The organism is Acuticoccus sediminis (assembly GCF_003258595.1).
GTDB classification, from domain to species: Bacteria; Pseudomonadota; Alphaproteobacteria; order Rhizobiales; family Amorphaceae; genus Acuticoccus; species Acuticoccus sediminis.
Genome location: NZ_QHHQ01000004.1, coordinates 461374 through 518779 on the forward strand (window position 1 = coordinate 461374; position 57406 = coordinate 518779).

Annotated in this window: 50 protein-coding genes, 1 tRNA gene and 1 pseudogene (2 of these 52 running past the window's edge); 24 read left to right on the forward strand and 28 right to left on the reverse strand. The window is 69.4% G+C overall.

Going from position 1 to position 57406, the window contains the following annotated elements:
* On the forward strand, positions 1-129 hold the 3' end of the coding sequence (locus DLJ53_RS20275) for a hypothetical protein (protein WP_111348608.1). 1092 nt of this gene lie to the left of the window's left edge; 129 of the gene's 1221 nt are visible here — the last part of the coding sequence; its start codon lies off the left edge, out of view; the stop codon is at positions 127-129.
* A gap of 4 nt (positions 130-133) precedes the next feature.
* On the opposite strand, the gene DLJ53_RS20280 is transcribed toward DLJ53_RS20275, so the two are convergent.
* The gene (locus tag DLJ53_RS20280; protein ID WP_111348610.1) at positions 134-1021 is read right to left on the reverse strand and encodes a LysR substrate-binding domain-containing protein; all 888 of its coding nucleotides are present in this window, start codon (positions 1019-1021) and stop codon (positions 134-136) included.
* Positions 1022-1125: 104 nt separating this feature from the next.
* Between DLJ53_RS20280 and DLJ53_RS20285 the strand changes: the two genes are divergently transcribed.
* On the forward strand, positions 1126-2154 hold the full coding sequence (locus DLJ53_RS20285; RefSeq protein WP_111348611.1) for a YeiH family protein: 1029 nt from the start codon (positions 1126-1128) through the stop codon (positions 2152-2154).
* Between the two features lie 13 nt (positions 2155-2167).
* Here DLJ53_RS20285 and DLJ53_RS20290 read toward each other — a convergent pair whose 3' ends face one another.
* The 8 genes and pseudogenes from DLJ53_RS20290 to DLJ53_RS20320 all read right to left on the reverse strand — a co-directional run bounded on the left by DLJ53_RS20290 (position 2168) and on the right by DLJ53_RS20320 (position 11700).
* Entirely contained in the window at positions 2168-3673 is a 1506-nt protein-coding gene (locus tag DLJ53_RS20290) for an amidase (protein WP_111348613.1), read from the reverse strand.
* Complete coding sequence (locus tag DLJ53_RS35775) at positions 3674-5188, reverse strand: amidase (protein WP_211100647.1); 1515 nt, start codon at positions 5186-5188, stop codon at positions 3674-3676.
* Positions 5189-5551: 363 nt separating this feature from the next.
* Positions 5552-6061 (reverse strand): annotated as a pseudogene (locus DLJ53_RS35780) (ABC transporter ATP-binding protein); the annotation flags it as partial.
* Positions 6062-6066: 5 nt separating this feature from the next.
* Entirely contained in the window at positions 6067-6795 is a 729-nt protein-coding gene (locus DLJ53_RS20300; protein ID WP_111348615.1) for an ATP-binding cassette domain-containing protein, read from the reverse strand.
* A gap of 4 nt (positions 6796-6799) precedes the next feature.
* Positions 6800-7849, reverse strand: a complete 1050-nt coding sequence (locus DLJ53_RS20305; protein ID WP_211100628.1) for a branched-chain amino acid ABC transporter permease — start codon at positions 7847-7849, stop codon at positions 6800-6802.
* Positions 7846-8715 (reverse strand): branched-chain amino acid ABC transporter permease, encoded by an 870-nt coding sequence (locus DLJ53_RS20310; protein ID WP_111348617.1) that lies wholly within the window; start codon positions 8713-8715, stop codon positions 7846-7848. Before DLJ53_RS20310 ends, DLJ53_RS20305 begins: the two co-directional genes overlap by 4 nt.
* Before the next feature lie 79 nt (positions 8716-8794).
* The gene (locus tag DLJ53_RS20315) at positions 8795-10051 is read right to left on the reverse strand and encodes an urea ABC transporter substrate-binding protein (protein ID WP_342353604.1); all 1257 of its coding nucleotides are present in this window, start codon (positions 10049-10051) and stop codon (positions 8795-8797) included.
* Between the two features lie 26 nt (positions 10052-10077).
* The gene (locus DLJ53_RS20320) at positions 10078-11700 is read right to left on the reverse strand and encodes a flotillin family protein (RefSeq protein WP_146620042.1); all 1623 of its coding nucleotides are present in this window, start codon (positions 11698-11700) and stop codon (positions 10078-10080) included.
* A gap of 269 nt (positions 11701-11969) precedes the next feature.
* Here DLJ53_RS20320 and DLJ53_RS20325 point away from each other — a divergent pair, with 269 nt between their 5' ends.
* The 3 genes from DLJ53_RS20325 to DLJ53_RS20335 are packed head-to-tail and all read left to right on the forward strand — an operon-like array spanning position 11970 to position 14928.
* A complete protein-coding gene (locus tag DLJ53_RS20325) occupies positions 11970-13061 on the forward strand; it encodes a TRAP transporter substrate-binding protein (protein ID WP_111348620.1) in 1092 nt (363 codons plus the stop codon).
* A 13-nt stretch (positions 13062-13074) separates the two neighbouring features.
* Complete coding sequence (locus DLJ53_RS20330) at positions 13075-13599, forward strand: TRAP transporter small permease subunit (protein WP_211100629.1); 525 nt, start codon at positions 13075-13077, stop codon at positions 13597-13599.
* A 3-nt stretch (positions 13600-13602) separates the two neighbouring features.
* Complete coding sequence (locus DLJ53_RS20335; protein WP_111348622.1) at positions 13603-14928, forward strand: TRAP transporter large permease; 1326 nt, start codon at positions 13603-13605, stop codon at positions 14926-14928.
* Between the two features lie 45 nt (positions 14929-14973).
* On the opposite strand, the gene DLJ53_RS20340 is transcribed toward DLJ53_RS20335, so the two are convergent.
* The 12 genes from DLJ53_RS20340 to DLJ53_RS20395 form a co-directional block, all read right to left on the reverse strand.
* A complete protein-coding gene (locus tag DLJ53_RS20340) occupies positions 14974-16140 on the reverse strand; it encodes a nucleotidyltransferase family protein (RefSeq protein ID WP_162409417.1) in 1167 nt (388 codons plus the stop codon).
* On the reverse strand, positions 16137-17288 hold the full coding sequence (locus tag DLJ53_RS20345; RefSeq protein WP_162409419.1) for a PqqD family peptide modification chaperone: 1152 nt from the start codon (positions 17286-17288) through the stop codon (positions 16137-16139). The genes DLJ53_RS20340 and DLJ53_RS20345 overlap by 4 nt, the downstream gene beginning before the upstream one ends.
* Positions 17289-17919: 631 nt before the next feature.
* Complete coding sequence (locus tag DLJ53_RS20350) at positions 17920-18351, reverse strand: DUF302 domain-containing protein (RefSeq protein ID WP_111349116.1); 432 nt, start codon at positions 18349-18351, stop codon at positions 17920-17922.
* Between the two features lie 30 nt (positions 18352-18381).
* A complete protein-coding gene (locus tag DLJ53_RS20355; RefSeq protein WP_244935113.1) occupies positions 18382-19428 on the reverse strand; it encodes a c-type cytochrome in 1047 nt (348 codons plus the stop codon).
* 28 nt (positions 19429-19456) lie between these two features.
* Positions 19457-20713 carry a sulfite dehydrogenase gene (soxC, locus tag DLJ53_RS20360; protein ID WP_111348628.1) on the reverse strand — a complete coding sequence of 419 codons (1257 nt, stop codon included), beginning with the start codon at positions 20711-20713 and terminating at the stop codon, positions 19457-19459.
* Positions 20714-20732: 19 nt separating this feature from the next.
* Positions 20733-22418 carry a thiosulfohydrolase SoxB gene (gene soxB / locus DLJ53_RS20365; protein ID WP_111348630.1) on the reverse strand — a complete coding sequence of 562 codons (1686 nt, stop codon included), beginning with the start codon at positions 22416-22418 and terminating at the stop codon, positions 20733-20735.
* Between the two features lie 144 nt (positions 22419-22562).
* Complete coding sequence (gene soxA, locus DLJ53_RS20370; RefSeq protein ID WP_425320969.1) at positions 22563-23414, reverse strand: sulfur oxidation c-type cytochrome SoxA; 852 nt, start codon at positions 23412-23414, stop codon at positions 22563-22565.
* Positions 23415-23470: 56 nt separating this feature from the next.
* Entirely contained in the window at positions 23471-23797 is a 327-nt protein-coding gene (gene soxZ, locus DLJ53_RS20375) for a thiosulfate oxidation carrier complex protein SoxZ (RefSeq protein ID WP_111348631.1), read from the reverse strand.
* 21 nt (positions 23798-23818) lie between these two features.
* A complete protein-coding gene (soxY, locus tag DLJ53_RS20380; protein ID WP_111348633.1) occupies positions 23819-24274 on the reverse strand; it encodes a thiosulfate oxidation carrier protein SoxY in 456 nt (151 codons plus the stop codon).
* Between the two features lie 2 nt (positions 24275-24276).
* Positions 24277-24735 carry a sulfur oxidation c-type cytochrome SoxX gene (gene soxX / locus DLJ53_RS20385; protein ID WP_111348635.1) on the reverse strand — a complete coding sequence of 153 codons (459 nt, stop codon included), beginning with the start codon at positions 24733-24735 and terminating at the stop codon, positions 24277-24279.
* Positions 24736-24845: 110 nt separating this feature from the next.
* On the reverse strand, positions 24846-25439 hold the full coding sequence (locus DLJ53_RS20390) for a SoxW family protein (protein ID WP_111348636.1): 594 nt from the start codon (positions 25437-25439) through the stop codon (positions 24846-24848).
* Positions 25440-25463: 24 nt separating this feature from the next.
* Positions 25464-26198, reverse strand: coding sequence for a cytochrome c biogenesis CcdA family protein (locus DLJ53_RS20395; protein WP_111348638.1), 735 nt, complete (start codon positions 26196-26198; stop codon positions 25464-25466).
* A gap of 98 nt (positions 26199-26296) precedes the next feature.
* On the opposite strand from DLJ53_RS20395, the gene DLJ53_RS20400 reads away from it, so the two are divergent.
* The 4 genes from DLJ53_RS20400 (at position 26297) to pckA (ending at position 30151) form a co-directional block, all read left to right on the forward strand.
* Entirely contained in the window at positions 26297-26656 is a 360-nt protein-coding gene (locus DLJ53_RS20400) for a thioredoxin domain-containing protein (protein WP_111348640.1), read from the forward strand.
* 36 nt (positions 26657-26692) lie between these two features.
* Complete coding sequence (locus DLJ53_RS20405; RefSeq protein ID WP_111348642.1) at positions 26693-27061, forward strand: ArsR/SmtB family transcription factor; 369 nt, start codon at positions 26693-26695, stop codon at positions 27059-27061.
* 90 nt (positions 27062-27151) lie between these two features.
* On the forward strand, positions 27152-28246 hold the full coding sequence (locus DLJ53_RS20410; protein WP_111348644.1) for a YeeE/YedE family protein: 1095 nt from the start codon (positions 27152-27154) through the stop codon (positions 28244-28246).
* Positions 28247-28564: 318 nt separating this feature from the next.
* Positions 28565-30151 carry a phosphoenolpyruvate carboxykinase (ATP) gene (pckA, locus tag DLJ53_RS20415; protein ID WP_111348646.1) on the forward strand — a complete coding sequence of 529 codons (1587 nt, stop codon included), beginning with the start codon at positions 28565-28567 and terminating at the stop codon, positions 30149-30151.
* 118 nt (positions 30152-30269) lie between these two features.
* Here the strand turns inward: pckA and DLJ53_RS35290 are convergent, their stop codons facing one another.
* Both DLJ53_RS35290 and DLJ53_RS20425 read right to left on the reverse strand, forming a co-directional pair.
* Positions 30270-31958: a methyl-accepting chemotaxis protein gene (locus DLJ53_RS35290; RefSeq protein ID WP_162409421.1), complete on the reverse strand. Its 1689-nt coding sequence runs from the start codon at positions 31956-31958 to the stop codon at positions 30270-30272.
* A 334-nt stretch (positions 31959-32292) separates the two neighbouring features.
* Positions 32293-32366 (reverse strand) — tRNA-Gln (locus DLJ53_RS20425).
* 396 nt (positions 32367-32762) lie between these two features.
* Here DLJ53_RS20425 and DLJ53_RS20430 point away from each other — a divergent pair.
* Positions 32763-34694: an alpha/beta hydrolase domain-containing protein gene (locus DLJ53_RS20430; RefSeq protein WP_202913258.1), complete on the forward strand. Its 1932-nt coding sequence runs from the start codon at positions 32763-32765 to the stop codon at positions 34692-34694.
* A 157-nt stretch (positions 34695-34851) separates the two neighbouring features.
* Here DLJ53_RS20430 and DLJ53_RS20435 read toward each other — a convergent pair whose 3' ends face one another.
* The gene (locus tag DLJ53_RS20435) at positions 34852-35994 is read right to left on the reverse strand and encodes a serine hydrolase domain-containing protein (protein WP_111348650.1); all 1143 of its coding nucleotides are present in this window, start codon (positions 35992-35994) and stop codon (positions 34852-34854) included.
* A gap of 66 nt (positions 35995-36060) precedes the next feature.
* Here DLJ53_RS20435 and DLJ53_RS20440 point away from each other — a divergent pair, with 66 nt between their 5' ends.
* The 12 genes from DLJ53_RS20440 to DLJ53_RS20495 all read left to right on the forward strand — a co-directional run bounded on the left by DLJ53_RS20440 (position 36061) and on the right by DLJ53_RS20495 (position 51621).
* Positions 36061-36693, forward strand: a complete 633-nt coding sequence (locus DLJ53_RS20440; RefSeq protein ID WP_111348652.1) for a TetR/AcrR family transcriptional regulator — start codon at positions 36061-36063, stop codon at positions 36691-36693.
* Positions 36694-37454: 761 nt separating this feature from the next.
* Entirely contained in the window at positions 37455-38123 is a 669-nt protein-coding gene (locus DLJ53_RS20445) for a class I SAM-dependent methyltransferase (protein ID WP_111348654.1), read from the forward strand.
* Positions 38120-39826: a class I SAM-dependent methyltransferase gene (locus tag DLJ53_RS20450; RefSeq protein ID WP_111348656.1), complete on the forward strand. Its 1707-nt coding sequence runs from the start codon at positions 38120-38122 to the stop codon at positions 39824-39826. Before DLJ53_RS20445 ends, DLJ53_RS20450 begins: the two co-directional genes overlap by 4 nt.
* Positions 39823-41592: a fatty acyl-AMP ligase gene (locus tag DLJ53_RS20455; protein ID WP_111348658.1), complete on the forward strand. Its 1770-nt coding sequence runs from the start codon at positions 39823-39825 to the stop codon at positions 41590-41592. The genes DLJ53_RS20450 and DLJ53_RS20455 overlap by 4 nt, the downstream gene beginning before the upstream one ends.
* A gap of 1 nt (position 41593) precedes the next feature.
* The gene (locus DLJ53_RS20460) at positions 41594-42265 is read left to right on the forward strand and encodes a class I SAM-dependent methyltransferase (RefSeq protein ID WP_211100631.1); all 672 of its coding nucleotides are present in this window, start codon (positions 41594-41596) and stop codon (positions 42263-42265) included.
* Positions 42262-43515, forward strand: coding sequence for a polysaccharide pyruvyl transferase family protein (locus DLJ53_RS20465; RefSeq protein ID WP_111348661.1), 1254 nt, complete (start codon positions 42262-42264; stop codon positions 43513-43515). Before DLJ53_RS20460 ends, DLJ53_RS20465 begins: the two co-directional genes overlap by 4 nt.
* Positions 43512-45113 (forward strand): tetratricopeptide repeat protein, encoded by a 1602-nt coding sequence (locus tag DLJ53_RS20470; protein WP_111348663.1) that lies wholly within the window; start codon positions 43512-43514, stop codon positions 45111-45113. Before DLJ53_RS20465 ends, DLJ53_RS20470 begins: the two co-directional genes overlap by 4 nt.
* Positions 45114-45115: 2 nt before the next feature.
* The gene (locus DLJ53_RS20475) at positions 45116-45403 is read left to right on the forward strand and encodes an acyl carrier protein (protein ID WP_111348665.1); all 288 of its coding nucleotides are present in this window, start codon (positions 45116-45118) and stop codon (positions 45401-45403) included.
* A gap of 14 nt (positions 45404-45417) precedes the next feature.
* Entirely contained in the window at positions 45418-46278 is an 861-nt protein-coding gene (locus DLJ53_RS20480; RefSeq protein ID WP_111348666.1) for a glycosyltransferase family 2 protein, read from the forward strand.
* Positions 46275-47459: a cytochrome P450 gene (locus DLJ53_RS20485; protein ID WP_111348668.1), complete on the forward strand. Its 1185-nt coding sequence runs from the start codon at positions 46275-46277 to the stop codon at positions 47457-47459. Before DLJ53_RS20480 ends, DLJ53_RS20485 begins: the two co-directional genes overlap by 4 nt.
* A complete protein-coding gene (locus DLJ53_RS20490) occupies positions 47456-48781 on the forward strand; it encodes a BNR-4 repeat-containing protein (protein ID WP_111348669.1) in 1326 nt (441 codons plus the stop codon). The genes DLJ53_RS20485 and DLJ53_RS20490 overlap by 4 nt, the downstream gene beginning before the upstream one ends.
* A gap of 83 nt (positions 48782-48864) precedes the next feature.
* Complete coding sequence (locus DLJ53_RS20495; protein ID WP_146620044.1) at positions 48865-51621, forward strand: glycosyltransferase; 2757 nt, start codon at positions 48865-48867, stop codon at positions 51619-51621.
* A 68-nt stretch (positions 51622-51689) separates the two neighbouring features.
* Here DLJ53_RS20495 and DLJ53_RS20500 read toward each other — a convergent pair whose 3' ends face one another.
* Positions 51690-52091 (reverse strand): hypothetical protein, encoded by a 402-nt coding sequence (locus tag DLJ53_RS20500; RefSeq protein ID WP_146620045.1) that lies wholly within the window; start codon positions 52089-52091, stop codon positions 51690-51692.
* A 73-nt stretch (positions 52092-52164) separates the two neighbouring features.
* Between DLJ53_RS20500 and DLJ53_RS20505 the strand changes: the two genes are divergently transcribed.
* Together DLJ53_RS20505 and DLJ53_RS20510 are read left to right on the forward strand one after the other, a co-directional pair.
* Positions 52165-53163, forward strand: a complete 999-nt coding sequence (locus DLJ53_RS20505; RefSeq protein ID WP_111348674.1) for a Gfo/Idh/MocA family protein — start codon at positions 52165-52167, stop codon at positions 53161-53163.
* A 276-nt stretch (positions 53164-53439) separates the two neighbouring features.
* A complete protein-coding gene (locus DLJ53_RS20510) occupies positions 53440-54156 on the forward strand; it encodes an RraA family protein (RefSeq protein WP_111348676.1) in 717 nt (238 codons plus the stop codon).
* A 93-nt stretch (positions 54157-54249) separates the two neighbouring features.
* On the opposite strand, the gene DLJ53_RS20515 is transcribed toward DLJ53_RS20510, so the two are convergent.
* The 3 genes in view from DLJ53_RS20515 to DLJ53_RS20525 are tightly spaced (at most 9 nt apart) and all read right to left on the reverse strand, a layout consistent with a single transcriptional unit that may run on beyond the window.
* On the reverse strand, positions 54250-55287 hold the full coding sequence (locus DLJ53_RS20515; RefSeq protein WP_111348677.1) for a C-terminal binding protein: 1038 nt from the start codon (positions 55285-55287) through the stop codon (positions 54250-54252).
* Positions 55284-56402: a 2-aminoethylphosphonate--pyruvate transaminase gene (locus tag DLJ53_RS20520; RefSeq protein ID WP_111348679.1), complete on the reverse strand. Its 1119-nt coding sequence runs from the start codon at positions 56400-56402 to the stop codon at positions 55284-55286. The genes DLJ53_RS20515 and DLJ53_RS20520 overlap by 4 nt, the downstream gene beginning before the upstream one ends.
* Before the next feature lie 9 nt (positions 56403-56411).
* A protein-coding gene (locus DLJ53_RS20525) for a hydantoinase B/oxoprolinase family protein (protein ID WP_111348680.1) crosses the window boundary here: on the reverse strand, positions 56412-57406 show its final stretch. The gene runs 1024 nt beyond the window's last position; only the last 995 of its 2019 coding nucleotides appear in the window; its start codon lies beyond the right edge, outside the window; it ends in the stop codon at positions 56412-56414.

The window sequence follows — 57406 nt, forward strand, 5'->3', positions numbered from 1 at the left end:
CCGCAGGTCTTCCGCAAGTCCGTGTTCGCGCCGCGCGAGACGCTGACGATCGCGCTCGACCCCGCCGAGGATTCGCGCGGCACCGCGACGATCACCGGCCTCCGCCTCCGCCGGATCGCCACCGCCTGAGGCCTCAGCCGGCGGTCACGAGGCCGACGAGCGCCCGGGCGGCGCGGGTCTTGTGGCGCTGCGGATGGGTCAGGACCGAGAAGGTCCGCAGCGGCCGTGGCGTCCACGTCACGCGGCGCAGCGCGATGTGGCGCGTGCGGAACGAGCCGACCGCCCGCCGCGACAGCATCGTGACGCATCCTCCGGCCGCGACGGCGGCCAGGACCGCCTCGTTGGAGGGAAGCTCGAGCGTCACCTCGAGGTCGCCGGTCGCGAGGTTGAGCGCCCTGAGGTGCGTCTCGAACGCGGAGCGCGTGCCCGATCCCGGTTCGCGCAGGACCCACCGCAGCGCCCTGTAGTCGCCCGCCGAGAACGACGGGCGGCGCCGTTCGGCATGGTCGCGCGCGAGCACCAGGACCAGTTCGTCCCGCGCCACGACCTGGATGTGCAGGTCGCTCGACGGAAGCTCGCCCTCGACGAAGCCGAGATCGGCCGTCCCGTCCATCACCGCGGCCGCCGCCGTCGCGGTGTTGCCCACCGTCAGGTCGATCTCGACGCCCGGGTGGCGGTCGTGGAGCGCCATCAGATGGCGCGGCAGCCAGTAGCTCGCCACGGTCTGGCTCGCGGTGATGCGCAGGCGCCCGCGCATTTCGCTGGCGAGGTCGTCGAGTACCAGCTTCGTCGTCTCCGCCTGGGCGAGGAGGCTGCGGGCCGCCTCCATGAAGGTGAGGCCGGCCTCCGTCGGCTCGATCCCCCGCCCCACCCGGTCGAACAGTCTGACGCCGTGCTGCGCCTCCAGCGCCGAGATCGCCGACGAGACCGCCGATTGCGTGAGGTTCAGCGCCTCCGCGGCGCGCGTGACGTGCCGCCGCTCGGCAACGGCGAGGAAGATGCGTACCTGATCGAGGGTCATGCACGAATCATCGACGAAATCGAACGGATTGCCAAGAATATTCAATTGGATCGAACGGTATGCCGGCGCCAGATTGTTGGCATTCAATCAATCTGGAGCCCGCGATGACCAGCCTTGCCGTGGAAACAGTCGACGCCGAACCCGCAGGCTGGCGCGATCGAATTCGGGACGTCGCCCCTGGCCTCGGACTGGCCGCGGCGCTCGCCGCCGTGGCGCTGCCCGTGGCACGATGGTCCGGATCCCCGCTCGTCAGCCCGATGGTGCTGGCGATGCTCGCCGGCATAGTCATCCGCAACACCGTCGGTATCGGTGACGCGCTGGGGCCGGGTATCCGGACCGCGCTGCGCCCGGTCCTGCGGTTCGGCATCGTGCTCCTCGGCGCGCGGCTGACCTTCGGCGAACTCGGCGCCATCGGCCTTCCCGGCATCGTCGTCGTCTCGGTGGCGCTGGTGTCGACCTTCGTCTTCACCAAGCTGGCGGCGCGGGCGCTGGGTGTCGACGCGAAACTGGGCGAGCTGATCGCCGCCGGCACGTCCATCTGCGGCGCGTCCGCGGTGCTGGCGGTCAACACGGTTACGCGGGCGCACGACGAGGACGTCGCCTACGCCATCGCCTGCGTGACCGTGTTCGGCTCGCTGTCGATGGTCCTGTTCCCGCTTTTGATGGTCCCGCTCGGCTTCACGCCGGAGACGTACGGTCTCTGGGTCGGCGCGAGCGTCCACGAGGTGGCGCAGGCGGTCGGCGCCGGGTTCGCGCACGGCACCGTCGCGGGTGAGTTCGGTACCGTCGCCAAGCTGGGCCGTGTCATCCTGCTGGCGCCCTTGATCCTCACGCTCGGCGCGCTCGCCGCGCGGCGCGGGGGCGCGATGGCGGGGCGCGCGCCGATCCCCTGGTTCGTGTTCGGCTTCGTCGCCGTGGTGGCGCTCAACTCGCTGGTGGCGCTGCCGCCGGTGGGCGTGGAGGGCGCGCAGCTCGCGTCGACGGTCTGCCTCACGATGGCGCTCGGCGCGATGGGGCTGGAGACGGATATCGCGAAGCTCCGCCTGAAGGGGGTCCGGCCGCTGATCCTCGGCGCGGCCGCGTGGATCTTCATCGCCGCCGTCGCCGGCCTGCTCGTCATGCTGGTCGCCTGACCCGGACCCCGCTCTACCGGTAGGCTGCCTCCAGAGCGGCGGCGATCCGGTAGAGCGTCATCTCGCCGAGGTGCGCCCCGGTCAGCATCGCGCCGACGGGGCGCCCGTCCGGGAGCGGCCCCACCGGCACCGAGATCGACGGATGGCCCGTCGCGCAGAACGGCGCGGTGTTGGCCGTCATCGCGAACGCCGAGGTGACGATCTCCTCGCGGCTCGCGTCCGCCGCCGGCAGCGGCATGGCGGCGATGGGTGTCGCTGGCATGAGGAGCGCATCGCAGCGCGCGAGCGCCTCGTTGTAAGCCCCCGTCAGCGCCCGGTTGAGGTTCTGCGCCTTGCCGTAGAAGCGTCCGCTGTGCCGGCTCCCCATGTAGTGACCCATCAGGATGCCGAGCTTCAGCGTGTCGGAGAGCTCGTCCGCGCGGCCGTGCCAGCGGGCGTGCGCGTCGAGGAGGCTTTCAAGGTACACGCCCTTGGCGTTGGTGCCGTAGGCGTTCTCCTCCATCATCAGCCGCGTGGCGCCTTCGAGGAAGATCGGCGTCCAGATCGCCGCGCCCCTGGCGTGGAGCGGGATCGGCATCTCGACGACGCGCGCGCCGGCCCGGGCGAGACGGTCGGCTGCGGCGCGCACCGCCTCGCTGACGGCGGGGTCGTGGCCGGGACGGTCGAACCCCTCCGGCACGACGCCGATGGTGAGGCCGGCGACGCCCCGTGACAGCGCCTGGGAATAGGGCTGTGACGGGGCGCCGGATTGACGGGGATCGAGGCCGTCGGGGCCGGCCAACACCTCCAGCATCAGGGCATTGTCGGCGACGGTGCGGGTCATCGGGCCGGTGTGGTCGACGGTCAGCTCGACGGGGAAGATGCCGGTGTACGGGACGAGCCCGTGCGTCGGCTTCATGCCGACGATGCCGCAGAAGGAGGCCGGGATGCGGATCGAGCCGCCCTGGTCGCCGCCCGTCGCGAGGTCGACGATGCCCGCCGCGACGAGCGCCGCCGATCCCGAGGAGGAGCCACCGGCGTTGTGGCCCGGCACAACGGGGTTCTCCACCCAATTCGGCCAGGAGGTGTGACTGCCGCCCGACGCGCAGTAGTACTCGCACTGCGCCTTGCCGAGGATCGTCGCCCCCTCGTCCAGGAGACGCGTCACGATGGTGGCGTCGATCTCCGGCACATAGCCGGAAAGGATCGAGGCGCCGTTCTGCATCGCCATGCCGGCGACGCAGGTGTTGTCCTTGATGGCGACCGTCTTGCCGGCGAGCTTGCCGCGCCTGGCGCCCCTGATCTCGCTGAGGACCGCCCAGGCGCCGTAGGGGTTCTCCTCCGGCGCGGGGCGGCGCCCCGGCGTCCTCGGGTAGCGCACCGGCGGCAGCGGCTCGGCCATGTGGTCGACGACGTCGTAGGCGTCGAAGAGGCCCTGCATCAGGCCGAGGAAGGACGCGGCGTCGGCCGGCGACAGGCTGAGGCCGAGTTCGGCGCCGACCGCTGCGATCGCGCCGGCGTCGGGGCGCTGGATCGCCACTTACATCCGCGTCCAGTCGCCGGCCGCCTCGAAGGCGGACGCGGCCTGGTAGATGGTCGATTCCGCCCAGTGCTTCGCCGTCAGCATCATCCCGACGGGGAGCCCGTCGACCATGCCGCACGGGACGGACATCGACGGGTGGCCGGTGACGTCGAAGGGGGCGGTGTTCTCGATCATCTCGAACGCGCGCTGCACGACGAGGCCGAGCGGGGCGTCGGACGGCGGGATCGGCGGGGCGCGCATCGCCGTCGTCGGCATCATGAGGATGTCGTAGGACGCCAGCATGTCGTCGTAGGCCTTGCGCAGGTTGCGCGCCTGGTTCTGCGCCTTGGCGTAGTAGTGGCCGCGGTGGAAGCGCTGGAAGTACTCGCCGAGGAACATGGTGATCTTCAGCGGGTCGGCGAGCTCGTCGGCACGGGAGCGCCAGTTGGCGTGGTAGTCGAGGAGGCTCGTGGTGTGGAGGCCCTTCCAGCCGGTCCCCATGCCGTTGCCGCGCATCATCTGGTTGGTGCCGCCCTCCGCCGCGATGGGGAGCCAGACGGCCATGGCGGTGGCGTGGAACGGGATCGACACCTCGTCCACTGTCGCGCCGAGCTTGCGGTAGAGGTCGCCCGCCCTGCGCACCGTCTCGTCGACCACCACCTCGGACTCGGGCCGGCCGAACCCCTCGCGCACCAGCGCGATGCGCATGCCGCGGACGCCCTTGCCGAGGGCGGCGGTGTAGGCGTCGGTCCGGGGCGCGTACTGGCGCGGGTCGAGGCCGTCCTTCCCGGCGATGACTTCGAGGCAGAGGGCGTTGTCGTAGACATTGCCGGTCATCGGGCCGGTATGGTCGATCGTCGTCTCGATCGGCATCACGCCCGAGTACGGGACCAGGCCGTGCGTCGGCTTCATGCCGTAGATGCCGCAGAACGAGGCGGGCATGCGGATCGAGCCGCCCTGATCGCCGCCGATGGCGATGTCCACCTCGCCCGCCGCCACCAGCGCGCCCGACCCGGACGAGGACCCACCCGTGGTGTGGCCGAGCTTGCGGGGGTTCTGGACCGGGCCGGTCGCGTTGGTGTGCGAGCCGCCGGAGAAGCAGAAGTACTCGCAGTGCGCCTTGCCCTTGATGGTGGCGCCCGCGTCCAGCATCCGCGTGACGACGGTCGCGTCGACGTCCGGCACGTAGCCCTTCAGGGTCGAGGCACCGTTCATCATCGGCACGCCCGCGAGGCAGACGTTGTCCTTGAGCGCCACGGTCTTGCCCGCCAGGGCACCGCGCGGGGCGCCCTTGATGTCGGTCTTCACGTACCAGGCGTTGTACGGGTTCTCGTCGGCGGTCGGGCGGTAGCCCGAGGTGCGGGGGTAGACCACCGGCGGCAGGTTGTCCGGCATCTGGTCGAGGGTGTCGTAGTGCTTGATGGAAGCTTCCATCAGGCCCATGAACTCGCGGATCCTCTCGTCGGAAAGGTGCATGCCGAAGTCCTCGGTGATGGACTTCATCTGCGCGAACGTGGGGCGTTGGACGGTCATGCGGGCGAGCCTCTGGATGGGGTCGTGCAGCGCGAACGGATCCGCCCCCCTGGTCGGGGCGGCGGCGCCGTTCGTGGCCGGTGTCGCGCCGTTGGTCGCCACAGGCGCGGCCTTGGCGCTGCCGCCGCGGCTGTTGAGGCCGGTGAACTCGGCGATGAGGGGCGCGTCGGCGTAGTCGGCGCGGTCGATCACGCCGGCGACCTGGCCCTTGTTGAGGAGGACCAGCTTGTCGGACAGGTCGGTGATGAACTCGAGGTTCTGCTCCACCAGCAGGATCGAGAGGCCGCGCTCGGTGGCGAGCTCGCGCAGCTTGTCCTCGATCATGTCCACGATCGACGGCTGGATGCCCTCGGTGGGCTCGTCGAGGAGCAGGAGCTGCGGGTCGGAGACGAGGCAGCGGGCGAGCGCCAGGAGCTGCTGCTCCCCGCCCGAAAGCGCGCCGCCCGGCCGGTCGAGCAGGCGCTCGAGCTGCGGGAACTCGGCGAGCATCCGGTCGATCGCCGCCACTTCGTCGTCCGCGCCGTGGGCGGCGATGCCCATGCGCAGGTTGTCGCGCACCGACAGCATCGGGAAGATGCCGCGGCCCTGCGGCACGTAGCCGATGCCGAGGCGGGCCCGCTGGTGGCTCCTGTCGCGCGTGATGTCCATCCCGTCGAAGTGGATGGAGCCGCCGGTCGCCGGGACGAGGCCCATGAGGGTCTTGAGAAGGGTCGTCTTGCCCATCCCGTTGTGGCCGAGCACGCCGACGATCTCCCCCTCCCCGACCCAGACGTCGACGCCGTGCAGGACCGGCACGCGGCCGTAGCCGGCGCGGAGCCCCTTCACGTGGAGCAGCGACGAGGCCCCGGCGCGCGCGCGCCCGGATGTGTCCACCGCGGTCAATGCTTGTGCCCCAGGTAGACATCGCGGACGGTCGGGTCGGCGGAGACCTCGTCCATGGTGCCCTCCATGAGGATGGCGCCGCGGTGGAACACCGTCACCTTCTGGGCGATGGCGCGGATGAAGTTCATGTCGTGCTCCACGACGATGAGGGTCGCCGTCTTGTTGATCTCGCGGATGAGGCCGGCGGTGAACTCGGTCTCCTCGTCCGTCATGCCGGCGGCGGGCTCGTCCAGCAGCACGAGCCAGGGTTCGGCGGCGATCACCATCGCCAGCTCCACCCACTGGCGCTGGCCGTGGGCGAGCGCCCCCACCTGGCGGCGGCGGATGTCGCCGAGGCGGACGCGCTCGATGGTGTCGGCGGTCAGTGCCTGGGCGCGCTTGTCGGGGTGGAAGCGCCGGCTCGCGAGCCAGATGTTCTCCTCAACCGACAGGGCGTCGAAGACGTTCGGCACCTGCGTCTTGATGCCGACGCCGAGCTCGGCGACCTCGTGCGGGTCGGCGCCGGTGGTGTCGACGTCGCGGATGGTGACGGTGCCCTCGGTAGGCTTGAGCTGCCCGGTGAGGCACTTGAAGAAGGTGGACTTGCCCGCGCCGTTCGGGCCGATCAGGCAGCGCAGCTCGCCGGCGTAGAGGCGGAAGTCGACCCTCTCGTTCGCCACCACGCCGCCGAAGCGCATGGTGAGGTCGCGGGTCTCGAGGACGGTTTCGCGGCGGGTCCTGGCCATCGCCCTACTCCGCCGGCTGCACGCTGCGGCGCGAGCCGGAGCGCGCGCGGCGCCGCGCCGAGCGCCCGGCCCTTCGGGTGCGGCGCCGGCCGACGAGGTCCACCACCGTCGGCACCACCCCCTTCGGGAGGAGGAGCACGAAGCCGATGAGGACGAGGCCGAGGATCATGTTGGCGTTCACCACCTGCTGCGTGCCGAGGTACGACGTCAGCCAGAAGATCCCGAAGGCACCGAGAATCGGGCCAATGAGCGTGCCGCGCCCGCCGACGATCACCCAGATGATCACCTGCGCCGCATAGGAGAGGTTGAAGAGGTCGGGCGTCACGCGGCCGATGCCGTTCGCGATCAGCACGCCGGCGAGCCCGGCGATGCCGCCACCGATGGCGAAGAGGCCCAGCTTGTAGACGCGCGTGTCGTAGCCGAGCAGCTCCGCCCTCGTCTCGTTCTCGCGGATCGAGACGCAGACGCGGCCGAAATGGGTGCGCGTCAGCCAGATGCAGCCGAAATAGGCGAGGATGAGCGCGCCCATTGCGACGTAGAAGAGCTGCGTCGGGAACAGCATCGCCCCGCTCCACGGCACGGTGAGCGGCGGGGCGGAGGTGCCGTTGAACCCGCCGAGGAGCGCCGTGCCGATCTTGTACTCGGGACCGGAGGTGCGGCGCATCAGGTTGAAGAGGATGAGCGTCACCGTCAGCGTGATGACGCCGAGGTAGACGTCGCTGATGCGTCCCCAGAACATGAAGTAGCCGAGGATCGCCGCGACGGCCGCCGCCACCAGCACCGCGACGATGACCGCCGACGTGGTGTCGCCCCAGTTCTGCGCCGCGACGGCGTACGCGTACGCGCCCAGGCCGAAGAACGTCGTCTGGCCGAAGCACAGGATGCCGCCGAAGCCCCAGATCAGCCCCAGCGAGAGGGCGAGCACCGCCAGCGCGATGGCGGTGGTCAGGTTGATGATGGTGAAGAGCTGGAGCACCTGCGGCGCCCCGAACATCACCACCAGCCCGATCACCGCCACGGCGATGAGCTGGTTGCGGTCCCGCCAGCGGCTCACAGGCTGCGCCTGAAGAAGCGGCCGGTGATGCCCGTGGGCAGCAGGCGCAGGAGAATGATGGCGGCCACCAGCAGCGCCACCTCGCCCACCGTCGGACCGGTGATGAAGGTGACGACCTGGTTGATGAAGCCGAGGAGCGCCGCCGCCGACGCGGTGCCGGCGAGGATCGCCGCGCCCCCGGAGATGACGGTGATGAACGCCTTGGCGATGTAGGCCGCCCCGATGGTCGGCACGACGCCGGTGATGGGGGCCAGTAGCGCGCCCGCGAGGCCCGCCACGGCGGAGCCGAGGCCGAACGTGATCATGTAGATCGTGCTGGTGGAGACGCCGAGTGCCGCCGCCATGTCGGCCCGCTGCATCGTGCCGCGCGCTAGGAGGCCGAGCTTGGTGAACTTCATGACGGCGTAGACGAGGGCGAAGAGAACCAGCGTGATGACGATCAGGAAGAGCTCGTAGCCCGAGGAGAAGAACGCGCCGATGTGGAGCGCGCCCACCGGGGGCGAGACGGTCGTCGTCGTGGTCGGACCGAAGATCGTCGTGACGAGGCCGATGAGGAAGAGCGAGAGGCCCCAGGTGGCGAGCAGCGTGTCGATCATCCGCCCGTAGAGGAAGCGGATGAGGACGCGCTCGACGATGACGCCGATGAGCCCAACCACCACCGGCGCCAGCACCAGCATGGCGAGCCACAGGTTGACGCCGTTGTTGGTGGCGACGACGACGGTATACCCGCCGAGCATCAGGAACTCGCCGTGCGCGAGGTTGATGACGCGCATCATCCCGAAGATGATCGCGAGGCCGAGGCCGATGAGCGCGAGGTTCGCCACACCATAGGCGACCTGCAGGACGATGACGGCGGCGTAGTCCACCCGAAGCTCCGTGACACGGGACGGCGGCTGGGGCCGCCCAGGTGCGCGGCGGACGGCGCCGCCGCGCTCGGTTGCGTGGTTACTCGATGCCGGCCGCAGCGAGACCGTTCTCGAAGTAGAAGGTCGACTGGTTGGGATTCGCGTCGAGGTCGCACACGAGCAGCGTGTCGGACGGCGGCTGCGCGTCGAACTCCTCGATGATCTCGATCTTCTGGTTCTTGATCTCGCCGATGTAGACGTTCTGGACGAGGTGGTTCGTCTTCGGCTCGATGGTGAGGTGGCCGCTCGGCCCGTCGAAGCTGACGGGGCTCCTGAGCGCCTCGATGACCGCAGCGCGGTCCGCGGTGCCGGCCTTCTTCACGCCCTCGGCCCACAGGTAGACGCCCTCGTAGGAGCGGGCCGTGGTCTCGCCGACATAGGGGATCTCGTCGGAACTCGAGGCGCGCAGCTTCTCGATGAAGTCCTTGTTGGCGGGCGTGTCGATCTCCTCGAAGTAGGCGTAGCAGAGGAGCATGCCCTCCGCCGCCTCGGGCGAGACGAGGAGGTGCTCGCCGCCGAGGCCGAAGGTGGTCGAGGCGAGCGGGATCTGCGTGGTGAGCCCGGCGCCGGCGTACTGGCGGTAGAAGGAAATGTGCGCCGCGCCGACCAGCGCCGACATCACGAAGTCCGGCTTGGCGGCCTGGATCTTCTGGATCGAGGGGCCGAAGTTGGAGACGTCGAGCGGGAAGAACTCGATGTCCACCGTCTCGCCGCCGTTGTCGGCGACGTACTTCTTCACCCACTGCGCGGTGATCTGGCCGTAGTTGTAGTCCGCGGCGACGACGTAGACCTTCGGGCCCCACTTCTTCATCGCGTAGGGGACGAGCTTCTCGACCGTCTGCGCCGGGGTGGAGCCGGTGCAGAAGTTGTTCATGTCGCACACCCCGCCCTCGTAGAGCGTGTTGTAGAAGTAGAGCGACTGGTAGCGGTTGAGGAGCGGACGGATCGCCTCGCGCGAGGCGGAGGTGATGCCGGCGTGGACGACGTCGGCCCGGTCGCCGGCCGCGGCCTGGGTGGCGAACTGGGTGTAGAACTGGATCGTCGTCTGCGGGTCGTAGGAGATCATCTCGATCTGCCGGTCGACGAGGCCGCCCGCCGCGTTGATCTCGTCGACGGCCAACTTGGTCGCCGCCAGCATCGGCCGGCCGAGGAGGTCGAGGCCGCCGGACTGGTCGAGGATCGCCACGAGCTTGATCGGGTCGGCGGCTGCCGCGCGGCCGATCAGGGCGGGTGCGGCCAGCGCCATGGAGGCGGCGGAGGCGCCCTTCAGTAGCGTGCGGCGGTTCAAGCTCATCATCTGTCCCCCTCTGGGCGCGGCGCCGCTCATTCGGCGGCCTCGCTGGTCGTTCCGTCCTTGCCGGAAGCCTTGCCGGGCCTGCCGCCCGTCAGACCGCTGGTGACACGGTCCATGCTGCCGGAGATGTTCATGCCGATGTCCTCGCCGAGCTTCTGGACGGCGGGGAGCTGCAGCGCCATCGACAGGATCCCGTCGACGACCTGGTTGACCATCGGCCCGTCGCCGCCGCCCCCTCCGCCGCCACCGCCCGCGACGGGGCCGAAGCCGGAGACGTGGTTGATGCGGATGGAGTCGATCTTCTCGGCCGGGCGGACCATCTCGCGCACCACCTCGGGCAGCGCCTCGACCTTGGCGAGGTCCAGCTTCATCTTGATGATCGCGTCGGACTGGGCGTTCTCGGCGGCGTAGAGCGCGCTCTCGCCCTCGGCCTTGGCGAGGAGCTCGGCCTTGATCGCGTCGGCCTTGGTGCGGGTCGCCTCGGCTTCGGCGGCGGCCATCGCGCGCACCGTCGACGCCTCGGAGGCGACGCGCGTGTCGTCCACGGCGGCCTCCTCCTCGGCCTTGATGATGGCGAGCGCCTTGACGCGCTCGGCGGTTGCCTTCTCGCGCGCGGTCTCGACCCCCTCGCGCGCCGCGGCCTCGTCGGCGATGGCCGTCTGGGCGGCGGCAGCGGCGACGGCCTCCTCCGACGTCTTCGCGGCGAGCTTGATCTCGGTGTCGGCGCGTGCGGTCTGCACGGCGAGCCTGGACTGGAGCGAAAGCTCGTCGATCTCGCGGTCGGACTGGATCTGCTTGGCGCGGACCTCCATGTCGCGGCGGATGCGGGCGTACTCGCGCCGCTCCTCCGCCTCGGACTGGCGCTCGGCGGTCTCGGCCATGGTCCGGGCACGCTGGCTCTCGATGGAGAGGCTCTGGGCGAGCTGCGCCTCTTCCTCCTCCTGCTCGATGACGAGCTTGCGCTTGGTGGCGTCGAGGTGGGACTGGCGCACCGCGACATCGGCGGCGTCCTCGATCTCGGCCCGCTCGCGGCGGTTGGTGGCGATCACCTCGGCGAGGCGGCGCATGCCGACGGCGTTGAACGCGTTGTTCTGGTCGAGCGAGGCGAAGGGCGTCTGGTCGAGCCGGGTCAGCGACACCGCCTCGAGGACGAGGCCGTTGGCGGCGACGCGGTCGGCGAGCGCCCCGGTGACCTCGGCGACGTAGCGGCCACGATTGTCCTGCAGCTCGTCCATCGTGTACGTGGCGGCCACCGAGAGCAGCGCGTCGACGAGCTTGCCTTCGAGGAGGTCCTCCACGTCCGACGCGCGCACCTTGCCGCCGAGCGCCTGCGCGGCGGTGGCGACGCCGTCGTCGCTCGGCTGGACGCGCACGTAGAACTCGGCCGTCGCGTCGATGCGCAGGCGGTCCTTGGTGATGATCGACTTCTCACCCGTGCGCTCCACCTCGAGGCGCATCGTCTTCATGTTCACTTCGGCGACGCGGTGGACGATCGGCAGGCTGAGCGCACCGCCGTCGAGGACCACCCGCTGACCGCCGAGACCGGTGCGCACCAGCGCCGTCTCGCGTGTCGCCTTCACGTAGAAGCGGTTGAGGAAGAGGATCGCCACGACGACGATCACGAGGATCAAGAGAAGGATGATCCAGCCCACAGGCACCCCCTTGTTACGGAAGCGGGTTTTGCAACGACTGTGCCAAGCGCGTGAGATGGGACACGCCGTTCAGGGCCCGGGGGGCCGCCGGCCGCGAGCGTCGCTGCGGCATCATTGCGCATCACGCACGTGAAATAAGTTTCACCACAGGGGGTTGGCCGAGGCCGCGTCCGGCGCTTCGCCTACGACCAAAGTCTCACATGGCATGCAATCTGCTCTTCGATGAGGCGCATCCCTAGCGACCCACGTCCCCCACATGAGGAGCAGTCATGAAGAGACGGGAATTCTTGGCCGGCGCCGCCGGCATCACCGCCGCCGCCGGAACCCTCGCCGCGCCGCACATCGCGAAGGCACAGTCGAGCTTCTCCTGGAAGATGACCAACGCCTACGGGCCGGGCTCGCCGTATTATGTGGAAGGTCCCGGCAGCCCGACGGACTTCTGCAAGAAGGTCGCCGCCCTCTCCGAGGGGCGCCTGCAGATTCAGCACTTCGCCGCCGGGGAACTGATCCCGGCGCTGGAAGGCTTCGACGCGGTGCAGAACGGCGTCGTCGAGATGAACGCGGCGAATGCCTACTTCTGGGCCGGCAAGATCCCCGCGGCCCAATATTTCACCACCGTGCCGTTCGGGATGGACGTGAAGGGCACCAACGCGTGGATGTACAACGGCGACGGCATCAAGCTGTGGCACGAGATGTACGAGCCGCTCGGCCTCATCGCCTTCCCGATGGGCAACACCGGCGTGCAGATGACGGGCTGGTTCCGCAAGGAGATCAACTCGGTCGCCGACTTCGACGGCCTGAAGATGCGCATCCCCGGCCTCGCCGGTAAGGTCTACGCCAAGCTCGGCGTCAACGTGCAGCTGCTGCCGGGCGGCGAGATCTTCCCCGCGCTCGAGCGCGGCGTGATCGACGCGGCGGAGTTCGTCGGCCCCTACCAGGACCGCCGTCTCGGCCTGCAGAAGGCGGCGAAGTACTACTACACCACCGGCTGGCACGAGCCGAACAACGTCACCGAGCTGCTCATCAACAAGGCGGCCTGGGACTCGCTGCCGGAGGACCTGCAGAACATCGTCACCAGCGTCGCCGCCGATTGCAACCTCATCAGCAACGCCTGGTGCGACGCCACCAATGCCGAGGCGATGGTCGACCTCGTCACCAACTTCGGCACCATCGCGCAGCCGTTGCCGGCCGAGGTCGTCGCCGAGCTGAAGACGATCACCGAGCAGACGCTGGAGGAAGGCGCCGCCGCCGATCCGCAGACGCGCAAGGTCCACGACAACTACTTCGCCTTCAAGGAGCAGTACGGCGCGTGGGCGAAGCAGTCGCTGGAGCCGCTCCTGCCGCTCCTCTACAACTCCTGAGCGCCCGCCTCTCTTGAGTGCTCTCATCAAAATCGCGGACGGGGCCGATCGCCTCGTCCGCATCGTCGGCGAGATCGTGGCGTGGAGCGGCCTCGTCATGGTCCTGCTCATCGCCTTCAACGTGATCGCCCGCTACTTCTTCTCCTACGGGCTGGTGGCGCTGCAGGAGCTCGAATGGCACCTGATGGCGGTGGGGGCGCTGTTCGGCATCTGCTACGCGCTCAACCGGCGGGAGGAGGTGCGGGTCGACGTCCTCTACGCGCGCTTTCCGCCGCGCGTGCAGCGTGCGATCGACATCCTCGGCAGCCTCCTCCTCGGCCTCATCGCGCTCAAGATCGCGTGGCTGTCGATCGGCTTCGTGACGCGGAGCTACGCGCTCGGCGAGGGGTCGGCCGACCCGGGCGGCCTCCCCGCCCGCTATGTGCTGAAGGCCGCGATCCCGGCCGCCTTCGTGCTCCTCGCCGTCCAGGCCTTCGCCCGCGTAGTGCACGACACCGCGACCCTCGCCGCCCGCCGCACCGACCCGACCGGACACTGACCCATGCCTGTCAATGAGATGCTGGCGCTCGGCATGATCGGCGCCTTCTTCGTGATGCTGCTGATCGGCTTCACGGTCCCGGTCTGCCTCGCCGTCACGGGGTTCGTGTTCGGTTATCTCGGCTTCGGGGGGATGCTGTTCGGCCTGCTGCCGGCGCGCGTCTTCGGCGTCGTCACGAACTACACGCTGCTCGCGCTGCCGCTCTTCATCTTCATGGGCATCATGCTCGAGCGCTCGAAGATGGCGGAGGACCTGCTCGACGTCATCGGCCTCGCGATGGGCGGGCTGAAGGGCGGGATGGCGCTCGCGATCATCATCGTCGGCGTGCTGATGGGGGCGGCCTCCGGCGTCGTCGGCGCCACGGTGGTCACGATGGGGCTGATCGCCCTCTCCCCGCTGCTGCGGCGCGGCTACGACCGGGGGCTCGCGTCCGGCGTCATCTGCGCCTCGGGGACGCTGGGGCAGATCATCCCGCCGAGCCTCGTGCTGATCCTCCTGGCGGACATCATGGGCGAGTCCGTCGGGACGCTCTTCGCGGCCGCCCTGATCCCCGGGCTGATGCTGGCGGGGCTCTTCATCGTCTATGTGCTCGTGCTCGGCGTGCTGGCGCCCGAGAAGGTGCCGGCGATCCCGCTGGAGGAACGGCGGCAGACGTCCGGCCCCGAGCTCGCGCGCAAGATCGTGACGGTCGTGATCCCGCCGCTGGCGCTGATCCTCGTGGTGCTGGGATCGATCATCGGCGGCGTGGCCGCGCCCACGGAAGCGGCGGCGATGGGCGCGTTCGGCAGCGTGGTGCTGGCGCTCCTGTCGGGCCGGCTGACCCTGAAGCTGATGACCGAGGTGGTCCGCGGCGCACTCGTCACCAGCGCGATGGTGTTCTTCATCCTGATCTTCGCGCAGGTGTTCTCGCTGGCCTTCCGCGGGCTCGGCGGGGAGCGGCTGGTGCAGGACGCATTCGCGTTCGTACCGGGCGGGCTCGACGGGCAGCTCATCTTCCTGATGGCGCTCCTCTTCGTGCTCGGCTTCTTCCTCGAGTGGATCGAGATCTCCTACATCGCGCTGCCGCTGTTCCTGCCGGTCCTCAACCAGTCGGGCGTGGACCTCGCGTGGGTGGCGATCCTGATCGCGGTGAACCTGCAGACCTCGTTCCTCACCCCGCCGTTCGGCTGGGCGCTCTTCTTCCTGAAGGGCGTCGCGCCGCCGGAGGTTAAGACGGGTGACATCTACCGCGGCGTCATCCCGTTCATCCTGCTGCAGCTCGCGGGTCTGACGCTGGTCTACCTGTTCCCCGCGACGGCGCTGTGGCTCCCGGACGCCATCGGCTGGTAGCCACCGGCCGGGACGCGTGACGTCCGCCGGTCCCCTCCGGGGGGCCTACCGGTCGGGGGCGGACCGCGCCCGTCCCGGCCGCCACCCGAACCAGCCACGCAGGCGGTAGAGAACAATGATGTTCCAGACGTGGCGGAGCTGGGCGGACAGGCTGTCGTGCTTGCGCGCCAGCAGGAGCCCCTCGGCCGCCCGCGCCGGGAAACGCAGACGCCTGCCCTGCCGCGCCAGTCGCCCGACGGCGACGCGGGCAATCCTGGTCGCCGTCGCGTCGCCCTCCGCCAGCACGGTGGCCGCGGCGCATCGGGGGAGCAGGGAAAGCTCCTCGGCGACGAGGAGGCCGATGCGCAGCGTGCGCTCCGTCCCCCGCGCCCGGGACAGCACGAACGCCTCGCGCAGTGCCTCATCGCCGGCGGTGCGGACGGCGACGCTGAAGTCGAGGATCTTCTTCAGCGACACCCAGGAGTCCTTGGATAGCTCCGCCGCCCAGAACACGATCGCATGCGGCGGGCTGAAGACGCGCACGGTTCCGCCGTCGAGGGCGACCGGGACGGCGTGCTCGCGCGCGGCCTCGAGGTCGAAGGTGATCCCGTGCCACGGCGCGGCGATGTCCCAGTGGATCTCGACCGCGAGCCCCTCCCCGCCGGCCCAGACGGTGAAGTGGTGGAGCCGCGCCAGCGTTTGCCACGGTTCGCGGGTGGCGCTCTCGGGGACCTCGTAGTCCGCAGGCAGCGCGGCGATGGCGGCGGAGAAGTCCGCGGCGCGGATGTAGACGTCGAGGTCCTTCACGGTGCGCGGCGCCCCGGGGCTGCGGTAGAGCGCGTCCGAGACGGCGCCCTTCGCGAAGGCCGCGTCGATCCCGGCGGCGGCGAAGGCGGCCGCGAGGCGGACGGTCTCGCGCCTCACCCTGTCGCGTTGCTCGACGATCCGGCCGACGAAGTGCTGCATCGCGGCGGCGAGATCCTCGGGCAGGTCCAGCCCGTCGCGAAGGCAGCGCGCGGCGACCTCGCCGACCACCTCGTGGTGGAGGGCAAAGCGGGCCATCGCCTCGAGGTCGACGCCGCCCGCGAGGACGCTGCCGGCCGCTCCCGCGTCGCCCGCGAGGCAATGGAGGACGAAGCGCTCCGCCGGCTCGAACTGCATCAGGCCGCTCGCCGTGACGGAGTCCCGGTGACGAGCGTCCCGGTCGATGGGGACGGTCAGGACGCTGCTCATCGGCCGGCCTCGTCCGTCGCCGTGGGAAACAGGCCCCGGAAGACGGCGACGGCGTCCTCGCTCGCGCCGTAGCGCAGGCGGTAGCAGGGCGTCGCCTCGATGAAGCCGATCAACCCGTCGACCACGCTCGCGGTGAGCCGGGCCCGCCAGGCGAGGATGCTGGCGAGGAACTCGCCGAGTGCCTCCTCCGGCAGGAGACGGGTGAGCTCCGCTCCCGCCCCCGCCTCGAACGTCGGGAAGATGATGGCGCGCACCGGCTCGGGCGCCGAGTCCACGCGGGCGACGGACAGGTACTTGATGACCTTGCCGTCGATCCGCCGGTGGACCGGCAGGGTCTCCAGCGCCGGGTGGATGGCCGTCATCGCCTCCCATGCCGCCGCCTTCACGCAAGTCGCCGCCGGCACCCCCTGCACCGTGGGCCCGTCGAGGCGGAAGAGCGCGAGATCGTCGGACAGGCAGTCCCAGCCTGCGCCGGCGAGCGTCAGGGCGAGGCACGACTTGCCGCTGCCGCTGCCGGCCGGGAGCAGCACCCCCCTGCCGCCGACGCTGACCACGGCGGCGTGCACGCAGGCGTCGAAATCGGTCCGGTTGATGGCCGCGTGGGTGAGCGCGGCCTTCACCTGCGACGCGACTTCCGCGATCTCCCCGCATTGCTCGGCGACCTCGCCGTCGACGAGGACACGGTAGCCGTCCGCGTCCTCGACGACCCGCGCCTCGACGCCGGCGCCGTCGGCCTGGCATTCCAGGTGGCCCATGGCGGAGAGGAAGCTCTCACGAAGTTTTGATGACGGAAATGTAACGTCGAAGACGGTGCCCAGCAGGCCGACGCGAACGGGCGCGACCGGCGACGGCTCCCGGTCCGGCGCGGCGACGGCCCGCGCGGGATCCGGGCGCGGGGAATGGGCCGCAGGTTCGGGCGCGCCGGCCTCGACGAGACGGTCGAGCGAGGCGAGGATGCCGTCGACCGTCTGCCGGGCCTCGTCGCGCGAGACACCGAAATCGTCGGCGAACACGCGGACGATATCGTCCTCACCCAGCCCATCGTCGAGACAGCACCACAAGAATGCCGACTGGGCGTCGAGGGCGAAGACGGCTTCCCGGGCCGGGTCGAGCAGAAGAGCCGAACCTCCGATTGGGTGGAGCGTCAAGCATCGCTTCTGGTTTACTTCCCTAAAGTATGGCATTCCCTGATACATTGCTTGACACAAAGCGCTCTTATTAATAACTAACCAGTAGCAAGCGCATTTGAGCCTTGCAAGCAGGGTGGCACCTTAATGTCAAATGACAGCTGTGATCTTTCAAGGCGTAAATTTTTCCGCGACGCCTCGCATGTCGGCGCAGGCGCAGCAACAGTTTTATTGTTTTCGGCGACGACGGTTCCCAAGGCTCTCGCCGGCCACTACGGCCACTCGGGCGGTCCCCGTCCGGGTCACGGGACTCCTCCCGGCCATGGTGGCACCCCTCCTGGCCATGGCGGTACTCCGCCCGGCCACGGCGGCACCCCTCCGGGGCGGCATTAACCGCACCGGCTGAGGCGCTTCCCCCTCCGTTGGAGCGGGAGACGTGCTCAGGCCTGACCGCCGAACGATACAAACAAAGCTGTGTTTGACGACTGACGATTGAACAGGTTTTTGGCGGGGCGATCCGGCACTCAGCTGCCGTGATCGACCCGCCTTCTTTATGTCGTCCGGCGAAATTCAAATCCGCTCCAAGATCCTCGGAGCGTTCCTCGCGCCACATCCATCGCCCGGTCGAACCGGGCGAGCTGACCTGGACCGGCTACAGCCCGGCGGCGGCCCGGGCGATCTCGTCGAGGAGGGCTTCAACCTCCTTCATCGGACCGTCGGGCATCAGCCTGTAGCCGATGGCAACGGTGGAATCGGTGTCGGTCACGAAGACACCGTAGGGGCAGAAGGCGATGTTGGCGGGATCGACCTCCATCATCTTGCGCGACAGAACGGCCGAGCAGAACAGGAAGACGTCAGCGTTGTCGAAGAGATCCTTTGCGCCGCCGACATCGTCCTTCGTCCGACTTAGCATCGCGCCGACGTGGCTGACGTAGTCGACCACGAGGCCGTGCCCGATGATCTCGTTCTCGATTGCAAAGGTCGCATCCTCGAACGAGCCGTCGAAGGTGTACATCTTGACGCCCTCGGCCGACGCCACAGCCGGTATGGCGGCGATGAACATCGACGCAAGCCACCGTTTCATCCCGTTGCCCTCCAATTTTCCACTGCCGGCCTACTCGACTGCGCCCGCGCCGAGGCCGTCATCCTCGACGCTGCCGGGCGTCACGTCGAGGATGCGAGCGCGCATTACGACCCGGGCCGTGCCGGGGATGCAGTCCTGCATGCACGGCTCGCCGGTGGAGTGATACTGCGGCTCCTCCGGCCGCGTGTCGTCGATGAAGTTGTCCTCGTTCGGAAGCCGGATTTCGGTAAAGTTTTCTTTCGAGAGGACGAAGTCTTCTTCGGTGACGACATCATTCATATAAAGAAGATACGCTGTGAGCGCATAGACGTCATCGTCGGATAGAGAATGGGCATTGCCGTACGGCATCGCCCTGCGGATGTAATCGTAAACCGTCGACAGGTACGGCCAGTAGGAGCCGATGGTCTTTTCCGGGCGGTCGTCGGTCAGCGTGTCCTGTCCGCCGGCGAGGACCGGCCAGCGATCGACGCCCTCGGCGAAGACGCCGTGGCAGACGGCGCACTGCTCCTGAAACAGCGCATCGCCGTCGCTGACGCTACCGGACCCCTCCGGAAGTCCCGCCCCGTCGGGACGGACGTCGACGTCCCAGGCAGCGATCTCGTTGGCGGTTGCCGCGCGGCCGAGCCTATAGACGCCGCCCACGCGAGTTTGTGTGACTACCCCGGACCGAGGCGCCGCGGCCGGGGTCACCGCGGGGGTGGCACCGTCGGACGTTGCACTCGCGTCCTGGTCGCCCGCCCCGTTGCCGCCCGTCTCCGAGTACGACGCGAGGTAGCCGATCACAGCGCTAACGTCCGCGTCCTGCTTCAGGCCGGCGAAGGCCATCTTCGTGCCGGGGACGATCTGGCGCGGGTTGCGCAAGAAGGTTTCGAGCGCTTCTGGGGTCCAGACGACTCCTTCCCCGCCCTTCTCCGCCATTGCCGGGGAGTACTTGAAGCCCTCGACCCCGCCGGCCGGGCGTCCAACCACGCCGTTGAGGTGCGGGCCGATCTTATTCGCCGCTCCGTCCCCGACCGCGTGGCAGGCGGTGCACATCCGGAAGGCGCGCGGCATGTCCTGCGCCAGCGACGGCGTCACCGCAAGGACCAGAGCGGCGGAGAGAACGCTAGGAAATTTCGACATTTTCTGCGCTTCCGTCGGACTTGATGTGCCAGGTCTGGATGCCGTTGTTGTGGTAGATCGAGTTGTCGCCCCGTGCGGCGCGCAGCACGTCCTTGGTCGGCTGCACCACGCCCGCCTCGTCCATCGCCCGCGATTGGAGGAAGAGCTCCGAGCCATCCCAGTCGATGTCGAGGTAGAATCGGTGGAGCGCCTTGGACAGGCTCGGCCCGTCGATCCGCGCCGAACGCCAATTGCGGCCGCCGTCGATGGAGACGTCGACGCGCGTCACACGGCCGTTGCCGGACCATGCAATGCCGGAGATCACCATCGGGCCCGGACCGTGTCCGACGGGCTTTTGCGGCGACGGGCTGGTAATGACGGACTTGACGTCCATCACCCAGGTAAACCGGCGCGCTTTGCCGTTGGTGAGAAGGTCGGTGTACTTGCTCGTCTCCTCGCGTTGCTGCCAGGGTTTGTCCCCGACCTCCAGCCGGCGCAACCACTTGACCCACATGTTGCCTTCCCAGCCCGGGACTACGAGGCGGAGCGGGTAGCCCTGTTCCGGACGGAGCGCCTCGCCATTCATTCTGAAGGCGACGAGACAGTCGTCCATCGCCTTCTCGAGCGGGACGGAGCGGGTCATGAGGGAGGCGTCGGCGCCTTCGGGCAGCACCCAGGCAGCGGACGACCTGAGGCCCGCCTCCTCCAGCAGCGTCGAGAGCTTTACGCCAGTGTACATCACGCAGTGGAGCATACCGTGCGTATACTGGCAGCCGTTGAGCTGGGCACCGCGCCACTCCATGCCGGAGTTCGCCGCGCATTCCAGAAAGTAGATCCGGTTCTCGCGCGGGAAGCGCATCAGGTCGGCCATCGTGAAGACGAGCGGCGTCTCGACGAGGCCGTTGATCATCAGCCGGTGCTCGGCCGGGTCGATCTCGGCAACGCCCGCGTGATGGCGTTCAAAGCACAGACCGTTCGGCGTGATGATGCCGTCCAGCTCGTGGATCGGGGTGAAGTTGACCGAGCTTTCGGTCGATGCGGTGAGCCACGCGACGTCGCGGCGGACGACGTGGCTCTCGTATGGTGAGGGCACTCCGTAGGGCGCCGCCTCGACGCCGGGGCCGAGATACTGGTTCCAGGGCTTGACCTCGAGGATCGCCGGATCGCCCTCCGCAGCGGAAGCCCGCCCGGCCAGCGCCGCACCGCCGAGAGCCACGCCGGCGGTCAGGAGCTTGCGGCGATCGATGCCGTTCTCACTCATCTCAACACTCCCTGGCCATTCACATCTTCACCGCGACGGTCTCCGCCGCTGCGGTCACGACGGGGTGGTCGGCGAAGTACGCTTCCATGACGTCCCAGATCGGCGGCCCTTCGGTGCCCTCGTTCACCGAGGCCCATCCGGCGACGATGTACTCGCGTTCCGGGTCCACCGGCTCGCCTGAGACCATGGTCATGGCACCGATGCGCGCGCCCATCCCGGCGTTCGGGTCGACCGCGTAGGACATCCCGCCGACGCGCACCATGTCGCCACCCTGCTGGTAGTACGGGTCCGGGTTCAGGATGTTGTCGGCGACATCTTCCATGATCGCCTTCAACTGCGCCCCGGTCATCGGAACGCGGTAGGCGGCCGGATAGGTCATCGCGACGCCGTTGTGCAGGTCCTCGACGGTGATCGTCTGACCCGGCAGGAGCGTCGTGCCCCAGCGGAAGCCTGGGGACAGCGAGATTTCCGCGTCGCGCTGCTCAAGCAGGGCACGGCAGATCACGTCGTCGAGCGTGCCGTTGAAATTACCGCGGCGGTAGAGGAGATCATCCGCCGTCGCGAGCTCGCGAGCGAGCTCGTCCCTGTAGGGAGCGCGCAGCTCGTCGATGAGCGCGGCCATGTCGGCATCCGGGGTGATGACGTCGGCGAAGACCGGAATGAGACGGTAGGCGTAGTTCTTCACCTCGCCACCGGACACGTCGAGATCGAGGCGGGAGACGAACTTGCCGTTCGATCCGGACGCGACGAGAAGCGTGCGACCGACCTTGACGGGTTCCGGCAGCGCATCGTGCGTGTGACCGGTGAGGATGACGTCGATCCCCTCGACCCGGGAGGCGAGCTTGCGGTCGACGTCGAAGCCGTTGTGCGAGAGGAGGACGACGAGTTCGGCCCCGTCCGCCCTCGCCTCCTCAACGTGCCTCGCGATCTCCTCCTCGCGGATCCCGAAGGACCAGTTCGGGATCATCCATCGGGGGTTGGCGATCGGTGTGTAGGGGAAGGCCTGACCGATGACGGCGACCTTCACGCCGCCCTTCTCGAAGGTGCGGACCGCCTCGAAGGCCGGCTCGTCCCACTCCGCGTCGAAGATGTTGGCGCCGAGGAAGGGGAACGGTAGCCCGTCGATCACCTCCTGCACGCGGTCCATCCCGTAGGTGAACTCCCAGTGGCCGGTCATCGCATCCGGTTGGAGCGCGTTCATGACGTCGACCATGTCCTGGCCGAGCGTCTGGTTGGCCGTATAGGAGCCCTGCCAGGTGTCGCCACCGTCGAGCAGGAGCATGTTGTCGCCGCGCTCGGCGCGAATGCGCTTCACAACGGTCGCCACTCGGTCCATGCCACCCATGCTTCCATAGGTCCTGGCGAGGGCCGCGAAGTCCTCCGAGGTCAGCGCATAGGCGTCCGGGCTACCGGGAGCGATACCGTAAAGCTCGAGGAAATCGGCGCCGGTGACGTGTGGTGGCTGACCGGCGGCTGCACCAACGCCGATGTTGACGGACGGCTCGCGGAAATAGATCGGCTTCAACTGGGCGTGAATGTCGGTGACATGGACGAGTGTGACGTTCCCGGTCGACGCCATATCGAGGAGATGGTCCTCGGTGAGCTGCTGCTGGGCGAACGCCGGCGTCCAGCGACCCGCCATGCCGAGGCCCAGGATGGCGCTGGTCGCGGTCGCAGCGGACAGGAAGTCGCGCCGTGTTATCATCGTCGTCCTCGCTCGGGAGCCGGGCACACCGCTCCCGTGGGCACGCGCCGCCGGGCGCGCTCCGGTTGAGATTTCGGCGCCGTCATGGCCGGCACCCTCGGCGTCGGGGACAGCGGGCGGCGATGCGCCGTCCGCCTCGTCGCGTTACTGGCGGACCGCAGGCGTCTCGACCGACAGTCCCTCGCCGCGCCATGTCGTGTAGACCTCGAGCGCCATCAGGTCGTCGGAGAACGCCGCGGGGAATTCGGCCCGCGTATCGCGGATGCAGCCGCGGAAGCGGTTGTGCAGGGAGACCATGTCGGCCTGCTTCAGGCGGTAGGTCGGAAAGCCGTTGACGTTGCCCTGGCTAAGGTGGTCGGCGCGGATATACTGGCCGTTGTGGTCCTCGTGGCAGGTCGCACAGGCGAGATTGAGCTGGCCGGTGCGCGTGTAATACCGCTCCTTGCCGCGCTCCCACCAAGCCTGCATGTCCCCCGCCCCGAGGTCGATCTCGATCGGGGTTCCGAGTGACTGGTGCTTGATGAACGTCGTCAGCGCCTTCTGGTCGGGCGCGTCAAACTTGTACGGTTCGGCGCCCATGTTGTTCTCGCGGCAGGCGTTGATCTGCAGCTCGATGTTGAAGGGCTTGCCGGCCGCCTCGTTCCACTTCGGATAGTGCGCGCCGACGTCTTTCATCGACTCGCTCGCGTCGCCGTGACAGGCGGCGCAGGACTTTCCGGCCGTCCCCTCCACCCGATTCCAGACGTCCTCGCCGGCCTCAACGTAGAGCATGCCCGGATTGTCGAACGTGTCGGCTTCCAGAGCCCGCGTCTCGTCGGTCCGGTAGAGCCAGCCAGACAGAACCTCTTCGAAGGGATGGCCCTCCGGCGCCTTCGCGCGGGTCGTGATCTCGATCTCGCCGTCGATGACGAGCGCGTCGTCGACCGGTTCCGACTGCGCCACGCTGACCGCCAGGGCGACCGTCAGCGCGGAGGCCGAGAGGAGTGCGATGCTGATGCCTTTCAAGGTCGTTCCTCCGGTTGGCCCACGGGTTCTGTCGCCCTCTGGTGCCGTCAGCTCACCGTGATCGTCTCTTCGGTGTCGTAGACACTGCCGTCGTCATCGATCCATTCGAAACGGAAGGTGCCGTTCTCGGTCACCTTGGCGTTGAACTCGAAGTACGGGTTCGCGGCGATCGCGGGCTCGATGTCGCAGGAGAACACCTCCGCTCCGTTGAAGGTGCAGGTGAACTTGTTGATGATCTTGCGAGGGATCGCTTTGCCCTCTTTATCCTTTCGCTGGCCGGACTCCATCTCGTGGCTGATCAGCGTCTTGATCTCGATGATGTCGCCGGCCGAAGCTTTCTTTGGTACTTTGACGCGGGGCTTTGGGGTCGCCATGTGAGCCTCTCAATCTCTCGATCAGCCGCCGCAGCCGCCGATGGTGACCTTCACTTCTTTCTTGTCCATGTAGACGGAACCGTCGCTCATCCGGGCGACCGCGATTACGTTCTGCGTCTCGGCAAGGCGGATGCGGGTCGTCGCCACCGCCACGCCGGACATCGGCGTGAAGTGCAGCGTCGCCACCTCGGGGTTGGGGTTGCCCTCCGCGAGGATCGTGACCGACTGGACGTAGTCCGCGTCCGTCATCGGGCTGTCGACGTTGACGCTAATCGGCACGGTATTGCCGTTTTCGGCGATCTCCGGCGCGGTCAGCGTGATGCGGCCGGTCTGCGGCTCGGTTCCGCCGGTGAAGGCCATGACGGCCTCCCCGGCCGCCGCGGGTGTCGCGCCAGCGGGGGCGAGTCGCCCGCCCACCAGGGACAAAACCGCAGCGCCGGCAGACAGCGAGAGTAAATTTCGCCGCGAAACCTGCATGACTACTCCTGTGTCAGCGTCTGGAGATAGGCGACGACGTCTTCGACCTCTTGCGCGGTCAGGATCGTCTGTCCTCGAAACTCTTCAGCGACGTCGATACCGACGTCGAGAGTGTAGAAGCCCGGCATGATCGTCTGGTCGCCGAAGACATGCTTGGCGTTGACGACGATAGCCCGCAGCATCGGCGCTTCGTAGCGCGTCGCGACACCGTCGAGAGCTGGTCCGACGTCGCCCTGGAACAGGTGGTCCGACGCGTCCGAGACCTGGTGACAGGCCAGGCAGTTGCCGAGCTTGCGATCGACCATCACCAGCTTGCCGCTCGCCGCGTCGCCCGGCGCGTCCGTGAGCGAGGCGACCGTCATATCCACGAACGACACGTCGTCCGGCTTCACGGTTTCAGCGCCTGCCGCCGTGGCGACGGCGAACAGAAGCATTGCCGCCGCGGACGTCCCTTTGCGCATGGTGCGCACCTCCCGTTGGCTGGCCCTCTGCGTGGCCTCTATTCATTGATGATACCCGCACCCTATCCATGCATCAATCTTCATATTGCGATTTTTGCATGTTTTTTGCGTTACTCGTTGGAAACACTGCCCTCTTCCGCGAGTTTTCGGGCGTGATAGGTCTGGAACAGCTCGTCCCCCTCGTAGCCCTTGTCGTGAACCCAGCGGAACATGTTGAGGAAAGTGTGCTTGCCGAACGCTCCCGGCATGGTCGCCACGGCGGCGTCGCGGGCACTTACCTCCCCTTCCGGCACCTCTTCCGGCATGAACAGGAACGTCGGTGTAAAGACGAGACCCCATTTTCGTGCCGCGGACTTCTCGGTCAGCGTCTCCCCATCGAGGTCCGTCACCTCCTCGGCTCCGAACATGTTGTACTGAACGACCATGAAGTTCTCCTCGATGAACGAGCGGATCTCCGCGTCGGTCAGCAGGTCCTCATGAACCTTCTTGCAGTAGATGCAGCCGCGCTGCTCGAACACGAGAACGAGGCGCTTGCCGCTGTCCCTGGCGGTCTCGATGTCCTCGGCGAGGTCCTTGAAGGTCAGCGCGAACCACTCCTCCTTGTGAAGCCCGTCGTCGCCCAGCGGGGCGACCGGCAGCGTGTCGGCCCGTGCCGCGCCGCCGAGGGCGAACGCGAGGGCGATGGCCAGGATCGGTCGAAGCATCGGTCCGTCTCCCGTCTTGAGGCGTCACCCGATACGGGTGAACACCGGAAAGGTTTCGAGGAGCCAGTTCGCGATGTGCGACATCTGCCCCGTCATGAAGAGGACTCCGGTGAAAACGAGCGCGCCGCCCATCACCCGCTCGATCGCCCCGAGGTGCCGGCGGAACCGATTGGCGAAGCGCAGGAACGGAGCCACGAATGCGGCCGCGAGGATGAACGGCACGCCGATTCCCAGCGCGTAGACCGCGAGCAGGAGGGCGCCCTTCCCGGCGGTCTCAGACGAACCGGCGACGAAGAGGATCGCCGTCAGGATCGGGCCGACGCACGGGGTCCAGCCAAAGGCGAAAGCGAGCCCCATGAGGTAGGCACCGATGAGCCCAGCAGTCTTCCGGTCGACGTGCATGCGCGCCTCGCGGTACAAGAAGCCGATCCGGAATACTCCGAGAAAGTGCAACCCCATGATGGCGATGAGGACGCCGGCGATGATGGCAAGCGTATCGAAGTGGCGCGCGACCGTCTGGCCGACGACGCTCGCCGTGGCGCCGAGCGCGACGAATACGGTTGCAAATCCCAGCACGAATGCCACCGCCGACAGGACGACACGGCGCGAGACGCCCGGCGCGACCGCGTTTCCCTTCAGTTCGTCCGCGCTGACGCCGGCGAGGAAGCAAAGGTACGGTGGCACGATCGGCAGGACGCACGGCGAGACGAAGGACAACATCCCCGCCAGAAGCGCCGCGCTGATGGAAACATCGAACATGACCGGCCGTGCCCGCCGCGTTGTGACGCGCCCCAGTGTTCGCCACCGGGCCTTCTCCACTTACATTCATGCATTGCAATGTTTATAGATCAAGTGCCATGCGCATCATAATCGCTCTCGCGGCCGCCGGCCTCGGCACTCTCGCCCCGACCGCCGACGCCGCCACTCTTCTCATGCTGGAGCGCCCGGGCTGCATGTACTGTGCGCGTTGGGACCTCGAAATCGCACCGGTCTACGCTAAGACGGATGAGGGTCTGCGTGCGCCGCTGCGACGGGTCGACCTCAGCGAGGGCTGGCCCGAGGACCTCGGCGGCATTGCGCGGGACGCGATGACACCAACCTTCGTGCTCGTCGAGGGTGGACGCGAGGTTGCACGGCTTAGGGGCTACCCGGGGGACAATTTCTTCTGGCAGCTTCTGGGCAAGATGTTGGACAAACTTCCCGTGACGGCAGAGTAGGTTGGAGGGGTGAGCGACATGGCAGGCGAGCGGCCTATGGCTGTGAAGCTGGCGCAGCTGAAGCCGCCGAAAGATCCCGAGAACTTCGAGGATCTGATCGAGCACGCCCGCCGTGCGAGCGAGTTCATGAAGGCGCTATCGCACGAGACTCGCCTGCTTATCCTGTGCCTGCTGGCGGACGGGGAGAAATCCGTTACCGAGCTCGAGCAGACGCTCAGCATGCCGCAGGCCGCGGTCTCCCAGCAGCTGGCCCGCCTACGGTTCGACCGCCTCGTCACGACCCGGCGCGAAGGGCGCGTCATCTACTACTCGATCGCGGGCGAGGAAGTCAGCCGCATCGTCGGCGCCCTCTACGACCTCTTTTGCCGCGACGTGGTCGAGGGCTCGGCGGACGACGGCGATTAGACGGCATTCCATCAGCATTGCGCTGAACGCTTAGCAGAGTTACGCTTCACGCATATCACAGCTGGAGCAACTCGCGGGCGGAGGAATACCATGGCCGGGCTCGAAGCCTCGTGGCTGCTGCCCGCCGTCGGCGTCTTGGCCGGTATCGCGCTCGGCTACGTCGCCCGGCGGCAGCGCTTCTGCACCCTTTCGGCGCTGGAACGTTACTGGTACGCGCGCGACTCTCATCCGCTGCGCACCTGGGTGCTCGCCGCGACCGTCGCCCTCGCCGCGACGCAGACCCTCGTTCACACCGGACTCATCGACGTCAGCAAGTCGATGTATTTGGAGCCCAGCTTCAGCCTGCCGACGGCGGCGCTCGGCGGACTGATGTTCGGGCTCGGCATGGCGCTGGTCGGGACGTGCGGCTTTGGTGCGGTGCTCCGGCTGGGCGGTGGCAGCCTGCGCTCGCTCGTCGTCCTAGTCGTCATCGGGATCACGGCGCTCGCCACCCAGCGCGGCCTCGTCGCGATCGCGCGAGTGCAGCTCGCGGAACGCACCGCGCTCGACCTCTCCTTCGCCGGCGACCAGTCGCTGGGCGCCCTCGCCTCGGCGATCGTCGGGGCGCGTGTCGAGGCCGTCGTCGCGGTGGTCGTCGCGCTCGCCTTCTTCGCCTGGATATTCGCCGACCGCAGCTACCGCGTGCGCCGTGGGGACATCCTCACCGGCACGGCGATCGGCCTCGTCATCACGTTTGGCTGGGTCGCCACGACCTTCCTCGCCGCCCGCTCCTTCGACCCGGTCCAGATCGAGGCCGGCTCCTTCGTGATGCCCGTCGGCGAGACGATCCTGCAGTTCGTCGCCCAGACCGGCACATGGCCGGACTACGGGATCGGCCTCGTCGTCGGCACGCTGATCGGCGCCACCCTGGCGGCCGTTCAGCGGCACGACGTGCGGTGGGAAGCCTGCGACGACGCGCGCGAGCTCGGCCGTCACCTCGCGGGCGGCGCGCTGATGGGCATTGGCGGCGTGCTGGCGCTCGGGTGCACGATCGGCCAGGGCATAAGCGCCTTCTCCGTGATGGCGATCTCGGCGCCGGTCGTCATGCTGTCGATCGCGCTCGGCGCTCGAATCGGCCTCGCCTGGTTGCTGGAGGGGGCGCCATTCGACCCGATCCGCCGGTCGTGCGGCTTGACGCAGGAGTAGCCGGGCCGGCACCAGGTGCGGGCCCGGGGCACTTGGAAGAGCGGCTCTGCGGTGACGACGGCGGACCACCTGCGCCGAGCCGTCCCGCGACTTATTGACGTCACCCCGTCCGCCGCCGTTTTGGCGCCGGGTGGGACCCCTATGAGGAGGCGGCTTGCATGCGTTGCCATTCCGGGCGCTCGGCCTTCAAGGGAGCCCCTTCGGCCCCCGCCGATCGCTGCCCGGCATAATAGACCGACCGGGCATTAAACTTACTTGCAATAAATTCCCAAGCCGCCTACGTAATTATAAAATCAATTGGTTGGGAGGACCAGAGCGATGCGCGAAGATGGTGTACGGAATCCAAGCTGCGGATTAACAAATCTTGGGTTCCACTGCGCATCAGCACGCTATAATGCAAGCGAACCTGTGCTTCTCGAAGATTCGATTCGTCGTAATGAAGGCGTTCTCAGCCGCGACGGCGCCTTGATCGTCCGCACGGGGAAATTTACCGGACGCTCGCCGAAAGACAAGCACATCGTCCGCGAGCCCGGCAGCGAGGCCGACATCTGGTGGGACGGCAACCGGGAAATGTCCCCCGCCGCCTTCAATCGGCTCAAGGACGATATTTTTTCCTATCTTGCCGATAAGCATGTCGAGGTCCAGGACCTCGTCGGCGGCGCCGACCCCGCCTATTCGGTCAACGTCAGGCTCATCGCCGAGTACACGTGGCATGCGCTGTTCCTGCGCCACCTCCTGCGGCGCCCGGACCCCGCCACGCTCGCGACCTACGTTCCGGAATACACCATCGTCAACGCGCCCGGCTTCCGCGCCGACCCCGAGCGCCACGGCTGCCGCACCGACACGGTCGTCGCCATCGACTTCTCGCAGAAGCTGATCCTGATCGGCGGCACGCAGTACGCGGGCGAGAACAAGAAATCCGTCTTCACGATCCTCAACCACATCTACCCGGAGCGCGGCGTCATGCCGATGCACTGCTCCGCGAACCACGCGCACGGCGACCCGTCCGACGCCGCGATCTTCTTCGGCCTGTCCGGGACGGGCAAGACGACGCTGTCCTCCGATCCCGAGCGCATCCTGATCGGCGACGACGAGCACGGCTGGTCCGATCAGGGCGTCTTCAACTTCGAGGGCGGCTGCTACGCGAAGACGATCAACCTCTCGCAGAAGGCCGAGCCGGAGATCTGGCACGCCACCCACCACGCCGGCACGGTCCTCGAGAACGTCGGCTACGATCCGGTCGCACGCACGCTCGACCTCGCCGACGGCTCGCTGACCGAGAACACGCGCGCCGCCTACCCGCTGGACATCCTCAACAACGTGTCCCCGGAATCGCGGGGCGGAACGCCGCGCCACGTCTTCCTGCTCACCTGCGACGCCTACGGCGTGACGCCGCCCATCGGCCTCCTGACGCCGGAGCAGGCGCGCGCCCTCTTCCTCCTCGGCTTCACCTCCAAGGTGGCCGGCACCGAGCGCGGCGTGACCGAGCCCGAGCCCACCTTCTCCACCTGCTTCGGCGCTCCCTTCCTCACCCGCCGGCCGGAGGTCTACGCCGAACTGTTCGAGAAGCGGATCGCGAGCAGCGGGGCGCAGGTCTGGCTTCTCAACACGGGCTGGACCGGCGGTGGCACGGCGGACGGAAAGCGCATGCCGATCGCCGTCACCCGCGCGCTCCTCAATGCGGCGCTGGCCGGCAGGCTGGACACCCGGAAGGTCGGCGTCGACCCCGTCTGGGGCATGGCGGTGCCGTCGGGCGTGCCGGCAGAGGCGGAGGGCTACATGAACCCCCGCTCCACCTGGTCCGACCCGGCAGCCTTCGACCGGGCCGCGGCGGCGCTGCGCAAGATGCTGGACGAGCGGCTGGAAAAGCTGAGCCTCGCCAATCCCCCCTACGTGCCGGCGTAAGGCCGCCACGCGGGCCTCGCACGGTGTGTGAGGCCTGCCTGCCCGACCCGATCTCCGATCGATGACGAGACTCGGGTCGCGGCACTGACGCCCCCGCCCCGCCTCGGTGCGGTCCCGGCTATGCGGCGCACACCTCGTCGAGGAAGCCGTCGATACGATGGCGCATCGTGCCCGCCTGGGCCGAGAGGCTCTGCACCGACACCAGGAGCCGCTGGGCCGCCCGCTCGGTCTCCTCCGCGTCGGTGCTGACGCCGGAGATCTCCCGCGTCATCGCCCGCGAGCCGTGCTCCGCTTCCTGGATGTTGCGCGAGATCTCCATCGTCGCCGCCGACTGCTGACGCACCGCAGCGGCAATGGACGTCGCCGTCTCGTCGATCCGCGCGATGGTGCCGCGGATCACCTCGATGGCGCTCACCGCGTCGCCCGTCTCGGACTGGACCCGCTGGATCTGCTCGCTGATCTCGCCGGTGGCGCTGGAGGTCTGCGTCGCCAGCGACTTCACCTCGTGCGCGACCACCGCGAATCCCTTGCCGGCATCGCCCGCCCGCGCGGCCTCGATGGTAGCGTTGAGGGCGAGGAGATTGGTCTGCTCGGCGATGTTGCGGATCATGTCGACCACGCTGCCGATCTGCCGGGCGGCCTCGGCGAGCCCCTGAACCTGGCTGTTCGCCCGGCCCACCTCCTCCACCGCCGATCGGGCCATCCCGGTGGAGCTTGCCACCTGCGAGCCGATCTCCTCGGCGCTGCTGGAAAGCTCCTCCGTCGCCGCCGCCACGGTCTCGACGTTGGAGGCCGACTGCTCCGCGGTGGACGCGAACGTGCCGGTGCGTCCCCGGGTGCGCTCGGCGATCGCGACGAGATCCTTCGCGGTCGCCTCGAGGTCCGCGCTCGCGGAGATCACGGTGCGCACCACATCGCCGATATCCTCCCGGAAGCGGCCGGCGACGAGGGCGAGGCCCCGGCGCTTCTCCTCCTCGGCGCGCGCGGCGAGACCGTCGTTCTCCCGGCGCAGCCTGTCCGCCTCGATCCCGTTCCGGCGGAACACCTCCAGCGCGTGGGCCATGCGGCCGATCGCGTCGCCCCGCTCCATGAAGGGAACGGAGATCGAGAGGTCTCCCCCGGCGAGGCTCTCCATGGCGCCGGTCATGTTCAGCATCGCCGCCACGATGCTCCGGGTGATGGCGTAGAGCAGCGGCAGCAGGATCGCGACGGAGATCGCGAACGTGACGAGCACCGTGGTGACCGACGCGGCCGTCGTCTCCTCCATCTCCGCAAGGACGCCGGAAAGCGCCTGATTGCCGATGTCCCGCACCGCGCCGAGCGTCTCGGCGACGCGCTCGCCGCTGGAATCGATCACGTCGTCGAGGGCGGCGAACGCCTCCGGCCCCGCGCGGGTGGCGATCGCCTCCGCGAGGTCGTGCTGGATCGCCCGGGCGACGGCGTTGAAATCGTCGAGGAAGCCGTTCGCGAGGCGCGGGTCGCCGCCGAGGGCCGCGACCCGCGCGAGCGCGGGCGCGCCGGACCGGACGGTCGCGATCGCACCGGCGATCACCTCCCGGCGGGCCGGCTGGATGGCGCCCTCGTCCTTGTCGATGATGGAGTCCATCGCCGCGAGAATGAGCTCCGTGTTGGCGAGCTGCATGTCGGCGACGGTGTCGATGTCCCGCTGGAGTTCGCGGCCGGTGACGGTGACACCGGCGACGGAATTGGCCTGGACGACCTGGATGACGCAGAATGCGCCGAGGGCGACGACCGCGCAGGCCGCCATGACCAGCATGCGGGCGCGGATCGAAAGGCGATGGATCATCGGTGAACTCGGGTTGAGGCTCCGGACCCCATTGTGCCCCGCCGTCGCTGTCCCGGGGCTGCCCACCCGCAACGCGGCCGTCACGGGCTCCCAAGCCTCCGGTCCACCCCGGCGGTTCACCGATCTACGAGGTGCTCGGGAACCAACGCGCAATGCTGGCGGCATCTGCCCGGGCGTCGGCGCCGCGAGTCCGGCAGGCCGATGCTTCCGGCAGCTTGTCCCACTGGCGGTTCAGCGGCGACCACTGGCGCGGTCACAGACACGCGAAGCGCCCTTCGAGGCATGTCGGTCACGCCCTCACGAGGTGAGGTGTGTGCATTTCAGGAGATCGGAGTGGCTGGGGGACGTGGATTCGAACCACGACTAACGGAGTCAGAGTCCGCTGTTCTACCGTTAAACTATCCCCCAAAGAAACCCGCAGGAGACCTCGGGTCTTGGGGCCATGACCTGCACAGCCGCTGGGAGCGGCGCAGATCCGGCGTCGGTCCGCACGATCTAGCGAGGGGGAACTGCGGCGTCAAGTGCGCTCGCGAATTCGTTGCCTGATATGCCCTGGCCGCGGGACAGGCGCCCCCGCCTCGGGCGCCCCGGCATCCGTCGGGCGTCAACCCCCGAACGCCATGGACCGGACACCGCGCCCGGCGCCGCGCGCCGACGGCTCCATCGCCGGCGTTCCGCCGCGGCCGGTCGCAACGTCCGGTGACGCCGGCCTTGAAGTTGCCGCGGTCCGAAGCGCACAATCATCATAACAAATGGCACGGCGGCGCCCGGGTGGGCGACCGGCGGCCGATCATGGAGGAAACGATGGTGAAGATCGCAAAGCGGCCGCTGATGGCCGCCGCGGCGGTGGCGCTCGCGTCGGCGGCGCTCCCACAGGCCGCCAGCGCCCGCGTCGTCCGCTTCGACGTCAACTCGACGACCCCCCTTTACGACGGCAAGACCTTCGGCGACGCCGGCGCCTACGAGCGCATCGACGCCACGGCCACCTTCGCGGTGGATCCGAAGTCCGACCGGCTCGCCGGGATCGACGGGCTCGCCGAAGCGCCGGTCAACGCCGACGGCGAGGTCGAGTTCTCGACCGACGTGGTGATCCTGCGCCCGACCGGCACCGCCTCCGGCACGCTGTTCTACGAGGTCCCCAACCGCGGGCGGAACCTGTCGTTCCTTCTCCTCAACCTCTCGGGCGGCAGCTCCAGCTTCTCGGTCGACGACCCGGGCGACGGGTTCCTCATGAACCAGGGCCATACGCTGGTCTGGAGCGGCTGGCAGAGTGACCTCGGGGACAACCTCCTCAAGGTGCACCTGCCGGAACTGGAGGGCGTGACGGGCCTCACCCGCGAGGAGATGGTGTTCGACAACGCCGACGAGGTCTCCACCGCGAAGGTCACGTACCCGCCCGTCAGCGTGGACGAGGACGTGACGATCACGATGCGCGCCCGTACCGGCGACGCGCGCGAGACGCCGGAGGGCCTGTCCGCCCGCTTCGTCGATCCGGCGACCGTCGAGGTGACGCGACCGAAGGACGCCGACGGAGGCGCCATCTACGAGGTCGTCTACGAGGCCAAGGGCGCGATGCCGTCGGGCCTCGGCTTCGTGGCGACCAGCGACGTCATCTCCTTCCTGCGCGGCAACGAAGGACACGACACGACGAGCCCGCTGGAGGGCATCGAGCACACCGTCGGCATGGGCATCTCGCAGTCCGGCCGCTTCATGCGCGACCTCATCTACAACGGCTTCAACGCGGACGAGAGCGGCGCCAAGGTGTTCGACGGCGCGATGGCCCACATCGCCGGCTCGCGCAAGACGTTCACCAACGGCCGCTTCGCGCAGGCCGGCCGCTACTCCCGCCAGCACGAGGACCACGACTTCCCGGGCGACCAGTTCCCCTTCACCTATGTCGACATGACGGATCCGGTGAGCGGAGAGAGCGGCAGCATCCTCGCCGCCTGCGACGAGACCGGCACCTGCCCCCTCCTGATGCACAGCGACACGTCGACCGAGTTCTGGCAGGCCCGCGCCTCGCTGGTCTCGACCGCGCCGGACGGAACGGCGCTCGAGATGCCGGACAACGTGCGGCTCTACTTCCTCGCCGGCGCGCCGCACTTCAACGCCTGGGGCGCGAGCTCGAAGGAGACGGCGTCCTGCGTGTTCCCGACCAATCCGCTGAGCAGCGCCCCGACGATGCGCGCCCTGACGACCGCGATGATGGACTGGGTCGCCGACGGCACCGCGCCGCCCGCCAGCGTCTACCCGGGCCTCGCCGGAGACGACGTCCTCGTCGAGCCGGCGACGCTGACGCTGCCCGATCTCGAGGGGCTGACGCTCTCCCCGCCCGTCAACGGCCTCAACGTGCGCGACCATGCCAGCGTGCCGCCGAAGGAAGGTGACGCCTACACCGTGCTCGTCCCGAAGACGGACGCGGACGGCATTGCCATGGGCGGCATCCGCGAGCCCTACGTCGCCGCACCGCTCGGCAGCTACCTCGGCTGGAACCTGCGCGCCGAGGGCTTCGCCGCGGGCGAGCTGTGCAGCACCACCGGGAGTCTCGTGCCCTTCGCGGCGGGCGATGCGTCGGCTGATGGGCGCAAGGCCCTGAAGGACCGCTACAACGGCCCCGAGGGATACCAGGCGGCGGTCCAGCGCGCGGCCGAGGACCTCGCCGCCGGCGGACTGATGCTGGAGGCCGACATCGAGCGCATCGTCGCCGACGCCCCGGCCTATCCCTCCGCGCAGTAGGACCCACCCGTCACGGCAGGGCCCTTCCCCTTGCCGTGACGCCCGCGCCGCCGCGGATCGCCCTGGCGCGACGGGTCGGCGCCCGATCCCGGTGTGACGTTCCGGCTGGCCCGGCCGCGCCCCGCGCGACCGTCGCCTCTCCGGGAGGCGGCGCGCCTCAGCCGTATACGGCGTTGCGGATCTCGAGCGGGAACGCGCCGGCCATTCCCTCGAACGTCGTGTTGGTCAGGGTGACGACCGAGAGGCCGTTGGCCGGATCGACGAACCATTTGTGCCCGTACGCCCCGCCCCACTGGAGCGTTCCGGCGGCCTGCGGCGTCCCGGCCGGCGCCGGGTCCGCCAGTACGGCCCAGCCGTAGCCGAACCCCCAGCCCGGTCCCTGCGTCTCGGCCCCGGCGCCGACGTGGTCGAGCGCCATCGTCGCGACGGTGTCCGGCTTCAGGATCGGTGCGCCGCCGGTGCGGATCACCTCGAGGAAGCGCAGGACGTCGCCCGCCGTCCCCGCCATTCCGGCCCCGCCCGAGGGGTAGGAACCCGGGTCGAGGATGCGCGACGGAGCGAACGTCGCGGCGGCGTCGTAGACCGGAACGGACATGCCGTCCGTCAGCGGGACCGGCTCCGGTTTCCCGTCGGCATAGGGCATGGCGAGGCGGGCCGGATCGCGCACCGCGAAGCCGGTGTCGTCCATCCCGAGCGGCCCGGTGACGCGGTCGCGCACGATGTCGGCGAGGCCACGCCCCTCCACCTTTTCCAGGATGCCGCCGAGAACGTCGATCCCGAGGGAGTACAGCCAGCCCGTCCCGGGCGCGAAGGCGAGCGGCGCCGCCGCGAGCCGGTCGAGATTTTCGGCGAGAGAGAGCCCCGGCTGATCGAGCCCGTCCGACACGTTCAGCCGGTGATAGGGCCCGTCCGCCGCCTCAAGGAAGCCGTAACCAAGGCCGGAGGTGTGGGTCATCAGCTGATGGACCGTGATCTCCGGGCGTGCCCCGTCCGGCGCCGCGGGACGGAAGGCGGGAAACCAGCGCGTCACCGGGGAATGGAGGTCGAGCCGCCCCTCCTCCACGAGCCGCATAGCGGCGGCCGTCACGTAGGGCTTGGTGATCGAGGCGAGGCGGAAGATCGCATCCTCGCGCATCGCCGTCCCGGCCTCGCGGTCCAGATGGCCAGCGGCGGTCCGGGCGATGAGCTCGCCGTTCCGGGCCACGAGCACCACCGCGCCGACGATCCGCTTCTCGTCCAGCGCCCTCGCGATCACGGCGTCGATGCGGCCGGACGCCTCGGCGAATTCGGGGAGACCCATGTGCGATGACCCTATATAATCACAATGACCGTTCCTGAATAATCCGTATCGCGGGACATTTCCAGAGTGACCGTTGTGAAAAATGAGAAGCCCGCCGCGCGCCCTCGCGGTCGCCCCCGGGCGTTCGACCGCGACGAGGCGCTGGCGAAGGCGGCGGAGACGTTCTGGGCGCTCGGCTACGAAGGGGCGTCGATCGCCGACCTCACGACGGCGATGGGCATCACGCCGCAGAGCCTCTACGCGGCCTTCTTCTCCAAGGCCGACCTCTATCGCGAGGCGCTTGGCTGGTATCAGGCCAACATCGGCGCCGCCGCCGGCTGCGCGCTGGACGAGGAGCCCGACGCCGTGGCCGCGCTGTCGCGCGTCCTTCGCGACAGCGCGGCCGAGTTCGCGCGGCCGGGCCGCCCCCGCGGCTGCATGGTGTCTACCGCCGTGCTCACCTGCGCCGTCGAGAACGCGAGCGTCGCACACCACGTCAGCGACCTGCGCGGCATGACCCTCGACGCCATCAGGACCCGGATCGAACGCGGTCTCGAGGAGGGGCAGCTCCGGGCCGACGTCGACCCGGCCCCCCTCGCCCGCTTCGTCGGCGCGATGATCCAGGGGATGTCCGTCCAGGCCCGGGACGGCGCGGGCGAGGACGCCCTGCTGGCGCTCGCCGCCCACGCGATCGCCCACCTCGAGAGCCTCCGCCCCTGACGGTCCCTGCGGGTCGCCCGTGTGCCTGCCCGGAGCACTCGCCACGGCCAATTCGTCGGCCCGCATGATCTGGGGAGATCACGGCCCGTCGCGTCTGCGTTCCGGGCGCTCGGCAGACCGGATTGTGGCAACGGAGATGATTCCCGGAACACCACGGGTCCGGGTCGAAGCCCCGCCGGAATGCCAGACGCTCCCTTCGCGAGGTTTTCCACCGACAGCGTCGCCCGGCGACGGGTCAACCCACCCGGCCCGCCGCCGGCGTCGACGGCAACCACAAATTTCAGCCACTTAGGAGACCACGCAGGGTCCTCGACATCGGTTCGTCGCCCCGCCCGCGCGCCCGATATAGTCCGAACTAATGCGATCGGCGCGGTCGAGCCGTCCTGGTTCTCCATCCCAGTATTGAAATATTCTGCACCTATGGTTTCATCCCGGTGCAACCATGTCGCACGACCCGCCTGGCTCACAGTCGCGATTATGCGCCGGCCCGCAGGTCACCAAGGGCGTCAGAACTATGAAAAAATTGCACAATCCCGACAATGGTGGACACAATGGCGCCAACCCTTATGGTTGCTTGTCGCGGTGCCGAAGCTTTTTCTACCGTGCCCCGACGATTAACGAATAAGTCAATTCCATGGCTCACGTATCCCAACGCCCATGCGTGGGACGCCATGACCGGGAGCGTATGAACACCTTGAATCAATCGGTTGGCAGACCCCGGTCCCTGGGGACGGGGGCGCATTGCCTGGATTCCGGTTCCGATGCTTGAGCGGCGGGACGACCCTAGGTTCGCGGCGATCTCGACGCCGAGCGAACACGCCCTGCGCCTGCTCGACCAGGTCCTGGCCGACAATCCCGAGCCCCGGATCGCCGAGGTCGGCATCGGAATCGGCGCCACCACGATCGAGTTCTGCCGCCGGCTCGACGGGCACGGCGAGATATCGCTGTACGATTTCGCCGAGAAGCTCGACGACCTCTCCAAGGACCTGACGGCCGAGGGCATCACCAATTTCCAGACCTATGGAAATACCCGGCGCACGTTCGACAGCTACTGCTGGGCGCTCGCCAAGGTGGTGCAGGACATGCGCCGCGCCAAGGAGGACGGGATCTACGATTTCATCTATCTCGACGGCTGCCACATGTTCCACCACGACGCGCCGGCGACGCTGTTGTGCAAGGAACTCGTCAAACCCGGCGGGATCCTGCTGATGGACGACTACGACTGGTCGATCGCGGTGTCGCCGACGATGCGCCCGTCCGTCATGCCGGACATCACCAAGCACTACACCGACGACCAGATCGAGACGGCGCACGTCGCCCTCATCTGCGACCTCTTCCTCGATTCGGACCCCGAATTCGAGATCCTCGACATCGGCTACCGGGGGCGCGAGCATCGCCGCGCCTATCGTCGAACACCCGCGCCGGCATGAGCGCGGGCCTGCCCGATCCGCTGCTCGTCGACGGGGCCGGCGCGCTGGCCCGGGCGCTCGAGTCGGCGGCGCCCGGCGCCACGATCCTCCTGCCGCCGGACGTCATCGACATCGATGCGTCGCTGACGATCCGCGTGCCCCTGGCTCTCGCCGCGGCGGCCGGCACGCGGCCCCTGCTGCGGTTCGTGTCGGCGGACGCGCGGCTGGTCGTCGGTCCCGGCGCCGGCGGTGGCAGCGTGTCCGGCATCGATTTCACCGGCACGCGGCACCGGCACGCTCCGCTCGTGGAGCTTGCCGGCGTCGACGGCTTCACCCTCGCCGATGTCGGCATCGGACGCTGTGAGGGGTCCGCCTTCCAGGCGCGCGACTGTGCGCGCCTGCGGATGGAGCGGACCTTCATCTCCGATGTCGGCCTCGGCGGCGGTGAGATCGTCGACTGCGACGACGTCGCCCTCGATCTCACCATGACCATGATCGGCCGCCGCGCGCGCTCTGCCGGGCTCGTCCTCTCCGCGAGCTCGGGCACGGTCTCGCTCGCAGCGCGGGACGTGTCGGGCAATGCCGTCACGGTGCGCCGGCCGCCACGGCCCGAGACCGGCCCCACCGCGCCGCTCGACCTCCGCCTCAACGCCGTCGAATGCCACCGCGCCCTCGCCGTGGTCGGCGATGCCGACGACCCGGTCGACGCCTTGACCGCCGACGTCTTCGCCGAAGACATGGAGGACTGGGCCGTCCTCCTCAGCAACTGTGCAGGGCTGAACGTCAGGATGCAGACCCGGCGCGCCGAGCCGCTCCGGCTCGACGGAAAGGCCGGTGCGCAACGCTGCACGATCGAACTGGCGAGCGATCGGCCCGACCGCGTCACCGTCGCCGGAAAGAGCGCCCGCAACACGGTCACGCCCCTCGCCGCACGGCCCTGGCCTCCCCGCCCGGACGCGCCGGCAAGTGCCGCGTTCGAGCCGAGGTTCCCTGCCCGCACCGTCGAGGACACGTGCGCCGTGTGCGGCTGGCAAGGGCGCTTCCGGCGCACGCACGAGGGTATCCGCGAGACCTTCGCCTGCTCGCGATGCCGCGCGTCGCTGCGCTACCGGGCCCAGGCGCAGGCGCTCCTCTCCGTCGTCGGCAACACTCGCCACCCGACGCTCGAGGCCCTGTCGGACGCCGGCGGACTGGACGCGCTGTCGATCTTCGAGCCGGGACAGGCCGGCCCGTTCCGCCCCTATCTCGCGAACGCCGCGGTCTACAGGGCGTCGGTGTACGCCCCGGGCCGCCGGAGCGGCGAGCTGGTCGACGGGGTCGAGTGCCAGGACATCACCGCGACCAGCTTCGAGGACAAGACATTCGACCTCGTCGTCACATCCGACATCATGGAGCACGTGCGCCGGCCGGAAGAGGCGTGGCGCGAGATCCATCGCATCCTCAAGCCGGGTGGTCACCACGTCTTCTCGATTCCGCTGACCGCGGAGATGCCGCCCCGCTCGGTCTCGCGCGTCGACACCAGCGGCGAGGAGGACCGCCTGCTGATGCCCGCGGTCTATCACGGGGATGGGGCGGCCGGCCTGTCGCTCGTCTACACGGACTTCGGCGCCGACCTCCTGGACACGCTCGCATCGCTCGGACTGCCGACGGCGGCGCTCCCCTACCGGTCGAGCGACCCGCTGTGCGCCAGCGTCCTCACCTTCGTGTCGCAGCGCCTCCCATGAGCCTCCTCGCAGCGCCCCCGTCCGCATCCAGCCCGAGAGACCTCGTGGCGACGCTGATGCGCCACGCCGGGACGCACGGCGACCGGCTCGCCCTGCGGTTCCTGCGCCGGGGCGAACACGTCGAGGAGGAAGTCACCTACGCCGAGCTCGACCGGTCCGTCCGCATCGTCGCCGCCAACCTCCGCGCCGCCGGGCTGGCGCGGCGTCCCGTCCTGATCGCCCTGCCGCAGGGGCTCGACTTCGTCCGCTGCTTCCTCGGCTGCCTCTATGCCGGCGCCATCGCCGTCCCCACGACGGCGCTCGGCGACCCGCGCGGAGCCGAGCGACTGGCGCGCATCATCGAGCACGCGCAGCCCGCGGCCCTCGTGGCCCCGCAGGAGCGGCGCGAGCTCGTCCCATGGGCGGATCTCTGCCAGCGGGCGCCGGGGCTTCGGTTCCTCGCCGCGCACGACCTCCTGTCGGGCACGCCGTCGGCGGACCTTCCGGCGCGGGCGCCGGAGGAGATCGCCTTCCTGCAGTACACGTCCGGCGCGACGAGCGCGCCGAAGGGCGTTGCCGTGACCTGCGGCAACATCTCCGCCAACCTCGCCATGATCGAGGCCGCGTTCGGGCAGGACGCGACGAACAGTTCGGTCAGCTGGCTGCCGCTGCACCACGACATGGGCCTGATCGGCTGCGTGCTGGAGCCACTGATCCTCGGCGCGTCGACGACGCTGATGTCCCCCCTCGCCTTCCTGCAGCGGCCGATCCGGTGGCTGCGGGCGATGGACCGGTTCGAGGCGACGACGGCCGGCGCGCCGAACTTCGCCTACGACCTGTGCGTCCGCGCGGTCGATGCCGAGACGGCCCGGACCCTCGACCTGTCGCGCTGGAGCCTCGCGTTCTGCGGCTCCGAGCCGATCCGCGCCGCGACCTTGACGCGCTTCGCCGGTCATTTCGCGGCGGCGCGGTTCCCGGCGACGTCCTTCTACCCGTGCTACGGCCTCGCCGAGGCGACGCTGTTCGTCACCGGGAACGAAGCCGGACGAGGCGTCGAGACGGTCGACCTGCCCCGCGAGAGCGGCGGCGCGGTGGCCGCGGTCTCGTGCGGATTTCCGCGCCGCGGCACCAGCGTCGCGGTCCTCGACCCGGAGCGCGACGCCCTCACAGCGCCCGGATCGGTCGGCGAGATCGCGGTGGCCGGTGACGCCGTCAGCCCCGGATTCTGGCACCCCGGCGGCGACGTGCGGCCGGACCCTGATCGTGCCGCCACCGTCGACGGGAAGCGCTACCTGCGCACCGGCGATCTCGGAGTGCTGCGGGACGGGGCGCTGTTCGTCGTCGGCCGGCGCAAGAACATGATCATCGTGCGCGGCACGAACATCTACGCCGAGGACATCGAGCAGACGGTGATGGCCCACCCCGCCGCCGCGCCCTTCGGGGCGATCGCGGCTCTCGGCGTGCTGGATCAACCCGACGCGGCGGACCCCGAGGGCGTGCGCATCGTCTGCGAGCTCTCGCGCGCCGCAGGGCTCCCCGACACCGAAACGTTGCCCACCCTCGGACGCGCGGTCGCCGAGGCCCACGGGGTGCTGCCGGTCGAACTCGTCATCGTCCCGAACGGCGCGATCGAGCGGACGGTCAGCGGCAAGCTGAGGCGGGACGCGACACGCTCGCGCCTCGACGACGGCGCGCTGCCCGTCCTGCAACGCCACGAGCCCCGCGCGGGCAACCCCTCATCGAACCCATCCGTGACCGAAGTTGCCCATGCCCACAGCATCTCCTGATATGGCTCTGTCGCTCGAAAGCAGAGGGGTGCCCTTCGCGTGCCCCTCGCCGCAGTCGCTGCACGGCAAGTCCCTGTTCCAGCTGTCCTACCGGCTGCGCGTCTTCGACCTCATCCTGACCGAGCTGGGCGACCCGGCCGGGCGGCGTTACGTCGACCTCGGGGCCGGGCCGCTGATGTTCGCGCAGCGCGCGCGCAACTACGGCTTCGACGTCACCGCCGTCGACGCGCGGCCGCCCTGGACCGGCGCCGACCCGGAGGGCGTCAAGCACGTTCTGGCCGACATCCGCGAGTTCCCGCTCGACGGGTTCGACGTCATCGGCATCGTCGGCCTGCTCTACCATCTCCGCCTCGACGAGCAGATCGACCTGCTGCGCCGCTGCGAAGGCCGGCCGACGATCATCGACACCGAGGTCTGGTGCCCCGATCTCGTCAAGTCGCTGGGCCTCGAGTCCCCGCGCGTCCGGTCCGTCGACAGCGAGTCCGGGTACTCCGGCGCGATGCTGCAGGAGACGGGCAACCTGTGGTCCTCGTACGGAAATCCGGAGTCCTTCTGGCTGGACGAGCCGAGCCTCCTGCGCCTCGCCTCCGCCTGCGGCTGGCAGACCGCGATCACCATGGAGCCGCCGTACTTCTCCCAGTTCGGCAGACGGCGCTGGTATCTCCTGAAATGAGCGCGCCGGACCCCGGCGCATCCGGCCGCCGCGCCCTCCTCTTCGGGACGTTCGATGTCGCCAACTACGGCGACCTCCTGTTCCCCATCGTCGCCGCGCATCGGCTGCGGCCGCTCGGATGGGAAGTCGTCCCGGTCGCGCCGACGATGCGGCAGACGGGTCTCGAGGATGCCCTCCAGCCGCACGCGCTCGGCAGGCTGCCGGGCGGGATCGCCGGCGATGCCGTCCTGATCGGCGGCGGGGAGATCGTCCACGCCTGGCCGGCGGCGTTCCTGGAGGAGTACCGCGTCGGCGACCTGCCGGCGTGGGCCTACCCGTCGCTCTGGCTCGGCGCGTCGCTCGTCGGCGCATTGAACGATCTGCCCATCGTCTGGAATGCCCCCGGCGTACCCTCGCCTTTTCCGGAACCCCTTCGCCACACGGCCGTGGAATCCGCGCTCGCCGCCGCCGACTACGTCGCGGTGCGGGACGATGCCAGCATGCGCTTCCTCGGGACCGGGCACAGCGCGAACGTGACCGTGGTCCCGGACACCGTCCTCGATCTGGCGTGCGTCTGGCCGCTTGAGACGCTGGCCCCCGCCTACACCGCGCTGGCAGCGCGCAAGGGGATCCCCGCCGACGCGGCGCTCCTCGCCGTCCACGTGCGCACCGCCGGCCTCGGATCGCTGGCGATGGAGGACCTCGCGGCGTCGATCGACGCCTTCGCCTCGGCGCGCGGGCTGACGCCGCTGCTGGTCGCCATCGGACCCTGCCTCCACGACGCCGAGGCGGCGCGGAGCCTCAGCTCGGCGCTGACGCTGCCGCACATCTGCCTCGACGATCCCCGCAGCCTGCGCGAGATCGCCTCCGCGATCGCCTTTTCGCGCGGCTACGTCGGCAACTCGATGCATGGGTACGTGACCGCGCTCGGGTACGGCAAGCCGGGGGTGATCGTCGCGAGACCCGCCTTCCGCAAGTTCTCCGGCATCGCCGACCATGTCGGGCGCGCGCAGGACGTGGTGCGCGAGTGGCAGGACGGACTGGCCCGGCTCGCCGACACGCTGGGCGACACGGTCGCCGTGCCCCCGTCCGTCTTCGACGCGCTCGACCGCCACTGGAGCGCCGTTGCGGCGGCGATCGCCGACCGGGACGCGGGCCGCGATCGCCGGGCCGCCTTCCTGCGGCGCTACGTGTCGAGCACGCTCGGAACGGCCGGCATGGGCTGGCTCCTTCAGCCTGTCACCGGCAGAGCCGTGGTGCGAGCGGCATGACCGTGACCCAACCTTCCACCGCCGAGCGGGTCGCCGCGGTGCGGCAGACGCTGTCGGCGGGCAGCCTCGACGAGGCCGTGACGGACGCGCGCGCCCTCCTCGAGGCTCATCCCAGCGATCTGCGCTGCCGCCTCCTATGGGCCGAGCTTCTTGCCGCGCAAGACAAGCGCGCGGAGGTCGTCGACTACGCCAGCTCGCTCCTGAAGCAGTGGCCCGACAACCCCTGGGTCCTCTCCCGTCTCGTCAGCGCGTACGTCGCCAACGGCGACGCCGATGCCGCCCTCTCGCTCTACCGGGACAAGGTGGAGCCGAGCGCGCTCCCGGAGGCGGACAAGACGCGGATCGCGCGCAACCTCGCCGCCGCGAACCGGAGCCATCCGCAGGCGCTCGTCATTCTGGAGCAGCGCCTGTCCGCCGCTCCGGACGATCCCGCGCTAGCGCGCGATTCCGCCAGCGCGCTGTTCGCCCTCGGCCGCCTCGACGAGGCGGTCGACCGGTTCGAGCGCGCGGCGCGGCTGGCGCCGCTGCCGGCGTGGGCCGCCTTCCTCCACGTCACGTCGCTCGTCCAGCGGCGACGCCTGGCGGGGACGGTCCCGGTGGTGGATGCCGCGATCCTCGATTGCCTCGGCGACGCGTTGAAGCGCTTCCCCGACGACGCGCTCTTCGTGCGCGCCTTCAACGGGCTGCCGATCGCCTCGCCGGACTGGCACCGGCTCTATCGCCTCATCCGCAGCCACGTCAGCCCGGCGCGGACGAACGGGCTGCTGCAGTTCGAGACGGCGAAGGCGTGCCTGCAGGCCGGCGAACCGGAGACCACCCGGGCGATCCTTCAAGGTCTCGACCCGGCCTCGCACTGGGGCACCGTCGCGAAACCTCTCCTGAGCGTCCTCGACACGCTGCCGGATACGGTCTGGCAGCGGGCGCGGTTCGACGACGACCCCGCGGCGGAGGTCCAGATCGTCCGCCGGGAGGGCGCGCGGCGGACCATCGTCGTGTTCGCGACGCTCACCGGCAACTTCATGATGCTGCCGCTCGCGTGCCTCGACGCGCTGCTGGCCGACGTTCCGGCGAACGTCGTCTACCTGCGCGACACGGTGTTCGGATCGGCCATCTCGGGCCTGCGCTCGCTCGGCCCGGACATCAGTTCGACCGTCTCCCACCTTCGGCGGCTGATCGCCGACCTCGGCGCGCCGGAGCTGACGATGGTCGGCGCCTCGGTCAGCGGCCTCTCGGCGATCCGTTACGGCGCCCGGCTCGGGGCCGATCGCGCCACCTGCTTCGGCGCCCTCACCACCGTCGACCCGGAGTTCCAGGGCACGCCGAGCCGGCTCCAGCGGACGCTCCGTGTGATGCAGCAGGACTCCGCCGCGACCGAGCGGTTCGACGACGTCGTGACCGAACTCGCCCAGGCCCCCGGCATGGGGGTCGAGATGTTCGTCGGCGACGCCTGCGAACTTGATCTCAAGCAAGCCGCGCGCCTCGAAACAATTCCACAAATCCACATCCACCACGAAGCGGATGTGGCCCATCACTACGTGGCCCTCGCGATGATCGCCCGCCATCGCTTCGTCGAAGCGATCACCGGACAGGCCAACTGACCATGGAGGCTCCCATAGAAACGAACGATACGAAGACGGTGCCGGCGCGGGCGGAGGTCTCCGAATGGATGATCGCCTACGTCGTGTCCGCGCTCGGCATCCAGCGGGACGATTTCTCGCCGGAGGCCCGCTTCGATTCCTACGGCCTGGATTCGGCGGAACTCGTCATCATGACCGGCATCATGGAGGAGCAGTTCAACATCGAGATCGATCCCGAGCTGCTGTTCGAGACGCCGACGGTGACGGGCGTGCTCGACAACCTGGTCGCCGCCGGCACGGTCCGGCCGTAGGAGGCGCGGCCGGGATGGAGCCCGAGATCAGCCTGGTGCTCGTCAGCTACGACATGACGGCACAGCTTCGACGCACCCTCATGTCGCTCGCACCGGCATACCAGCTCGGCTGTCCGCCGGGACGGTGCGAGGTGATCGTGGTCGACAACGGCTCGCCCGTTCCGCCCACGCCCGAGGAGCTTGCGACACCGGGCCTCGACGTGACGCTGCACGCCTGGCGCGACGCGCCGCCATCGCCGGTGCCGGCTCTCAACTTCGGCATCGCGCAGGCTCGTGCGCCCGTCGTCGCGGTATGGATCGACGCCGCCCGGCTGGCCTCGCCGGGCCTCGTCGATGCGTACCTGCGCGCCTCTGCGCTCCACCCGCGTCCGGTGATCGCGAGCTACAACTACCATCTCGGCAGCAAGCCGCAGTACCACAGCGTGCGCGAGGGCTACGACGAGACGGCCGAAGCGGCCCTCCTCGCCTCGATCGACTGGCCGAGCGACGGCTACCGGCTGTTCGAGGTCTCGGTCCTCGAGGTCGGCCAGACGTGGCCCGGTCCGATGCTGGAGAGCAACGCGCTCTGCATGCCGCGCGCGCTCTGGGACGAGATCGGCGGCTACGAGAAGCGCTTCAGCGGCCCCGGCGGCGGAGCGGCCAATCCGGACGTCTTCCACCGCGCCTGCTCGCTGCCGGACACCCAGCTCATCAAGATCGCCAACGAGGGGACGATCCACCAGGTCCACGGCGGGATCGCGACCAACGCGACGGACCACAAGATCTTCCGCAAGCTGGCGATAGAGTACATGAAGATCCGCAAGCAGCCGCTGGCCCCCGTGCGCACGCCCGGGTGGCTCTACGACGCGCGGACCGGCGCGGTGATGCAGCCGTGAGTGCCCTTGCGACCGTCGACCCCGCAGCGTTCGGGCTGGGCGACATCGCCGAATGCGGTCCGCCCGCGCCCACGCACCACCCGCGCATCTGGCGGATCACGCGGCACGCCGACTGCGTCGCGGCGCTCCGCAACCGCGCGGTCCAGACGATCGACGTCACCGAGGAACTCCGGCTGCTGCAGCGCGCGCGATCGGTGACCCTCCCCGGTCTCGCGGCCTTCATGAGCGGTGTCCTCGTCGCCCGCCGCGACCCTTTCCATCGGTCGGGGCGGGAGTTCCTGCGTTCGGTCCAGTCCGGCCCCACCCCGCCCGGAACAGTCCGGACTCACCTGCAGACGATGCTTGGCGCCGCGCCGCAAGGGGAGCCGATCGACCTCGTTCCGGTCATGAACCGGCTGCCCCTCGTGGTTCTCTCCGGCTTTATCGGACTCGATCCCGGGACGCTGGACCGGCTGGACCACCTGCTCCGACAGGCCATGGTCGACTGGGCGATGGGACCGCACCGGATGTCCCTGGCCCGCATGGAAGAGTCATGCTCACAGGCCATGGCGATCATCGCCGGCGAGTTCGCAGCGGCCCGAGCCAGCGGCGAGGGCCGGCTCTACGAAACGCTGGTCGCCGGGTGCCGGACGCATGGGTTCGACGACGAGGTGATCAGCGGTCTCCTCTTCTTCCTGATCGTCGCGAGCATCGAGACCACGGCAGGGTTCCTCGCCAATCTGGCGATCCTCCTCCAGAGGCTTCCCGAATTCTCCGACGCGGCCCGCCGGCCCGGCAAGGCGCAGCGGGAGACCGTGGAGGAAGCCCTTCGCTTCATCGGCCCGGTGCGGCGCCTCGGCCGGCGGACCGCGCTCGAGCCCATCGAGATCGGCGGCCAGGTGATCCCGGCCGGGAGTTCGCTCCATATCGACATCGAGGCCGCCCATCGCGACCCGCTCGCCTACCCCGACCCCTGGTCGTTCGATCCGTCCCGCAACAGCCCGACCTCCCTCGCCTTCAGTGCCGGCGCGCACGCCTGTCTCGGCGGCAGGATCTCCCGGCAGATGGCCGGCGAGGTTCTCGACGTCCTCGCCGGCTACGACATCTCCCCGGCCGAGGACGGCCCGCCGGACTGGACCGCCCACCCCGGCTTCCGCATCCCGCACACGCTCATGAGCGTCATCCGGGCGCGCGACGCATGAGCGAGCGGTATGTCCCGCCCGCCTTCGAATGCCCGCTCGGCCCGGCCTGGGCGGGGTCGAGCGTCAACGCCTCGGCCTTCCGCTGCGAGGGACTGCTCACCGTCGGCAACAAGCAGGTCGGCGCGTTCTACGATCCGGACGGCGACGTCGTCGTCTTCCGCCGCGACCTCGCGACCGGCGAGATCGCGCGGACGCGGCTCCCGTGCGGCGGTCCAGGCGATCTGCCCTGGGACGCCCACCGCTCGATCAGCCTCGGCGTCGACGGACAGGGCGCCATCCACCTCGCCTACGGCGCGCACGCCAGCGTGGTGAAGCTCCTGAAGGGCGAACCGCAGCTCGCCCTCTCGGGCTTCACTGCGACACGGCCCGGACTGGAGCGGATCACGCATTCGGTGACATACCCGTCGTTCGTCCGCCTCGGCGATCCGGCGCGGCTCGCACTCGTCTACCGCGAGGGTGTTCCCGATGGCGGAGCCCTGCGCGTGCGGCACTACGACGAGGCCGAGGGCAGATGGGTCGACCCCCGGGAACCGCTCGTCGACGGCCGCGGCCACCGGAACAGCTCGGGGCCCTACTTCAACCGGCCCGTCGCGCTGGACGACGGCACCGTGTGCGCCTTCCTGGTGTGGCGCCTCCGCCTCCCCGACTCCGCCGGCGACGCCGTGGTGAACGTGGGGCTCGACCTCGCCGCCTTCCGGGGCGAGACGCTGGAGCGCGTGGAAACGCTGTCGGGCTTCGCGCTGCCGCGCCCCGCCGGGCCGCTCCACACGGAGCGGGTCGCCGCGGTGCCGTTCGCGAGCGAACTGATGAATCAGGCCGGCGCCGCCGTCGACCCCGACGGCTGGCCCGCCGCGGTGACCTGGTGGCGCCATACCGCCGTGGGCGTCCCCCAGATCCGGCTGATCTATCGCAGGAACGGTGCCTGGCAGATCTCGAACGTCAGTGCCTTCACCACCGACTTCACCCTGTCGGGGACCGGCACCCTCCCCCTGCCGCACAGCCGTCCCGCCCTCCTATTCGCTCCCGACGGCCGAGCGCTCGTCGTCTTCCGGAGCGCCGAGTACGGGGGACGCCTCGTGGCCGTCGTACTCGAACCGGACGACCGCTCGTTCTACGTCGCACGCGAGACCGCAGTATTATGCAGCTTCGACCTCGGCTATTATGAGCCGGTTATTGACAACCATGCATGGCACTCGAGAGGCCAACTCTCGATGTTTGTTCAGTCATGTGCCCAGAGAGTGGGCGACGACCCCGGCCCGGACCTCCGCTCGGCGGAGTGTTCCGTCATCGAATGGGACCGGCGTGCCCTTCTGGATGGCTGATTGTGCACAACACATACGCGTACGGCGTCTGGCTGCCGATGAAAGCAATTTCGATTCGGGTCGCCCCATAAAAAGGACGAACTATGGCGATCGGTAATATTGATCACATCAGTGACGGCAGGATCCACGGCTGGTTGTTTGCCGAAGACGCGCTGACACGGCCCTATATTACAGTCAACGGTCAGCCCGCGCGTATCGAGGCCGTCAACGTCCCCCGCACTGATGTGGAGCGGGCGCTGGGCGTCGAGGGCGCCTACGGCTTCTTTGCCGAGATGCCCGGCTCCTGTCACGGCACCGCATCGATCGAGCTCTACGCCGTCGACGTCGACCGTGTCCGCTTCGTCAAGGCGCGCCAGATGGACGTCTGCCACAACGACGGCTTCTCGCCGCTCGACCTCGAAGCGGCGCTGGCGACCGCCCGCGAGCCGGGAAGCGTCGCCATCGTGGTGTGGGACGCGGCGCACAACCCCGCCGGCCGGGCGAAGGTCCTCTACGACATCGTCGCCTCGCGCCGGCCGGCCGTGCTGTTCGGGTTCTGCCACGACGAGTTCGGGACCGGGCTCTGGGAACCGCTTCAGTCGAGCGCGATCAAGACGTGCCTCATCCGCCCCGAATCGTTCGAGCGGTTCAAGGGCGAGGCACGGGCCATCGGGCTGTCGTTCGATACGGTCTGGATGTGCAAGCCGCGCCTGCCGACCTTCGCGCTGACCGAAGTCCTGTCCCATCCGCGAACGGCGCTGATCCTCGACATCGACGACAACGAGGAAGCCTTCTCGCGGGGAAGCGGCTCGTGGGGCCGCTGGTACGGCGAGACGAGCATCAACAAGGCGGCCCTCTACCGCGACCGGATCTCCATTCGCTCCGTCGCCAGCGTCTCGCTTCAGGAGCGGTTCGGCGGCGAGATCGTCCGCCATGCCCGCAGCCGGCTCGACGGGCCCGAGGCGGGCGGCCCGGCCGCCGCGCGACCGGCACCGGGGAGCGCCGAACGCCAGGGCGAGGCGCTGCGGGTGGTGTTCATCGGCACGGTGCGCCCGCACAAGGGCCTGCTCGAGGCGGCGCGGGCGATCCGGATGATCGCGTTCCAGCGCAAGGTGCCGGTCACGCTGACGGTCGGGGGCACGTTCTCGCCGCCGGGCCTCGAGGACGAACTCGTCGGGGCCGGCGTCGAGACCATCGGCATGGTGCCGTCGGCCGACCTGACCCGCACGCTCGCCCAATACGACGTGGTCCTGACCGGCTACCCCGGGAGCGCCGGCTCGCAGGACATCAACACCTACCAGATCTCCTCAAAGATCGGCGACGCGCTGCAGGTCGGCCTCCCCGTCCTCGTCCCGCGCTCGCCCGCGACGCTCGATCTCGAGGGCATCCCCGGCGTCCACCTCTTCGAGGTCGATTCGTTCGAGACGGTCCTCGTCGAGCTCGCGAAGAACCCCCGTCCCGCTCCGGACCTGCCGGACAGCTTCTCCCTGCCCGCTGCCTACCGGACGTTCGTCAGGCTCGAGCAGGAGGCCCGCGCGCTCGCCTCGAAGAACCGTCTCCGCCCGTCGCCCCCGTCCGACGGACGGCGCAACATCGTCCTGCTCTGGAAGCAGCACGACAGCGGCCTCTACGGCCGGCGCGTCGACCAGATCGCCCGGGTTCTCGCCGAGCGGGTGAAGGACGCGTGCGTGAGGGTCGTGGAGTTTGGTGAGCCGAGGGCGCTCGCGGTGCAGAACACGGCGGCGATGTCCACCTCGGCGGAGGCGCTCTGCGTCGGCGACACCCGGCGCAAGCTCTCGGGCATCGTGCAGAACGGCGTCCACTATCACTCGATCATCGCCGAGGACCGGCATGGCGAGGACGCGTCCGGACCCGCGTTCGGGTTCGCCGAAGCGTTCGACGCGTTTCTTCACAGCCACCAGATCTGCGCCGCGAACTCGATCGTCATAGCCTTCCCGCTCCACTATCTCGGCGCCGTCGTCGACGACCTGCTGCCGATCTTCCGGCGCTTCCAGACCATCGTCGACGTCGTGGACAATCAGCTGAGCTGGAGCGCCCGCACGCTCTGGCCGGAGCGGATCGCCCGTTACCGCACGTTGTGCGACCTCGCCCACAGCGTCATCTTCAACTCCATCAACAACCAGGAGAGCATGCTGAAGTCCTCGATCGTGGAGGAGTCGAAGCTGCGCCTCATTCCCAACTGGTACCTGCCGCCGAAGACGCGCGCGCCGCTCGACGAACTGTGGTGCTCGCGCGCGTCGGACGAGATCCACGTCCTCTATTCGGGCGACCTCAACAACCGCATCGACTGGGACCTCCTCGATGCCGTGGCCGCGCAGATCGGCTCTCGCGGCGGGATGCTGCACATCGTCGGCGCCAGCGAGCGGGTGTCGAAGGACCTCGAGCACCTGCTGCGCCGCCCCCACTGCATCTACCACGGGCCGATGCGCGAGGAGGCGGTGCTCGCCATCGCGGAGATGTGCCGGTTCGCGGTCGTGCCCCACATCCTCAACGACCTGTCCGCGCTGATGAATCCGCTCAAGATCAGGATGTACGCCGCCGTCGGCCTCCCGCACGTCGTGACCGACGTCCCGGGCCTCGATCGCGGCTCGGACCTCACGATCGTCGCGCAGGACCACGACCAGTTCCTCGCCCACGTCCGCGAGCTTCTCTCAAGGAACGACGACCCGCATCGGCGGATCCCGCCGGCCCCGGCCTTCCCTCCGGAGGCGGCGGCGTATTGCGCGGTCGTCGAGGCGGTCTTCGAGACCGTCAGGCAGCGCTACGAGCTCCGTCCCCCCAGGCTGCCGCAGATGGAACCGGTCGAGCTGTTTTCCGTGATCGAGGAACCGGTCGCCTGACGGGCGCGCCGCGGCCGCGTCGGTCGGGGGGCATCCCGCATACCCGATCGACGGCGCAAGACCGCCCGCTAGATTCGGCGGGCCGCGCCTGCGCGTGTTGCGCGGACGCGGTCCAGGAGGTTTTCGTCGAACACCGGGTCGGCCTCGACCGGCGCATGTTGCGCCAGCGCAATCGCCGCTGCCTGGACGCAATGGGTACGGTAGTAGGCTGCCGTAAGGGCGGTCAGGACGCGGGCGAAGGGCTCCGGCGCCTCCCGCGCGAGCTCGGCCGTCCGTTCGATGCGCGTCTCGGCCGGCGCGTCGGCGACGCGCCGCGCCGCGGCAGCGAGCCACCGGCCGTCCTCCTCGCTCAGCGGGAGAACTGGGCCCTCGCGGAGCGCGACCGACGCCGGTGGAAAATGCTTGTCGCCGGGGAGCAGAATGTCGAACAAGGCTGCCGAGGCAGCCCATAGTGGATGGGGAATCGCCATCCACGCCTCCTTTGTCTAACAGTCAGACACATCCTACCGTCCCGCAATCGCCCTGCCCAGGAGAACCGACCCCATGCCCGCCGCCACCCAACTCGCCATCGTCGGCCTCGGACGCTGGGGCAAGGTCCTCGTCGACTCGGTGCAGAACAAGAGCGAGACCGTCCGCTTCGTCGCCGCCGTCAGCCGCGACCCCGCCCGCATCGCCGCCGACGCCGCCGAGCGAGGCCTCACCACCTACGACAACCTCGACGCCGCGCTCGCCGACCCCGCGGTCGAGGGCATCGTCCTCGCCTCGCCGCACTCGCTGCATGCCGAGCAGATCGCGACCTGCGTCGCCGCCGGAAAGCCGGTGCTGGTGGAGAAGCCCTTCACGCTGACCAGGGCGACCGCCGCCGAAGCGCTCGGCAAGGCGGCCGACGCCGGCGTCCTCGTCACCTCCGCGCACAACCGGCGCTTCCTGACGCCGATCACCAGGCTGAAGGCGATGCTGGACGCGGGCGAGCTCGGCACGCTGCTGCATCTTGAGACGAACTTCTCCTCCAACGTGGTGGGCCGCTACTCCGCCGATCACTGGCGCGTCGCGCCCGGCGAGAGCCCGGCGGGCGGGCTCGCCGGCTCCGGCATCCACCACATCGACGGGATCATCTTCCTCGCCGGGCCGATCAGCGAGGTGTTCGCCGTCTCCTGCCAGCGGGTCCACGAGGTGCCGCTCGACGACACCACCGTCGTCACCATGCGCCTCGCCTCCGGCGCCACGGCCTCGCTGCTGATGATCACCGCGACCACGCCCACCTTCCGCATCGTCGCCTACGGCACGAAGGGCAAGGCCGAGATCAACGGCGACGCGGCCAAGCGCGGGACCGAGACGATGGTGGTCACCGCCCTCGACGGCACCGAGACCCGGCATGAATTCGAGGCGTTCGACATCGAGCGCGCCGAGGTCGAGGCGTTCGCCGCGTCGATCCGCGACGGTGCGCCCGCGCAGGTCCCGGCGGCGGATATCCTCAACGGCATCGCCGCCTTCGAGGCGGTCCCCCGCTCGGCCGAGACCGGCCAGCCGATCAAGCTCTGAACCTCCCGCTGGAGCCGGCGTCCGCGCCGCGCTCCGGCCTCCCCCCGCGCACGCGTCGCGCCCCCGCCCGTCAGGCGCCTCCGCGCCGCGCGCGGCCTCCCGGATAGGACATCGCACCGACACCGAACCGCGGCCGCCCGACGGCGCGGGAGCGATGCCGCGCGTCGTCGTCATGCCGCCGGGTGGCGCGGAAATCCGTGCCCCCCGGGCAGCCGCCGCATTCCTTTGGATTGACTAATTGTCTAACATACTCGCGGTGACTGACGAGAGGCACACATGCACGCACTATCGGACGACGTGAGGCGGAAGCTGATGGGAGTGTCCGTTCCCGCGGTCGTCTCCCTCCTGTGGCGCAACGGCTACAAGAACACGATGCTGTTCGGCCCCCGTCCGGTGAACCCGAACACCAACCGCTTCGTGGGCACCGCCTTCACCGTCCGCACGATCCCGGTCCGCGAGGACTTCGTCGACGCGCAGAACCGTGGCGACCGGCCCAACCTGCAGGCCCAGGCGGTCGCCGAGATCGGCCCCGGCGAAGTGCTCGTGGTCGCGATGGACGGCGAGACCCGCACCGCCTTCATGGGCGACATCATGTCGACCCACCTCGCCGTGAAGGGTGTCGCGGCTGTGGTCACCGACGGCTCGGTGTCGGACGCGGCGATGATCGCCACCATCCCCCTCCCGGTGATCGCCGGCGGCAACGCGGCGACGACGTACCTGTCGCACCGCTACGTCACCGACCTCAATGTGCCGGTGGGCCTCGCGGGCGTCGCGGTGTGTCCGGGCGACGTACTGATGGGCGATGCCAACGGCGTCGTCGTGATCCCCGCCGACATGGCCGAGACGATCGCCGACCTCGCCGTCGAGCGCGAGCTTCTCGAGGAGTTCGTGCTCGCCAGGGTGAAGGACGGCGCCCCGCTCATCGGCACCTATCCGCCCAACGAGGAGACGCTGGCCGCGTTCGAGGCCTGGCGCAAGGCCGAGGGCCGCTGACCCCGCACGGACCCGGCGCCATCACGCGCCGGGTCCCTCCGAAGCCCACCATCCGCGTCCGGACGAACGCGGACGGGCCCCGGGGGTCAGGCGTCAGGCGTCGAAGCGATGCCCGTGGCGCTCCAGTTCCCTCAGGTTGACGCAGCTCCTGAGGCGTCCTTCCGTCAGGTACCCCATCACCGCCCGAGTCGACAGGCGCCGCATGTCGGCAAGACCTTCCGGCGAATAGAAGGCCGCGTGGGGGGTAATGATGAGCCGCCCGTCGAGCCAGCCCTCCCGTGCGCCCCAGGCCGCGATCAGCGGGTGGCTGCGGTCGAGCGGCTCCCTCGGCAGCACGTCGAGCGCGGCCGCGTTGAGCTTGCCCGAGCGCAGGCCACGCTCGATCGCGTCGAGGTCCACCGTCCCCCCGCGCGAGGTGTTGATGAGCACCGCTCCCGGCTTCATCGCCGCGATGGCGTCGTCGTCGATGATCTGCGCCGTCTGCGGCGTCAGCGGGCAATGGACGCTGACGATGTCGGCCTGGGCGAGCAGGTCCTCCAGCGTCGCCGCCCGCGTGAAGCCGAAGGACAGCTCCGTCCCGGCCGGCAGGAAGGGGTCGTAGAACGCGACGGTCATCCCGAACGCCTTCGCCCGCAGCGCCGCCGCGGTGCCGATCCGCCCCATGCCGATGACGCCGAATGTGCGGATCGAGAGGCGCCGCACCGGCGGGAGCGGCAGTGCGTGCGTCCCCCAGGCGTCGTCGCGGGTCCACAACCGCTCGGCGTAGGTCGGGATGCCGCGCGAGAGGGCGAGCATCAGACCGATCGCGTGATCGGCGACCTCCATGGTCCCGTAGTCCGGCGTGTTGCACACCGGGATGCCGCGCGCCGCGCAGGCGTCGAGGTCGATGTGGTTGAAGCCGACGCCGGCCTGCACCACCACCTTGACCGTCGTCATCCCGGCGACGAGGTCGGCCGGGATATAGTGGCGGCTGCGGCAGTTCACGACGGCGTCCGCCCCGTCGAGATCGGCCGGACTCACCGGGTCGTAGCCCGGCCGGAGGATCGTGAACTCGGTGTCCGCCCCCGCCTCGTCGAGCTCGATGTCGGGCGTCCCGTCGAACTGCGGGTCGATGATGGCGATGCGGGTCATGCGGGCTCCGTCGCCACGCCGATTTCAGCGAGCGATTCGTCGATGGCAGCGAGGACGAGGGTCATGTCGCTCTCGTCGAGATCGCCCATGACGCCGATGCGGAAGGTGCCGGCGGCGGTCAGCCGGCCGGGGAAGATGATGAAACCCCGCTTCTCCATCGCCGCGTAGAAGCTCCGGAAATCGTAGGCGGGGTCCGCGGGATCCTTGAAGGTGGCGATGATCGGCGCCGCGATCTCGTCCGGCAGCAGCGTCTCGAACCCGCGCTGGCGCAGACCGTCGACGAGGCGGCGCCAGTTGGCCCGGTAGCGGGCCGCACGCGCCTCCAGCCCCTCCGCCCGGTGCCGCTCGCAGCCCTTTGCGAGCGCCGCCACGACGTGCGTCGGCGGGGTCCAGCGCCACGCTCCCTTCTCCTCCATGAAGCGCCACTGCGCGTGAAGATCGAGCACCACCGCGGGCGACCGGCCGGCGCTCGCCTCGAGCGCGTCGCGGCGTGCGACCACGAGGGCGACGCCGGGGACACTCTCCAGGCACTTGTTGGGGGAGATGAAGATCGCGAGCGCGTCGAGCGCCGCGGCATCGATGGGGAAGCCCCCGAAGGAGGCGACCGCGTCGATCATCAGCTCCTTGCCGTGGCGCCGCGCGACGTCGGCCACCATCGCGACGGGATTGAGGACACCCGTCCCCGTCTCGGCGTGGCAGATCATGATGTGGGTGATCGCCGGGTCGGCCTCCAGCGCCGCCTCGATGTCGGCCTCGGTCGGCAGCGGCAGCATCGGCAGCGACAGGACGGACACCGAGAACCGTGCCCCGGTGGCGATCTCCGCAAGGCGCTGGCCGTAGAACCCGTTCTCCACCACAAGGATGCGGCTCGTCTCGCGCGGGACCAGGGTGTGGAGCCCGGCCTCGACGCCGTAGGTGGCGCTCCCCTGGATCGGCACGCACGCGTGCGTGTCCGTACCGTTGCAGATCTCCAGACAGTAGGCGCGGATGGCGCTGGTCATCGCCATGTGCGTCGCCGCGTTGGGGCTGTGGTCGCGCAGCATCTCGGCCTTGATCTCGGCCGGAACGGTCAGCGGACCGGGCGTCAGAAGGTAGGTCTTCTTCGTTTCTTCCATGGGCCTCCCCTATGCGGCCTGCGCGGCGACGTCCGCGCGAAGCCGCGTCATTTCCTCGTCGAGCCGGACGCGGGCGGCGGCGATGTCGCCGATCACCTCCTCCATCGGCACGGGGCCGACGTCGGCGAGGCGCGGCACGACGGCCTCGAACAGGGCGCGGCGGCGGAGCGGCCTGTGCCCCGGCGCCAACGCCATGAAGAGCGCGTTCATCTCGCACATGGTGGCGTCGTCGAAGAGCGCGTCCCACGCCCCTCGCTCGGGTCCGAGCGCGAAGGCGGGCGGCGGCGCGTTGGTGCGCCGTCCCGCGCGCTCCGCCTCGGTCGCCGCCGCGTCGAGGACGCCGTCCGCGATCACCACGCCGTAGTCCCGCAGCGCCGCGGCTACGCTCACGTAACCGAGGCGGACGTCCGACAGGACGGTCCCGGCCGGGCGCTCCAGCGGGTCGCCGTAGCCGCCGCCGCCGGGCGTCATGATGGTCACGGTATCGCCCGGCTCGGGATGGAAGATGTCGAGCTTGCCGAGGTCGCGCTCGCCCGGCGTGCCGAGGTTGAGGACGACGCGCGCCTTCTCGCCCGGCTGCCCGCCCGCCATGCCCCAGGGCCGGAAGACGAAGCGCTCCATGCCGCGACCGAGCACCGCGCTGCCGGCCCGCGCGATCTTCACCTGGAACACCACGCCCGTGCCGCCGCGCCACCGCCCCGCACCGCCGGAGTCGGCGCGCAGGGCATAGTCGGTGATGATCGCCTCGGCCTCCTCCTCGGTCTTCTCCATCGGCGTGTTGCGCTGGTTGGCGAGCGAGGAATCGCGCCCGTCCACTCCGTCCGCGCCGTCGCGCGCGCCGGTGCCGCCGACCAGCGACTGCAGCACCATCACGTGCCGGTCGCCGGTGCGCGCGTCCTGCTCGACGAGGACGGCAGGAATCATGATGCCCCCGCTGGCCGCCGGCATCACGCCGGGCCGGGCCGCCGACATCGCCCCCACCAGCGCCTCGTTGAGGCGGATGG

Excerpts from the sequence above, each read along its gene's own strand:
- DLJ53_RS20340 (WP_162409417.1), bottom strand. The coding sequence starts at position 16,140 with ATGAGCAGCGTCCTGACCGTCCCCATCGACCGGGACGCTCGTCACCGG.
- DLJ53_RS20285 (WP_111348611.1), top strand. The coding sequence starts at position 1,126 with ATGACCAGCCTTGCCGTGGAAACAGTCGACGCCGAACCCGCAGGCTGG.
- soxC (WP_111348628.1), bottom strand. The coding sequence starts at position 20,713 with ATGAGTGAGAACGGCATCGATCGCCGCAAGCTCCTGACCGCCGGCGTG.
- DLJ53_RS20280 (WP_111348610.1), bottom strand. The coding sequence starts at position 1,021 with ATGACCCTCGATCAGGTACGCATCTTCCTCGCCGTTGCCGAGCGGCGG.
- soxX (WP_111348635.1), bottom strand. The coding sequence starts at position 24,735 with ATGCGCAAAGGGACGTCCGCGGCGGCAATGCTTCTGTTCGCCGTCGCC.
- DLJ53_RS20405 (WP_111348642.1), top strand. The coding sequence starts at position 26,693 with ATGGCTGTGAAGCTGGCGCAGCTGAAGCCGCCGAAAGATCCCGAGAAC.
- DLJ53_RS20460 (WP_211100631.1), top strand. The coding sequence starts at position 41,594 with ATGGCTCTGTCGCTCGAAAGCAGAGGGGTGCCCTTCGCGTGCCCCTCG.
- DLJ53_RS20515 (WP_111348677.1), bottom strand. The coding sequence starts at position 55,287 with ATGACCCGCATCGCCATCATCGACCCGCAGTTCGACGGGACGCCCGAC.
- DLJ53_RS20490 (WP_111348669.1), top strand. The coding sequence starts at position 47,456 with ATGAGCGAGCGGTATGTCCCGCCCGCCTTCGAATGCCCGCTCGGCCCG.
- DLJ53_RS20445 (WP_111348654.1), top strand. The coding sequence starts at position 37,455 with ATGCTTGAGCGGCGGGACGACCCTAGGTTCGCGGCGATCTCGACGCCG.
- DLJ53_RS20495 (WP_146620044.1), top strand. The coding sequence starts at position 48,865 with ATGGCGATCGGTAATATTGATCACATCAGTGACGGCAGGATCCACGGC.
- DLJ53_RS20450 (WP_111348656.1), top strand. The coding sequence starts at position 38,120 with ATGAGCGCGGGCCTGCCCGATCCGCTGCTCGTCGACGGGGCCGGCGCG.
- DLJ53_RS20430 (WP_202913258.1), top strand. The coding sequence starts at position 32,763 with ATGGTGAAGATCGCAAAGCGGCCGCTGATGGCCGCCGCGGCGGTGGCG.
- soxZ (WP_111348631.1), bottom strand. The coding sequence starts at position 23,797 with ATGGCGACCCCAAAGCCCCGCGTCAAAGTACCAAAGAAAGCTTCGGCC.
- DLJ53_RS20325 (WP_111348620.1), top strand. The coding sequence starts at position 11,970 with ATGAAGAGACGGGAATTCTTGGCCGGCGCCGCCGGCATCACCGCCGCC.
- DLJ53_RS20505 (WP_111348674.1), top strand. The coding sequence starts at position 52,165 with ATGCCCGCCGCCACCCAACTCGCCATCGTCGGCCTCGGACGCTGGGGC.
- DLJ53_RS35290 (WP_162409421.1), bottom strand. The coding sequence starts at position 31,958 with ATGATCCATCGCCTTTCGATCCGCGCCCGCATGCTGGTCATGGCGGCC.
- DLJ53_RS20475 (WP_111348665.1), top strand. The coding sequence starts at position 45,116 with ATGGAGGCTCCCATAGAAACGAACGATACGAAGACGGTGCCGGCGCGG.
- DLJ53_RS20510 (WP_111348676.1), top strand. The coding sequence starts at position 53,440 with ATGCACGCACTATCGGACGACGTGAGGCGGAAGCTGATGGGAGTGTCC.
- DLJ53_RS20500 (WP_146620045.1), bottom strand. The coding sequence starts at position 52,091 with ATGGCGATTCCCCATCCACTATGGGCTGCCTCGGCAGCCTTGTTCGAC.
- DLJ53_RS20480 (WP_111348666.1), top strand. The coding sequence starts at position 45,418 with ATGGAGCCCGAGATCAGCCTGGTGCTCGTCAGCTACGACATGACGGCA.
- DLJ53_RS20410 (WP_111348644.1), top strand. The coding sequence starts at position 27,152 with ATGGCCGGGCTCGAAGCCTCGTGGCTGCTGCCCGCCGTCGGCGTCTTG.
- DLJ53_RS20390 (WP_111348636.1), bottom strand. The coding sequence starts at position 25,439 with ATGCTTCGACCGATCCTGGCCATCGCCCTCGCGTTCGCCCTCGGCGGC.
- DLJ53_RS20395 (WP_111348638.1), bottom strand. The coding sequence starts at position 26,198 with ATGTTCGATGTTTCCATCAGCGCGGCGCTTCTGGCGGGGATGTTGTCC.
- pckA (WP_111348646.1), top strand. The coding sequence starts at position 28,565 with ATGCGCGAAGATGGTGTACGGAATCCAAGCTGCGGATTAACAAATCTT.
- soxY (WP_111348633.1), bottom strand. The coding sequence starts at position 24,274 with ATGCAGGTTTCGCGGCGAAATTTACTCTCGCTGTCTGCCGGCGCTGCG.
- DLJ53_RS20465 (WP_111348661.1), top strand. The coding sequence starts at position 42,262 with ATGAGCGCGCCGGACCCCGGCGCATCCGGCCGCCGCGCCCTCCTCTTC.
- DLJ53_RS20455 (WP_111348658.1), top strand. The coding sequence starts at position 39,823 with ATGAGCCTCCTCGCAGCGCCCCCGTCCGCATCCAGCCCGAGAGACCTC.
- DLJ53_RS20435 (WP_111348650.1), bottom strand. The coding sequence starts at position 35,994 with ATGGGTCTCCCCGAATTCGCCGAGGCGTCCGGCCGCATCGACGCCGTG.
- DLJ53_RS20335 (WP_111348622.1), top strand. The coding sequence starts at position 13,603 with ATGCCTGTCAATGAGATGCTGGCGCTCGGCATGATCGGCGCCTTCTTC.
- DLJ53_RS35775 (WP_211100647.1), bottom strand. The coding sequence starts at position 5,188 with ATGACCGTCCAACGCCCCACGTTCGCGCAGATGAAGTCCATCACCGAG.
- DLJ53_RS20520 (WP_111348679.1), bottom strand. The coding sequence starts at position 56,402 with ATGGAAGAAACGAAGAAGACCTACCTTCTGACGCCCGGTCCGCTGACC.
- soxB (WP_111348630.1), bottom strand. The coding sequence starts at position 22,418 with ATGATAACACGGCGCGACTTCCTGTCCGCTGCGACCGCGACCAGCGCC.
- DLJ53_RS20400 (WP_111348640.1), top strand. The coding sequence starts at position 26,297 with ATGCGCATCATAATCGCTCTCGCGGCCGCCGGCCTCGGCACTCTCGCC.
- DLJ53_RS20315 (WP_342353604.1), bottom strand. The coding sequence starts at position 10,051 with ATGATGAGCTTGAACCGCCGCACGCTACTGAAGGGCGCCTCCGCCGCC.
- DLJ53_RS20300 (WP_111348615.1), bottom strand. The coding sequence starts at position 6,795 with ATGGCCAGGACCCGCCGCGAAACCGTCCTCGAGACCCGCGACCTCACC.
- DLJ53_RS20350 (WP_111349116.1), bottom strand. The coding sequence starts at position 18,351 with ATGAAACGGTGGCTTGCGTCGATGTTCATCGCCGCCATACCGGCTGTG.
- DLJ53_RS20470 (WP_111348663.1), top strand. The coding sequence starts at position 43,512 with ATGACCGTGACCCAACCTTCCACCGCCGAGCGGGTCGCCGCGGTGCGG.